Origin of the sequence: Streptomyces sp. NPDC098101 (assembly GCF_044760185.1) — a bacterium.
Lineage (GTDB): Bacteria > Actinomycetota > Actinomycetes > Streptomycetales > Streptomycetaceae > Streptomyces.
Genome location: NZ_JBIWAS010000009.1, coordinates 114,215 through 170,338, shown reverse-complemented (window position 1 = coordinate 170,338; position 56,124 = coordinate 114,215). Strand labels below are relative to the sequence as shown.

The 56,124-nt window shown below is 72.1% G+C and carries 57 protein-coding genes and 5 tRNA genes (2 of these 62 only partly in view); 51 read left to right on the top strand and 11 right to left on the bottom strand.

Annotation, left to right across the window (positions count from 1 at the left end; all coding sequences use genetic code 11):
- On the top strand, positions 1–203 hold the end of the coding sequence (locus ACIQVI_RS31105; RefSeq protein ID WP_351969676.1) for a fumarylacetoacetate hydrolase family protein. 592 nt of this gene lie to the left of the window's left edge; 203 of the gene's 795 nt are visible here — the last part of the coding sequence; its start codon lies beyond the left edge, outside the window; its stop codon occupies positions 201–203.
- A complete protein-coding gene (gene gltX, locus ACIQVI_RS31100) occupies positions 196–1,671 on the top strand; it encodes a glutamate--tRNA ligase (RefSeq protein WP_351969677.1) in 1,476 nt (491 codons plus the stop codon). Before ACIQVI_RS31105 ends, gltX begins: the two co-directional genes overlap by 8 nt.
- Positions 1,672–1,741: 70 nt before the next feature.
- Here the strand turns inward: gltX and ACIQVI_RS31095 are convergent, their stop codons facing one another.
- Both ACIQVI_RS31095 and ACIQVI_RS31090 read right to left on the bottom strand, forming a co-directional pair.
- Positions 1,742–2,653: a hypothetical protein gene (locus ACIQVI_RS31095; protein ID WP_403601925.1), complete on the bottom strand. Its 912-nt coding sequence runs from the start codon at positions 2,651–2,653 to the stop codon at positions 1,742–1,744.
- Between the two features lie 5 nt (positions 2,654–2,658).
- Positions 2,659–3,102 carry a peptidase inhibitor family I36 protein gene (locus tag ACIQVI_RS31090; RefSeq protein WP_351969679.1) on the bottom strand — a complete coding sequence of 148 codons (444 nt, stop codon included), beginning with the start codon at positions 3,100–3,102 and terminating at the stop codon, positions 2,659–2,661.
- 165 nt (positions 3,103–3,267) lie between these two features.
- On the opposite strand from ACIQVI_RS31090, the gene ACIQVI_RS31085 reads away from it, so the two are divergent.
- The 6 genes from ACIQVI_RS31085 to ACIQVI_RS31060 all read left to right on the top strand — a co-directional run bounded on the left by ACIQVI_RS31085 (position 3,268) and on the right by ACIQVI_RS31060 (position 4,611).
- Positions 3,268–3,990, top strand: coding sequence for an HAD family hydrolase (locus ACIQVI_RS31085; protein WP_351969680.1), 723 nt, complete (start codon positions 3,268–3,270; stop codon positions 3,988–3,990).
- Positions 3,991–4,082: 92 nt separating this feature from the next.
- Positions 4,083–4,154 (top strand) — tRNA-Gln (locus tag ACIQVI_RS31080).
- A gap of 43 nt (positions 4,155–4,197) precedes the next feature.
- Positions 4,198–4,270 (top strand) — tRNA-Glu (locus tag ACIQVI_RS31075).
- Positions 4,271–4,354: 84 nt separating this feature from the next.
- Positions 4,355–4,430: transfer RNA gene (locus ACIQVI_RS31070), tRNA-Glu, on the top strand.
- Positions 4,431–4,448: 18 nt separating this feature from the next.
- Positions 4,449–4,520, top strand: a tRNA-Gln gene (locus ACIQVI_RS31065).
- Positions 4,521–4,538: 18 nt separating this feature from the next.
- Positions 4,539–4,611, top strand: a tRNA-Glu gene (locus tag ACIQVI_RS31060).
- 140 nt (positions 4,612–4,751) lie between these two features.
- On the opposite strand, the gene ndgR is transcribed toward ACIQVI_RS31060, so the two are convergent.
- A complete protein-coding gene (gene ndgR, locus ACIQVI_RS31055; protein ID WP_053644579.1) occupies positions 4,752–5,468 on the bottom strand; it encodes an IclR family transcriptional regulator NdgR in 717 nt (238 codons plus the stop codon).
- 140 nt (positions 5,469–5,608) lie between these two features.
- On the opposite strand from ndgR, the gene leuC reads away from it, so the two are divergent.
- The 4 genes from leuC (at position 5,609) to ACIQVI_RS31035 (ending at position 8,813) form a co-directional block, all read left to right on the top strand.
- Positions 5,609–7,033 carry a 3-isopropylmalate dehydratase large subunit gene (gene leuC / locus ACIQVI_RS31050; RefSeq protein ID WP_403601920.1) on the top strand — a complete coding sequence of 475 codons (1,425 nt, stop codon included), beginning with the start codon at positions 5,609–5,611 and terminating at the stop codon, positions 7,031–7,033.
- Positions 7,034–7,039: 6 nt separating this feature from the next.
- The gene (gene leuD / locus ACIQVI_RS31045; RefSeq protein WP_351969682.1) at positions 7,040–7,633 is read left to right on the top strand and encodes a 3-isopropylmalate dehydratase small subunit; all 594 of its coding nucleotides are present in this window, start codon (positions 7,040–7,042) and stop codon (positions 7,631–7,633) included.
- A 104-nt stretch (positions 7,634–7,737) separates the two neighbouring features.
- On the top strand, positions 7,738–7,965 hold the full coding sequence (locus tag ACIQVI_RS31040) for a hypothetical protein (protein WP_015036430.1): 228 nt from the start codon (positions 7,738–7,740) through the stop codon (positions 7,963–7,965).
- A 143-nt stretch (positions 7,966–8,108) separates the two neighbouring features.
- Positions 8,109–8,813 (top strand): HU family DNA-binding protein, encoded by a 705-nt coding sequence (locus tag ACIQVI_RS31035; protein ID WP_351969683.1) that lies wholly within the window; start codon positions 8,109–8,111, stop codon positions 8,811–8,813.
- A 79-nt stretch (positions 8,814–8,892) separates the two neighbouring features.
- Here ACIQVI_RS31035 and ACIQVI_RS31030 read toward each other — a convergent pair whose 3' ends face one another.
- Together ACIQVI_RS31030 and cofC are read right to left on the bottom strand one after the other, a co-directional pair.
- A complete protein-coding gene (locus ACIQVI_RS31030; protein ID WP_403601915.1) occupies positions 8,893–9,102 on the bottom strand; it encodes a hypothetical protein in 210 nt (69 codons plus the stop codon).
- A gap of 10 nt (positions 9,103–9,112) precedes the next feature.
- Positions 9,113–9,760 carry a 2-phospho-L-lactate guanylyltransferase gene (gene cofC / locus ACIQVI_RS31025; RefSeq protein ID WP_403601913.1) on the bottom strand — a complete coding sequence of 216 codons (648 nt, stop codon included), beginning with the start codon at positions 9,758–9,760 and terminating at the stop codon, positions 9,113–9,115.
- A gap of 126 nt (positions 9,761–9,886) precedes the next feature.
- Here cofC and ACIQVI_RS31020 point away from each other — a divergent pair, with 126 nt between their 5' ends.
- The 3 genes from ACIQVI_RS31020 (at position 9,887) to ACIQVI_RS31010 (ending at position 12,851) form a co-directional block, all read left to right on the top strand.
- Positions 9,887–10,639, top strand: coding sequence for a lysophospholipid acyltransferase family protein (locus ACIQVI_RS31020; protein ID WP_351969685.1), 753 nt, complete (start codon positions 9,887–9,889; stop codon positions 10,637–10,639).
- Entirely contained in the window at positions 10,636–11,637 is a 1,002-nt protein-coding gene (locus tag ACIQVI_RS31015) for an NAD(P)H-dependent glycerol-3-phosphate dehydrogenase (RefSeq protein WP_403601909.1), read from the top strand. The genes ACIQVI_RS31020 and ACIQVI_RS31015 overlap by 4 nt, the downstream gene beginning before the upstream one ends.
- Positions 11,638–11,711: 74 nt before the next feature.
- Entirely contained in the window at positions 11,712–12,851 is a 1,140-nt protein-coding gene (locus ACIQVI_RS31010; RefSeq protein WP_403601906.1) for a D-alanine--D-alanine ligase family protein, read from the top strand.
- Between the two features lie 67 nt (positions 12,852–12,918).
- Here the strand turns inward: ACIQVI_RS31010 and ACIQVI_RS31005 are convergent, their stop codons facing one another.
- A complete protein-coding gene (locus ACIQVI_RS31005) occupies positions 12,919–13,416 on the bottom strand; it encodes a DUF3515 domain-containing protein (RefSeq protein ID WP_351969688.1) in 498 nt (165 codons plus the stop codon).
- Between the two features lie 20 nt (positions 13,417–13,436).
- Positions 13,437–13,670, bottom strand: a complete 234-nt coding sequence (locus tag ACIQVI_RS31000) for an Lrp/AsnC family transcriptional regulator (RefSeq protein ID WP_017947604.1) — start codon at positions 13,668–13,670, stop codon at positions 13,437–13,439.
- A 233-nt stretch (positions 13,671–13,903) separates the two neighbouring features.
- Here ACIQVI_RS31000 and ACIQVI_RS30995 point away from each other — a divergent pair, with 233 nt between their 5' ends.
- Both ACIQVI_RS30995 and thiD read left to right on the top strand, forming a co-directional pair.
- Positions 13,904–14,866, top strand: coding sequence for a thiamine-phosphate kinase (locus tag ACIQVI_RS30995; protein WP_351969689.1), 963 nt, complete (start codon positions 13,904–13,906; stop codon positions 14,864–14,866).
- Complete coding sequence (thiD, locus tag ACIQVI_RS30990) at positions 14,863–15,657, top strand: bifunctional hydroxymethylpyrimidine kinase/phosphomethylpyrimidine kinase (protein ID WP_351969690.1); 795 nt, start codon at positions 14,863–14,865, stop codon at positions 15,655–15,657. The genes ACIQVI_RS30995 and thiD overlap by 4 nt, the downstream gene beginning before the upstream one ends.
- Positions 15,658–15,808: 151 nt before the next feature.
- Here the strand turns inward: thiD and rpmB are convergent, their stop codons facing one another.
- On the bottom strand, positions 15,809–15,994 hold the full coding sequence (gene rpmB, locus ACIQVI_RS30985; RefSeq protein ID WP_003957616.1) for a 50S ribosomal protein L28: 186 nt from the start codon (positions 15,992–15,994) through the stop codon (positions 15,809–15,811).
- A 237-nt stretch (positions 15,995–16,231) separates the two neighbouring features.
- Between rpmB and ACIQVI_RS30980 the strand changes: the two genes are divergently transcribed.
- The 9 genes from ACIQVI_RS30980 to mutM all read left to right on the top strand — a co-directional run bounded on the left by ACIQVI_RS30980 (position 16,232) and on the right by mutM (position 25,461).
- Positions 16,232–17,971 carry a DAK2 domain-containing protein gene (locus ACIQVI_RS30980; RefSeq protein WP_403601901.1) on the top strand — a complete coding sequence of 580 codons (1,740 nt, stop codon included), beginning with the start codon at positions 16,232–16,234 and terminating at the stop codon, positions 17,969–17,971.
- A gap of 59 nt (positions 17,972–18,030) precedes the next feature.
- Positions 18,031–20,232, top strand: coding sequence for an ATP-dependent DNA helicase RecG (gene recG, locus ACIQVI_RS30975; protein WP_403601898.1), 2,202 nt, complete (start codon positions 18,031–18,033; stop codon positions 20,230–20,232).
- 69 nt (positions 20,233–20,301) lie between these two features.
- The gene (rsmD, locus tag ACIQVI_RS30970) at positions 20,302–20,886 is read left to right on the top strand and encodes a 16S rRNA (guanine(966)-N(2))-methyltransferase RsmD (protein WP_403601895.1); all 585 of its coding nucleotides are present in this window, start codon (positions 20,302–20,304) and stop codon (positions 20,884–20,886) included.
- 26 nt (positions 20,887–20,912) lie between these two features.
- Positions 20,913–21,392: a pantetheine-phosphate adenylyltransferase gene (gene coaD, locus ACIQVI_RS30965; RefSeq protein WP_199837039.1), complete on the top strand. Its 480-nt coding sequence runs from the start codon at positions 20,913–20,915 to the stop codon at positions 21,390–21,392.
- Positions 21,393–21,502: 110 nt separating this feature from the next.
- Complete coding sequence (locus ACIQVI_RS30960; RefSeq protein ID WP_403601892.1) at positions 21,503–22,567, top strand: cell division initiation protein; 1,065 nt, start codon at positions 21,503–21,505, stop codon at positions 22,565–22,567.
- A gap of 85 nt (positions 22,568–22,652) precedes the next feature.
- Complete coding sequence (locus ACIQVI_RS30955; RefSeq protein WP_351969695.1) at positions 22,653–23,387, top strand: DUF177 domain-containing protein; 735 nt, start codon at positions 22,653–22,655, stop codon at positions 23,385–23,387.
- Between the two features lie 2 nt (positions 23,388–23,389).
- Complete coding sequence (rpmF, locus tag ACIQVI_RS30950; protein WP_015036448.1) at positions 23,390–23,563, top strand: 50S ribosomal protein L32; 174 nt, start codon at positions 23,390–23,392, stop codon at positions 23,561–23,563.
- A 20-nt stretch (positions 23,564–23,583) separates the two neighbouring features.
- Positions 23,584–24,390, top strand: a complete 807-nt coding sequence (gene rnc, locus ACIQVI_RS30945) for a ribonuclease III (protein WP_121832412.1) — start codon at positions 23,584–23,586, stop codon at positions 24,388–24,390.
- A 183-nt stretch (positions 24,391–24,573) separates the two neighbouring features.
- The gene (gene mutM, locus ACIQVI_RS30940; RefSeq protein WP_403601889.1) at positions 24,574–25,461 is read left to right on the top strand and encodes a bifunctional DNA-formamidopyrimidine glycosylase/DNA-(apurinic or apyrimidinic site) lyase; all 888 of its coding nucleotides are present in this window, start codon (positions 24,574–24,576) and stop codon (positions 25,459–25,461) included.
- Positions 25,462–25,480: 19 nt separating this feature from the next.
- Here mutM and ACIQVI_RS30935 read toward each other — a convergent pair whose 3' ends face one another.
- Positions 25,481–26,512, bottom strand: coding sequence for a CAP domain-containing protein (locus ACIQVI_RS30935; protein ID WP_403601886.1), 1,032 nt, complete (start codon positions 26,510–26,512; stop codon positions 25,481–25,483).
- A gap of 192 nt (positions 26,513–26,704) precedes the next feature.
- On the opposite strand from ACIQVI_RS30935, the gene ACIQVI_RS30930 reads away from it, so the two are divergent.
- From ACIQVI_RS30930 to ftsY, 5 genes are all read left to right on the top strand, one after another.
- The gene (locus ACIQVI_RS30930) at positions 26,705–26,986 is read left to right on the top strand and encodes an acylphosphatase (RefSeq protein WP_030690661.1); all 282 of its coding nucleotides are present in this window, start codon (positions 26,705–26,707) and stop codon (positions 26,984–26,986) included.
- Between the two features lie 386 nt (positions 26,987–27,372).
- Positions 27,373–27,591 (top strand): hypothetical protein, encoded by a 219-nt coding sequence (locus tag ACIQVI_RS30925; protein WP_053644539.1) that lies wholly within the window; start codon positions 27,373–27,375, stop codon positions 27,589–27,591.
- Positions 27,592–27,823: 232 nt separating this feature from the next.
- A complete protein-coding gene (smc, locus tag ACIQVI_RS30920) occupies positions 27,824–31,372 on the top strand; it encodes a chromosome segregation protein SMC (protein ID WP_403601881.1) in 3,549 nt (1,182 codons plus the stop codon).
- A gap of 226 nt (positions 31,373–31,598) precedes the next feature.
- Positions 31,599–33,032 carry a sugar porter family MFS transporter gene (locus tag ACIQVI_RS30915; RefSeq protein ID WP_403601878.1) on the top strand — a complete coding sequence of 478 codons (1,434 nt, stop codon included), beginning with the start codon at positions 31,599–31,601 and terminating at the stop codon, positions 33,030–33,032.
- A 175-nt stretch (positions 33,033–33,207) separates the two neighbouring features.
- The gene (ftsY, locus tag ACIQVI_RS30910; RefSeq protein WP_403601875.1) at positions 33,208–34,434 is read left to right on the top strand and encodes a signal recognition particle-docking protein FtsY; all 1,227 of its coding nucleotides are present in this window, start codon (positions 33,208–33,210) and stop codon (positions 34,432–34,434) included.
- A gap of 108 nt (positions 34,435–34,542) precedes the next feature.
- On the opposite strand, the gene ACIQVI_RS30905 is transcribed toward ftsY, so the two are convergent.
- The gene (locus tag ACIQVI_RS30905) at positions 34,543–35,196 is read right to left on the bottom strand and encodes a bifunctional DNA primase/polymerase (RefSeq protein WP_121832891.1); all 654 of its coding nucleotides are present in this window, start codon (positions 35,194–35,196) and stop codon (positions 34,543–34,545) included.
- A gap of 425 nt (positions 35,197–35,621) precedes the next feature.
- Between ACIQVI_RS30905 and ACIQVI_RS30900 the strand changes: the two genes are divergently transcribed.
- The 6 genes from ACIQVI_RS30900 to ftsH all read left to right on the top strand — a co-directional run bounded on the left by ACIQVI_RS30900 (position 35,622) and on the right by ftsH (position 45,386).
- Positions 35,622–37,097 carry a hypothetical protein gene (locus tag ACIQVI_RS30900; protein WP_403601871.1) on the top strand — a complete coding sequence of 492 codons (1,476 nt, stop codon included), beginning with the start codon at positions 35,622–35,624 and terminating at the stop codon, positions 37,095–37,097.
- A 365-nt stretch (positions 37,098–37,462) separates the two neighbouring features.
- Entirely contained in the window at positions 37,463–38,809 is a 1,347-nt protein-coding gene (locus ACIQVI_RS30895) for an ammonium transporter (RefSeq protein WP_403601868.1), read from the top strand.
- Positions 38,806–39,144 (top strand): P-II family nitrogen regulator, encoded by a 339-nt coding sequence (locus ACIQVI_RS30890; protein WP_053644524.1) that lies wholly within the window; start codon positions 38,806–38,808, stop codon positions 39,142–39,144. The genes ACIQVI_RS30895 and ACIQVI_RS30890 overlap by 4 nt, the downstream gene beginning before the upstream one ends.
- Before the next feature lie 22 nt (positions 39,145–39,166).
- Positions 39,167–41,617 (top strand): [protein-PII] uridylyltransferase, encoded by a 2,451-nt coding sequence (locus ACIQVI_RS30885; protein WP_351969988.1) that lies wholly within the window; start codon positions 39,167–39,169, stop codon positions 41,615–41,617.
- Positions 41,618–41,732: 115 nt separating this feature from the next.
- Positions 41,733–43,286, top strand: coding sequence for a signal recognition particle protein (gene ffh / locus ACIQVI_RS30880; RefSeq protein ID WP_403601863.1), 1,554 nt, complete (start codon positions 41,733–41,735; stop codon positions 43,284–43,286).
- Positions 43,287–43,427: 141 nt separating this feature from the next.
- Entirely contained in the window at positions 43,428–45,386 is a 1,959-nt protein-coding gene (gene ftsH / locus ACIQVI_RS30875; protein WP_403601861.1) for an ATP-dependent zinc metalloprotease FtsH, read from the top strand.
- 31 nt (positions 45,387–45,417) lie between these two features.
- Here the strand turns inward: ftsH and ACIQVI_RS30870 are convergent, their stop codons facing one another.
- Positions 45,418–46,149 (bottom strand): class I SAM-dependent methyltransferase, encoded by a 732-nt coding sequence (locus ACIQVI_RS30870; RefSeq protein ID WP_403601858.1) that lies wholly within the window; start codon positions 46,147–46,149, stop codon positions 45,418–45,420.
- Between the two features lie 411 nt (positions 46,150–46,560).
- Here ACIQVI_RS30870 and ACIQVI_RS30865 point away from each other — a divergent pair, with 411 nt between their 5' ends.
- The 14 genes from ACIQVI_RS30865 to ACIQVI_RS30800 all read left to right on the top strand — a co-directional run.
- Positions 46,561–47,154, top strand: a complete 594-nt coding sequence (locus ACIQVI_RS30865; protein ID WP_053644513.1) for a hypothetical protein — start codon at positions 46,561–46,563, stop codon at positions 47,152–47,154.
- Between the two features lie 155 nt (positions 47,155–47,309).
- Entirely contained in the window at positions 47,310–47,753 is a 444-nt protein-coding gene (gene rpsP / locus ACIQVI_RS30860; RefSeq protein WP_015036470.1) for a 30S ribosomal protein S16, read from the top strand.
- A gap of 2 nt (positions 47,754–47,755) precedes the next feature.
- Positions 47,756–47,995, top strand: a complete 240-nt coding sequence (locus ACIQVI_RS30855; RefSeq protein ID WP_004944869.1) for an RNA-binding protein — start codon at positions 47,756–47,758, stop codon at positions 47,993–47,995.
- A gap of 107 nt (positions 47,996–48,102) precedes the next feature.
- The gene (rimM, locus tag ACIQVI_RS30850) at positions 48,103–48,735 is read left to right on the top strand and encodes a ribosome maturation factor RimM (RefSeq protein ID WP_403601853.1); all 633 of its coding nucleotides are present in this window, start codon (positions 48,103–48,105) and stop codon (positions 48,733–48,735) included.
- Entirely contained in the window at positions 48,732–49,553 is an 822-nt protein-coding gene (gene trmD, locus ACIQVI_RS30845; protein WP_403601850.1) for a tRNA (guanosine(37)-N1)-methyltransferase TrmD, read from the top strand. Before rimM ends, trmD begins: the two co-directional genes overlap by 4 nt.
- Before the next feature lie 128 nt (positions 49,554–49,681).
- Positions 49,682–50,032: a 50S ribosomal protein L19 gene (rplS, locus tag ACIQVI_RS30840; protein ID WP_030223083.1), complete on the top strand. Its 351-nt coding sequence runs from the start codon at positions 49,682–49,684 to the stop codon at positions 50,030–50,032.
- A 69-nt stretch (positions 50,033–50,101) separates the two neighbouring features.
- Positions 50,102–51,013, top strand: coding sequence for a signal peptidase I (gene lepB, locus ACIQVI_RS30835; RefSeq protein WP_403601846.1), 912 nt, complete (start codon positions 50,102–50,104; stop codon positions 51,011–51,013).
- Positions 51,006–52,022, top strand: a complete 1,017-nt coding sequence (gene lepB / locus ACIQVI_RS30830) for a signal peptidase I (protein ID WP_403601843.1) — start codon at positions 51,006–51,008, stop codon at positions 52,020–52,022. The genes lepB (ACIQVI_RS30835) and lepB (ACIQVI_RS30830) overlap by 8 nt, the downstream gene beginning before the upstream one ends.
- Positions 51,958–52,878: a signal peptidase I gene (gene lepB, locus ACIQVI_RS30825; protein ID WP_351970010.1), complete on the top strand. Its 921-nt coding sequence runs from the start codon at positions 51,958–51,960 to the stop codon at positions 52,876–52,878. Before lepB (ACIQVI_RS30830) ends, lepB (ACIQVI_RS30825) begins: the two co-directional genes overlap by 65 nt.
- A gap of 53 nt (positions 52,879–52,931) precedes the next feature.
- Positions 52,932–53,696, top strand: coding sequence for a signal peptidase I (gene lepB, locus ACIQVI_RS30820; RefSeq protein WP_351969996.1), 765 nt, complete (start codon positions 52,932–52,934; stop codon positions 53,694–53,696).
- Between the two features lie 152 nt (positions 53,697–53,848).
- Positions 53,849–54,334, top strand: a complete 486-nt coding sequence (locus tag ACIQVI_RS30815; RefSeq protein WP_121832360.1) for an NUDIX hydrolase — start codon at positions 53,849–53,851, stop codon at positions 54,332–54,334.
- 55 nt (positions 54,335–54,389) lie between these two features.
- Positions 54,390–54,698, top strand: coding sequence for a DUF2469 domain-containing protein (locus ACIQVI_RS30810; protein ID WP_351969997.1), 309 nt, complete (start codon positions 54,390–54,392; stop codon positions 54,696–54,698).
- 143 nt (positions 54,699–54,841) lie between these two features.
- On the top strand, positions 54,842–55,225 hold the full coding sequence (locus ACIQVI_RS30805) for a YraN family protein (RefSeq protein WP_351969998.1): 384 nt from the start codon (positions 54,842–54,844) through the stop codon (positions 55,223–55,225).
- A protein-coding gene (locus ACIQVI_RS30800; protein ID WP_403601838.1) for a YifB family Mg chelatase-like AAA ATPase crosses the window boundary here: on the top strand, positions 55,225–56,124 show its 5' portion. Its footprint extends 714 nt past the window's final position; the window shows 900 of its 1,614 coding nt (coding positions 1–900); it begins with the start codon at positions 55,225–55,227; the stop codon falls past the right edge of the window. The genes ACIQVI_RS30805 and ACIQVI_RS30800 overlap by 1 nt, the downstream gene beginning before the upstream one ends.

The window sequence follows — 56,124 nt, the reverse complement described above, 5'->3', positions numbered from 1 at the left end:
GCCAGCTCGGCCGCACGAGCGACATGATCCGCTCCGTCGAGGACCTGGTCGTCCACATCACCGAGGCCATGACGCTGCTCCCCGGCGACGTCATCCTCACCGGCACCCCGGCCGGGGTCGGCCCCCTCAACGTCGGCGACGAGGTCGCCGTCACCATCGAAGGCATCGGCACTCTCACCAATAAGGTGATCAAGCGTGGCTAACGCGAATATCCGCGTCCGTTTCTGTCCCTCGCCGACCGGCAACCCCCACGTGGGTCTGGTCCGCACCGCCCTCTTCAACTGGGCCTTCGCCCGGCACAACCAGGGCACCATGGTCTTCCGCATCGAGGACACCGACGCGGCGCGCGACTCGGAGGAGTCGTACCAGCAGCTGCTCGACTCGCTGCGCTGGCTCGGCCTCGACTGGGACGAGGGCCCGGAGATCGGCGGCCCGCACGCGCCGTACCGCCAGTCGCAGCGGATGGACATCTACAAGGACGTCGCCGACAAGCTGCTCGCCGGAGGCCACGCGTACCCCTGCTACTGCACCACCGAGGAGCTCGACGAGCGCCGCGAGGCCGCCCGCGCCGCCGGCCGCCCCTCCGGCTACGACGGCCACTGCCGCGACCTCACCGACGAGCAGAAGGCGGCGTACGAGGCCGAGGGCCGCACGTCGATCGTCCGCTTCCGGATGCCCGACGAGCCCATCACCTTCACCGACCTGGTCCGCGGCGAGCTCACCTTCACCCCGGAGAACGTGCCGGACTACGGCATCCTCCGGGCCAACGGCGCCCCGCTCTACACCCTGGTCAACCCGGTCGACGACGCCCTCATGGAGATCACCCACGTCCTGCGCGGCGAGGACCTGCTCTCCTCCACCCCGCGCCAGATCGCGCTCTACAAGGCGCTGATCGAGCTGGGCGTCGCCAAGGAGATCCCCGCCTTCGGCCACCTGCCGTACGTGATGGGCGAGGGCAACAAGAAGCTCTCCAAGCGCGACCCGCAGGCCTCCCTCAACCTCTACCGGGAGCGCGGCTTCCTCCCCGAGGGCCTGCTGAACTACCTCTCCCTGCTCGGCTGGTCCTTCTCGGCCGACCAGGACCTCTTCACGATCCCCGAGATGGTGGAGAAGTTCGACATCGCCGACGTCAACGCCAACCCGGCCCGCTTCGACCTCAAGAAGGCCGAGTCGATCAACGCCGACCACATCCGCCGCCTCGACGTGAAGGCGTTCGCCGAGGCCTGCGAGCCCTGGCTGCGCGCCCCGCACGCCCCCTGGGCGCCGGAGGACTTCGACCGGGCCGCCTGGGAGGCCGTCGCGCCGCACGCCCAGACCCGCCTGACCGTCCTCTCGGACATCACGGCCAACGTCGACTTCCTCTTCCTGCCCGAGCCGGTCTTCGACCAGGCCTCGTGGGACAAGGCGATGAAGGGCGAGCCGGCCGCGCTCCTCACCACCGCCCGGGAGAAGCTCGCGGGCGCCGACTGGAGCGACCCCGAGTCCCTCAAGAGCGCCGTCCTGGCCGCCGGCGAGGCCCACGGCCTCAAGCTCGGCAAGGCCCAGGCCCCGGTCCGCGTCGCGGTCACCGGCCGCACGGTCGGCCTGCCGCTCTTCGAGTCCCTGGAGATCCTGGGCGAGGAGAAGACCCTGGCCCGCATCGACGCGGCCCTGGCGAAGCTCGCCGCGTAGGCACCGCTCGTACGACGCGGGAGGGGTACGGCCACCGGCCGTACCCCTCCCGCGCGTCCGGGGCCCGGGCTCAGCCCTCCGCGATGATCCTCCGGGCCGCCGCCACCTTCCGGGCGTGCCGGTCGCGCAGCTCCTCCAGGACCGCCGACTCCGGGCCGATCATCCGCCGCTGGATCTCCGACTCCACGCCGAACCAGGTCTCCAGGAGACCGGTGCTCCGCTTGCAGGCGACGTCCGTTCCGGCGGTCGCCCGTTCCCCGGCCGTGACGGGCCCTTCGAGGTATTTCCCCAGCGGCTCCATCGGGGACGCGTAGGAATATCCGGACTCCGCCATGCAGGCGGACCATTTCCCGAGCGCGGCCCGCACCTTCGGATCGGTCAGGGATTCCTGATGGCTCCGCGTCGCTATCCGGCTCGCCGCCTCGGCCCCCTCGGGATGTTCGTACCCCTTGCGGAAATCCTCCATGGCCTGCCCGAGACAGCCCTTCTCCGGAACGGCCTTTCCTCGGTGTTCGAGCTTTCCCGCCCGGCCCCCGACGCCCTGCCGTCCGTACAGGACGAGAATTTCCGCCGCGCCGAGCCGCTCGTCGGCCGGAGCCGGGGAGGGCGTCGGGACCGGCGGCAGGCGATATCCGAAACGGTCGGCATTGCTTTTCTCCGCCAGACCGTAACGCCGGTCCACGGGCGGAGGCGGGGGAGTGGGCGCCGGCGGCCGGTAGGAGAGCGAATAGCGCGCCATGCACCGTTTCGCCAGCACGTGCTCGGCGGATTGGACAAGAGCGTATTCGGCCTCGGTGTAGCTGTAACGGGCCATCGGCAGCCGGAAGGTGTACGCGCTCTCGGCGGCGGGGGTCGCGGTGGACGCGGCGGGGGCGCTCGCCGTCGGAGCGGGCCGCGCGGACTGTCCGGACCGCTCGGGCGCGGAGCACCCGGCCAGGACGGCGCAGAGGAGGACGAGCGCGGTCGGCGCCGGGCGTCTCATCCCCGTCAGCTGAACTTGAAGCAGTTGACTCCGGACCGGCCGAAACCGAGCGAGGCGTTGTCGTTGTACGTGTTCCGGAGCTGCTTGGCCGTGGCGTGCGGCTCGAAGCTGTCGCACGGGCCGCCGTAGTTGCTGTTGAAGAAGACCGTGGTGATCTGGAAGCTGCCGTTGTAGAACGAGGCGGCGTTGTTCTTCACCGTCTGGCCCTTGCCGCTTCCATTGCCCAGGAACTTGTACGGGGCGAGGTCGGGAATGCTGCCCTGCTGGCCCTTCAGGCCGGTGAAGACGATGTAGGAGCCGCTGGTGTTGCTGTTGAAGTAGAAGGCGCCGCAATTGTCGTAGTAGTTGTTGCAGTAAAGACCCGTCTCGGCCTGGGCGGGCGTGACGCCGAAACCGACGGCGAGTACGGCGGGGATCGCTATGGAGGCGGAGCGGCGCAGCAGGCTCATCTTTTCTCCCCTTGAAGAATGGGTTGCGGGCAGGGCTGAAGGATCCTATCCGGGCCGTTCCGGCCAGCGTCAAGGTCAATCCTCGCCACAGGATGCGGAATTTCAAATTCCGGGTGCAATGGAATGTTTGGTCTCCTTCCGTGCCGTTCGGGTACGGTGAATGCCATGGTTATCCGGGCGGTTCTCTGGGACATCGACGACACGATCTTCGACTACGCGACCGCCGACACGGCCGGGATGCGCGGCCACCTCGCGGCCGAGGGCCTCCTCGAAGGGTTCGGCACGGTGGAGGCGGCCCTCGACCGGTGGCGGGAGCTCACCGTCCTCCACTGGCGCCGCTTCGAGCGCGAGGGCGGCGACTTCCTGGACCAGCGGCGCGACCGGGTCCGCGACTTCCTCGGCCGGCCGGGGCTCACCCCCGACGAGGCCGACGCCTGGTTCGACCGGTACGTCGTCCACTACGAGGCGGCCTGGGCGCTCTTCCCCGACACCGTCCCCGTGCTCGACCTGCTGGCCCGTGACTACCGTCACGCGGTCCTGTCGAACTCCAGCATCCGCAACCAGGAGCGCAAGCTCCGCGTCCTCGGCGTCCGGGACCGCTTCGAGACCGTCCTGTGCGCCGCCGAGCTCGGCGTGGCCAAGCCCGCCCCGGAGGCCTTCCACGCCGCCTGCACCGCCCTCGGCCTGCCCCCGCACCAGGTGGCATACGTGGGGGACCAGCCGGACATCGACGCCCGGGGCGCGGCGGAGGCCGGGCTCCTGGGCGTCTGGCTGGACCGCGCGGGCACCGGCGGCCGGCCCGAGCTGGAGCGGATCACGGAGCTGGGCCAGCTCCCCGGCCTGCTGCGCGGGCATACCCGTTTTGGAGCGCGGTCCACCTTCGGGTAATGTTCTTCCTGCGCCGAGGGGAGCAAGCCGAAAGGCAAGAACCCGGAAAGCGCAAGCCGAGCAGGATCCCCCTGGTGGGGGTGTTGCCCCGGTGGCCTATGGTGTAATTGGCAGCACGACTGATTCTGGTTCAGTTAGTCTTGGTTCGAGTCCAGGTAGGCCAGCTCGCAGAGCTTCATCTGCAATCCGCGGATCTTGATCCGCAAGGCCCCCGTTGTGTAGCGGCCTAGCACGCCGCCCTCTCAAGGCGGTAGCGCCGGTTCGAATCCGGTCGGGGGTACAGATCCATCCTGTAGGTCACTTGGGTAGCTCCCGGTGGATCTACGGTGACATCACCCGGCTCCGGCCGGGTGGGATCGCTAGGGCCCCCGTTGTGTAGCGGCCTAGCACGCCGCCCTCTCAAGGCGGTAGCGCCGGTTCGAATCCGGTCGGGGGTACCAACTGGTCTAAACCACCAGTGGCCTATGGTGTAATTGGCAGCACGACTGATTCTGGTTCAGTTAGTCTTGGTTCGAGTCCAGGTAGGCCAGCGGATCATTCCAGATCTTGCCCCCGTTGTGTAGCGGCCTAGCACGCCGCCCTCTCAAGGCGGTAGCGCCGGTTCGAATCCGGTCGGGGGTACGCACAGGAGAAGCCCTTCCCTTCGGGGGAGGGCTTCTTCGTCGTTCCGTCCCGCGGGAACGGCTCCGGACACAACTCCGGCCCACCGCTGCGGCGTTGAAGCGGTGGGCCGGGACGAACGGAGAAGGAGGGGTGCAGCGTCAGCCGTTGCGGCGGAGCGCCTCGGAGAGGCGGGCGGCGGCGTCGATGATCGCCTGGGCGTGCATCCGGCCCGGGTGGCGCGTCAGGCGCTCGATGGGGCCCGAGACCGACACGGCGGCCACCACGCGGTTCGAGGGGCCGCGCACCGGCGCGGAGACGGACGCCACGCCCGGCTCCCGCTCGCCGATCGACTGGGCCCAGCCGCGGCGCCGTACGCCCGACAGGGCCGTCGCCGTGAAGCGGGCGCCCTGGAGGCCGCGGTGCAGCCGCTCGGGCTCCTCCCAGGCCATCAGGATCTGCGCCGACGAGCCGGCCTTCATCGTCAGCGTCGAGCCGACCGGGACCGTGTCCCGGAGGCCCGAGAGCCGCTCGGCCGCCGCCACGCAGATGCGCATGTCGCCCTGGCGCCGGTAGAGCTGGGCGCTCTCGCCGGTGACGTCGCGCAGGTGCGTGAGCACCGGGCCCGCGGTCGCGAGGAGGCGGTCCTCGCCGGCCGCGGCGGCGAGCTCCGCGAGGCGCGGGCCGAGGATGAAACGGCCCTGCATGTCACGCGCCACCATCCGGTGGTGTTCCAGTGCCACGGCGAGACGATGTGCCGTGGGTCGTGCGAGTCCCGTCGCCGCGACCAGTCCTGCGAGGGTGGCCGGACCGGACTCCAGGGCGCTCAGGACAAGGGCTGCCTTGTCGAGAACGCCTACGCCGCTAGAGTTGTCCATGCAACGATATTCGCGTCTCACTCTGTGAAACGCAAGTTCAATTTTCCCGGGAACTTGTCACTCTGGTGGGGCGGCCGCACAACGGCCCGCGAAACGGGTCTCTAGTTGTGCCGACGCAGACGTCGGCCGGAGGGAAAGCGATGGGTAGGACACTCGCGGAGAAGGTCTGGGACGACCACGTCGTCCGGCGCGCCGAGGGCGAACCCGACCTCCTCTTCATCGATCTGCACCTGCTGCACGAGGTGACCAGCCCGCAGGCCTTCGACGGCCTCCGCCAGAACGGCCGCCAGGTGCGGCGCCTCGACCTCACCATCGCCACCGAGGACCACAACACCCCGACCCTCGACATCGACAAGCCGATCGCCGACCCGGTCTCCCGCGCCCAGCTGGAGACCCTCCGGAAGAACTGTGCCGAGTTCGGCGTCCGGCTGCACCCGCTGGGCGACGTCGAGCAGGGCGTCGTGCACGTCGTGGGCCCCCAGCTGGGTCTGACCCAGCCCGGCACCACCGTCGTCTGCGGCGACTCCCACACCTCCACGCACGGCGCCTTCGGCGCGCTGGCGTTCGGCATCGGCACCAGCCAGGTCGAGCACGTCCTCGCCACCCAGACGCTGCCGCTGGCCCGCCCGAAGACCATGGCGATCACGGTCGACGGCGAACTGCCCGAGGACGTCACCGCCAAGGACCTGATCCTGGCGATCATCACGAAGATCGGCACCGGCGGCGGCCAGGGCTACATCCTGGAGTACCGCGGCTCCGCCATCGAGAAGCTCTCGATGGAGGCCCGGATGACCATCTGCAACATGTCGATCGAGGCCGGCGCCCGCGCGGGCATGATCGCCCCCGACGAGACCACCTTCGCCTATCTGAAGGGCCGCGCCCACGCCCCCGAGGGCGAGGACTGGGACGCCGCCGTCGCGTACTGGAAGACCCTGAGGTCCGACGACGACGCGGTCTTCGACGCCGAGGTCGTCATCGACGCCGCCGCCCTGGCGCCGTTCGTCACCTGGGGCACCAACCCCGGCCAGGGCGCCCCGCTTTCGGCGAACGTCCCCGACCCGGCTTCGTACGAAGACGCTTCGGAGCGCCTCGCCGCCGAAAAGGCCCTGGAGTACATGGGGTTGACCGCCGGGCAGCCGCTGCGCGACATCAAGGTCGACACCGTCTTCGTAGGCTCCTGCACCAACGGCCGCATCGAGGACCTGCGCAACGCCGCCGGTCTGCTCCAGGGTCGCCGGGTCGCCGACGGGGTCCGGATGCTGGTCGTCCCCGGCTCCGTCCGGGTCGCCCTGCAGGCCGTCGAGGAGGGTCTGGACAAGGTCTTCAAGGAGGCCGGCGCCGAATGGCGGCACGCGGGCTGCTCGATGTGCCTGGGCATGAACCCCGACCAACTGGCCCCCGGCGAGCGCTCCGCGTCCACCTCCAACCGCAACTTCGAGGGACGGCAGGGCAAGGGCGGCCGGACCCACCTGGTCTCGCCCCAGGTCGCCGCCGCCACCGCCGTACTGGGCCATCTGGCCTCCCCGGCCGATCTGTCCGACGTCGCCACTCCCGCGGGGGTCTGAGGAACCATGGAAGCTTTCACCACGCACACCGGCCGGGCCGTCCCGCTGCGCCGCAGCAACGTCGACACCGACCAGATCATCCCCGCGCACTGGCTGAAGAAGGTCACCCGCGACGGCTTCGAGGACGGCCTCTTCGAGGCCTGGCGCAAGGACTCCGAGTTCGTCCTCAACCGCCCCGAGCGGCAGGGCGCCACGGTCCTGGTCGCCGGCCCCGACTTCGGCACCGGCTCCTCCCGTGAGCACGCCGTCTGGGCCCTCCAGAACTACGGCTTCCAGACCGTGATCTCCTCCCGCTTCGCCGACATCTTCCGCGGCAACTCGCTGAAGAACGGCCTGCTGACCGTCGTCCTCCCGCAGGAGACGGTGGACGCGATCTGGGAGCTGACCGAGGCCGACCCGACCGCCGAGGTCACCGTCGACCTGGAGCGCCGCAAGGTCCTGGCCGCCGGGATCGACGCCGACTTCGAGCTCGACGAGAACGCCCGCTGGCGCCTCCTGAACGGACTCGACGACATCAGCCTCACCCTTCAGAACGAAGCCGACATCGCCGCCTACGAGGCGGCCAGGCCCTCCTTCAAACCCCGTACAATTACGGTCTGAGCAGCGCTTTTCCACGACTGCGCCCCCCACCCTCCGGTGGGGGGCGCAGTCGCTTGTTGAGCCCCTGTCGGGCGACAACTCGCCCTAGATGGCACAATCGGTGCATGGAACGCGACAGCCAACTCGAGCTCTACGAGGCAGTCGCCGCCCGATTGAAGGAAGCGCACACAAGGGTGCGCTCACTGCAAGTCCCGGAGGGCGTAAGGATGGCGCTGTCCCGGAAGCTGCTGGTCGTGACGGCCGCGGCGAAGCACGATCTCAAGGACGCGGCGACGCGTCTGGACCGGTTGATGAAGGACCTCGACGAGGGCCGATTCCCAGAGGACGACTGACACCAGGAACTCCGCAACGGCTCTTCATCGTTGCGGCACTAGGGTGATTAGCCCGTTTCGTGTTTGATTTGCGGTATATACATGCCTAACGTGCGAAAAAGCTTGAACACTTTCGTTCTGGCAATGTCTCCGAAGGGGAAGACGTGAACAAGGCGCAGCTCGTAGAAGCGATTGCCGACAAGATGGGCGGTCGCCAGCAGGCCGCCGAAGCCGTCGACCACGTGCTCGACGCCATCGTGCGTGCCGTGGTCGGCGGCGACCGGGTCTCCGTCACGGGTTTCGGCTCGTTCGAGAAGGTCGACCGGCCGGCCCGCTACGCCCGCAACCCGCAGACGGGTGAGCGGGTCCGCGTGAAGAAGACCTCCGTCCCCCGCTTCCGCGCCGGTCAGGGCTTCAAGGACCTGGTCAGCGGCTCGAAGAAGCTCCCCAAGGGCGGCGAGGTCTCCGTCAAGAAGGCCCCCAAGGGCAGCCTCACCGGCGGCGCCTCCGCGACGGTCAAGAAGGCCGCCGCCAAGAAGGCCACCACCGCCAAGAAGGCTGCCGCGAAGAAGGCGACCCCGGCGAAGAAGACCACCGCGGCCGTCGCGAAGAAGACGACCCCGGTCAAGAAGACCACCGCGGCGGCCGCCAAGAAGGCGACCCCCGCCAAGAAGACCGCGACCACCGCCGCCGCCAAGAAGACCTCGGCCGCAGCGAAGAAGACCACCACGGCCGCCGCCAAGAAGGCGACCAAGGCCACGGTCAAGAAGACCGCGCCGGCCGCGAAGAAGGCCACGGCGACGAAGGCGCCCGCCAAGAAGACGACGGCGCGCAAGACCACCGCCAAGAAGACCGCTGCCAAGAAGTAGGACGTGCGGGAACGATCCGCCGGGCCGGGCTCCCCTCGGGGAGCCCGGCCCGCGGCGTGTCCGGGGACCCCCGGGACCCTCAGAAGGTCTGGAGCGTCACGAGGGTGATCCGGGGAACGGCCCCCGCACCGCCCGGCTCCGTCTCGATCCGCACCCGCTGCCCCGGCCGCAGCAGCAGCAGCCCGCCCGCCTCGAAAGCCTCCGCCCCGAACTCCACCGGGGTGCCGTCGTCGAGCAGCACGCTGCCGCTGCGGGTCTCGGGGTCGTACGTGTACGCGGTCGCCTGCATGGACCGCAGCCTATCCGGCCGCCGGCAGCCACCGGGCGGCCGTCCGCGGGCCCAGCCCCAGCTCCCGGGCCGCCGCCAGGTCCTCCCCGGTGTCCACGTCCCGGCGTACGGAATCCACCCCCGCGAGCCGGATTTCCACCGCCCCCGACGACAAATGCCGCAGCCTCGACGCACCCCCGAATGCCGGTGCCAATTCCACTCCCGGAGCAGCCGAGAGGAATGTCGTACCGATTTCGGCGGCGTCCGCGAGAAATGCCCTCGGAAATGCCAGGGCCGCGTCCAGGACCCGGGCGAGGTCCGCCGGGCGCAGCGCGGGGAGGTCCGCGTTGAGCGCCGCCACGCGCGCGTGCGGCCGCCGGATCCGCACGGTCCGCGCCCCGTGCGCGAGCGCCGCGTTGAGCCCCGCCGCCGGGAGGTCCGGCACGATCCGCGCGCCCAGCGCCGCCAGGGCCGCACCGGCCGCGGGGTCGTCGGTCACGACCACCGCCTCCCGCACCCGCGCGCAGTCCAGCACCGCCCCCACGGTGTCCTCGGCGAACGCGAGCGCGAGCCGGGGACGCAGCCGCGCGCCCGCCGCCGCGGCCAGCCTGCTCTTCGCCAGGGCAAGGGGCTTCAGGGGTACGACGAGGGACCAGCCGTCGTCCGCATCGGTGTTCATCGCGGACCATTCTGTCCCGCCCGTGCGGCCCGCCCGAGGGGCCGGGGCGTACGGTGTCACTCGACAGACCAGGAGCACGGGGCGACACTGACCCCCTGCCACCCAGTCCCGGAGAAAGGTGTCCGCGTGCCCCGCCGCAGAATCGGCTTCTGGTACCGCCTCGCGGCGGTCATCGCCAAACCCCCCCTGGTGGTTCTGTTCAAGCGGGACTGGCGCGGCACGGAGCACATCCCGGCCGACGGCGGATTCATCACCGCGGTCAACCACAACTCCTACCTGGACCCGCTCTCCTACGCGCACTACCAGTACAACACCGGCCGCGTCCCGCGCTTCCTCGCCAAGGCCGGCCTCTTCAAGGGCTCCTTCGTCGGCACGATGCTGCGCGGCACCGGACAGATCCCCGTCTACCGCGAGACGACCGACGCGCTCGACGCCTTCCGCGCCGCCGTCGAGGCCATCGAGCGCGGCGAGTGCGTCGCCTTCTACCCCGAGGGCACCCTGACCCGCGACCCCGAGATGTGGCCCATGGCCGGCAAGACCGGCGCCGCCCGCGTCGCGCTGCTCACCAAGGCCCCCGTCATCCCGGTGGCCCAGTGGGGCGCGAACCTCGCGATGCCGCCGTACGCGAAGGAGAACAAGTTCCGGCTGTTCCCCCGCAAGACGCTGATCGTGCAGGCCGGTCCGCCGGTCGACCTCTCCCGCTTCCACGGCCTCGACCCCACGCCCGAGGTGCTCCGCGAGGCCACCGAGACCATCATGGCCGCCATCACCGCCCTCCTGGAGGAGGTCCGCGGCGAGAAGGCGCCCGACGAACCGTACGACCACCGCAGGGCCCGCCTGGAACAGCGGCGCAAGGCCGCGGAAGGGGGCACCAAGTGACCAAGGCAGCCGTCTTCGGCAACGGATCCTGGGGCACCGCCTTCGCCATGGTGCTCGCCGACGCGGGCTGCGAGGTGAGCCTCTGGGGCCGCCGCGCGGAGCTCGCGAAGGAGATCAACGCCACCCGCGTCAACCCGGACTACCTGCCGGGGGTCGAACTCCCCGGGGCGGTCACGGCCACCGCCGACCCGGCCGAGGCCGCCGCCGGCGCCGACTTCACCGTCCTCGTCGTCCCCTCCCAGACCCTCCGCGGCAACCTCGCCGCCTGGACGCCGCTCCTCGCCCCCGACACCGTCCTCGTCTCCCTCATGAAGGGCGTCGAACTCGGCACCGCCAAGCGGATGAGCGAGGTCATCACCGAGGTCGCGGACGTCCCCGCCGAGCGCGTCGCCGTCCTCACCGGCCCCAACCTGGCCAAGGAGATCGCCGCCCGGCAGCCCGCCGCCGCCGTCGCCGCCTGCGTCGACGAGACGGTCGCCCGGCGGCTCCAGACCGCCTGCCTGACCCCGTACTTCCGCCCGTACACCAACACCGACGTGGTGGGCTGCGAGCTCGGCGGCGCCGTCAAGAACGTCATCGGCCTCGCCGTCGGCATCGCGAACGGCATGGGCCTCGGCGACAACTCCAAGGCCACGCTGATCACCCGCGGCCTCGCCGAGACCACCCGGCTCGGCCTCGCCATGGGCGCCGACCCGCTCACCTTCTCCGGCCTCGCGGGCCTCGGCGACCTGGTCGCCACCTGCTCCTCGCCGCTCTCCCGGAACAACACCTTCGGCACCAACCTCGGCCGCGGGATGACCCTCCAGGAGACCATCGAGGCCACCAAGCAGACCGCCGAGGGCGTCAAGTCCTGCGAGTCGGTGCTCGATCTCGGCCGCCGCCACGGCGTCGACATGCCCATCACCGAGACCGTCGTCTCCATCGTCCACGAGGGCAAGCCGCCCGTCGTCGCCCTCAAGGAGCTCATGTCGCGCTCGGCGAAGCCCGAACGCCGCTGAGCCGGAGCCGGTCCGGACGCGCGCGCGGCGGGGCGCTCAGGAGTTCGGGAACCGCAAGGTACCCTCATCGCGATATGAGCGAGAACACCCAGAGCCCCCGCAAGCCGCGCGTGGCCGTCGTCTTCGGCGGACGCAGCTCCGAGCACGCCATCTCCGTCGTCACGGCCGGCGCCGTCCTGAGCGCCATCGACCGGGACAAGTACGACGTGCTGCCCATCGGCATCACGACGGACGGGCGCTGGGCGCTCACCGCCGACGCCCCGGAGCGGATGGCCATCGCCGACCGCGCGCTGCCGAACGTCGCCGAGCTGGCCGAGTCCGAGCAGGGCGGCGTCGTCCTCTCCGTCGACCCCGCCAACCGCGAGGTCGTCCTCGCCGAGCCCGGCGCCGTGCCGCGCGCCCTCGGCGAGGTCGACGTGGTCTTCCCCGTCCTCCACGGCCCGTACGGCGAGGACGGCACCCTCCAGGGCCTCCTGGAGCTCTCCGGCGTCCCCTACGTCGGCGCGGGCGTCCTCGCCTCCGCCGTCGGCCAGGACAAGGAGTACATGAAGCGGGTCTTCGTCTCCTTCGGCCTCCCGGTCGGCCCCTACGAGGTCGTCCGGCCGCGCGAGTGGGAGCAGAACCCGGCCGCCGCCCGCAAGAAGATCGTCGAGTTCGCCGCCGACCACGGCTGGCCGCTCTTCGTGAAGCCCGCCCGCGGCGGCTCGTCCGTGGGCATCACCAAGGTCGACGACCTCTCCGGCCTCGACGAGGCCGTCGAGGAGGCCCGCCGCCACGACCCCAAGGTCATCGTCGAGGCCCTGGTCCGGGGCCGCGAGATCGAGTGTGGCGTCCTGGAGTTCGAGGACGGCCCGCGCGCCAGCGTGCCGGCCGAGATCCCGCCCGTCACCGACCACGACTTCTACGACTTCGAGGCGAAGTACATCGACTCGGCCTCCGGCATCGTGCCCGCCCCCATCGGGGACGAGGCCACCGCCGAGATCCAGCGCCTGGCCGTCGCCGCCTACGAGGCCGTCTCCTGCGAGGGCCTGGTCCGCGCCGACTTCTTCCTCACCGAGGACGGCGACTTCGTCATCAACGAGATCAACACCATGCCGGGCTTCACGCCCATCTCCATGTACCCGCGCATGTGGCAGGAGAGCGGCGTGAGCTACCCCGAGCTGGTCGACCGGCTCCTCCAGGCCGCGCTGACCCGCTCCACGGGCCTGCGCTAGCACGACGTCTTCCGGGGCCGGCCGCGAGGACGCGACCGGCCCCGGAAAGACGTGTGCCGGAAGGCCCCTAGGAGCACTCCGGTTCGAGCGCGCACGGGACCGTCTCCGCCACGGGGGCGGCGAGATCGACGAGCGGTCCCGCGTCGTGCTCGTACCGCGCGTCGAGGCTCACCTCGACGTACGCCTCCCGGTACACCGAGGTGAACCGGGGCCCGGAACCCGCCGGCCGTTCGAGCAGCCAGCGCACGCCGTTCGCGGAGACGCCCTGCGCCTTCGCGTCGCTCATCTTTTCGGGCCGGGGGACCCCGCAGCGCAGTACGATCGCACCGTCACCCCACCCGGCGGTCAACTCGGAGCCGGGCTCCGGGTCACTCCGTTCCAGTCCCGCCACGGTGCCGGGCAGCTCCTTCGCCAGCGCCTGGCAGAGGGCGGCCTCCTCCGCCGGAGGGCTGGGGACCGCGACGGACGCCGAGGCGTCCGAAGGGGAACAGCCGGCGGACGCCAGCAGCAGCACGGCGGCCGCGACGGCGGCGGGCAGGCCGAAGGGCCGGTGGGAAGACGTCACCGGCCAAGCGTAGACGGGGGCTACAGATGAACGACCGGGCAGGTGAGGGTGCGCGTGATGCCGTCCACTTGCTGGACCTTGGCGACCACCATGCGGCCCAGCTCGTCGACCGTGTCCGCCTGCGCGCGCACGATCACGTCGTACGGACCGGTCACGTCCTCGGCCTGGATCACTCCCGGGATCTTGGAGATGGTGTCGGCGACGGTCGACGCCTTGCCCACCTCGGTCTGAATGAGGATGTACGCCTGTACCACGGAACCTCCAGGGCGACCACGAGGATCTTGTGGGAGAAAGGGACGCCACGGTACCGCGTCGCCGCGGGCCGCGGGGAGACCCGCGCGTCCGGGGGCACCCGGGGCGTGGCGTACGCAGGACAGAAGTTGACGGTCTACTTGACGGTACCCAGCACGGTGACGGCCCGCGACCCGCGGCGCGCCCAGACGCGCCCCCGCCCGCCGGCCGGCACGAAGACACGAGGTGAGACGCGGTGAAGGGCACAGTCGGAGAGCTGGGCGAGTTCGGGCTCATCAGAGAGCTCACGTCCCGGCTCACCTCCACCCCGGCGGTACGGATCGGGCCCGGCGACGACGCCGCGGTCGTCTCCGCCCCCGACCGGCGCGTGGTGGCCAGCACGGACATCCTCCTCGAAGGACGTCACTTCCGCCGCGACTGGTCGACGGCGTACGACGTCGGCCGCAAGGCCGCCGCGCAGAACCTCGCCGACATCGCCGCCATGGGCGCGGTCCCCACCGCCCTCCTCCTCGGCCTCGTCGTCCCCGCCGAACTCCCCGTCACCTGGCCCACCGAACTCATGGACGGCCTGCGCGACGAATGTCAGGTCGCGGGCGCGGCCGTGGTCGGCGGCGACGTCGTGCGCGGCGACACGATCATGGTCTCCATCACCGCCCTGGGCGACCTGCGCAACCACGACCCGGTCACCCGGGGCGGCGCCCAGCCCGGCGACGTCGTCGCCTACACCGGCTGGCTCGGCTGGTCCGCCGCCGGCTACGCGGTCCTCTCGCGCGGCTTCCGCTCCCCGCGCGCCTTCGTCGAGGCCCACCGCAGGCCCGAACCGCCGTACCACGCGGGCCCGGCCGCCGCCGGACTCGGCGCCACCGCCATGTGCGACGTCAGCGACGGCCTCATCGCGGACCTCGGCCACATCGCGGAGGCCAGCAAGGTCCGCATCGACCTGCGCTCCGGACTCATCGACATCCCCACCCAGATGAACGACATCGGCCAGGCCGTCGGCGTCGACCCCATGCAGTGGGTGCTCACCGGGGGAGAGGACCACGCCATCGTCGCCACCTTCCCGCCGGACGTGAAGCTGCCCGCCCGCTGGAAGGTCATCGGCGAGGTCCTCAACCCCTCGGCGCTGCCCCAGGTCACCGTGGACGGCGCGCCCTGGCACGCGACCGGCGGCTGGGACCACTTCGGGGAGACGGAGTGAGGCCGCCGCTGGTGCTCACCGTCGCCGGGTCCGACTCCGGCGGCGGCGCGGGCATCCAGGCCGACCTGAAGACGATGCTGGCGCTCGGCGTCCACGGCATGAGCGTCCTCACCGCCGTCACCGCGCAGAACTCCCGGGGCGTCCAGGGCGTCTGGGAACTGCCCGTGGAGGCCGTGCGCGCCCAGTACCGGTCCGTCGTCGACGACATCGGCGTCCAGGCCGTGAAGACCGGGATGCTGGCCACCGCCCCGCTGGTGGAGACCGTCGCGGAACTCCTCGCGGACACCGACGCGCCCGTGGTCGTCGACCCGGTCGGCGTCTCCAAGCACGGCGATCCGCTCCTCGCCGCGTCCGCGCTCGACGCCGTCCGCACGGAGCTGCTGCCCCGCGCGACCGTCGCCACGCCCAACCTGGACGAGGTGACGCAGCTCACGGGCGTGCACGTCGTGCACGAGAGCGACATGAGGACCGCCGCCGAGGGGATCCTGTCGTACGGGCCGCAGTGGGTTCTGATCAAGGGCGGGCACCTGCCCACGGGTCGGGAGGCGGTGGACCTGCTCACCGACGGCGAGGAGGAGCACTGGCTGCGCGCCCCGCGCCACGACAACCGGCACACCCACGGCACGGGCTGCACGCTCGCCTCGGCCATCGCCTCCGGGCTCGCCAAGGGCCTGACGGTGCCGGAGGCCGTACGGGGGGCCAAGGAGTACGTGACCGGGGCGATCGGCGCCGGATTCGGCCTGGGGACGGGCATAGGCCCGGTCGACCACGGCTGGCGGTTCAGGGACTGAGGGGGCCGGGGTCCGGGGGTTCACGAGCCCCCGGACCTGCTCCCGCTCCCGCTCCCGTTTCCGTTTTCGGGCATGGCAAAAGGCCGGTTCACCGAGGTGAACCGGCCTCTCAAGGCAACCGCAGGGGCTGCGCTACGACGGAACGTCGCGGTTAGCGCGAGACCTTGCCGGCCTTGATGCACGAGGTGCAGACGTTGAGCCGCTTCGGCGTCCGACCGACCACGGCACGCACGCGCTGGATGTTCGGGTTCCAGCGACGGGACGTACGGCGGTGCGAGTGCGAAATGTTGTTGCCGAAGCCCGGCCCCTTGCCGCAGACGTCGCAGTTGGCAGCCACGGGTCACTCCAAAGACTTCAGAATTACAGTGAAATCCGGCGCACCGGAATCAGGAGTCTGAAGTGGCTTGCCGGGGAACGGCCCGGATTGAACCGGGCAACCGAAGCAGCATACAACGACTGTCTCGGTGGAACGAAACTACCATGGTCTCCGCCGGCCTCGCCCCGGGCCCCGGTCACGCCCGGGACACCCCCGGTCTACCCTGCGGTGAGCTCACCGCCGAAGGAGGACCCCCCGTTGTCGCGAGCCCTTCAGCCTGACGAGGAGCTCGTCGAGCTCGACGCCGAAGCGGTCCGGACCTGGTGCGCGAGGGCCTTCGACGCCCTCGGACGGGAGCGCGAGGAGATCGACGCGATCAACGTCTACCCGGTCGCGGACGGGGACACCGGCACCAACCTCTACCTGACGGCGGAAGCCGCCCACCAGGCCGTCGAAGCGGTCTTCGCCGCCTCCGGCCCGGACACCGCCGAGACCGTACGGGCCATGGCCCACGGCGCCCTCCTCGGCGCCCGCGGCAACTCCGGGACCATCCTCTCCCAGCTCCTGCGCGGCATGGCGACCGTCCTCGCCGACGGACGCGACGGCGAGCACCTCGCCCGCGCCTTCGCCGAGGCCGCGCGCGCGGCCCGGCAGGCCGTCGCCCACCCCGTGGAGGGCACCATCCTCACGGTGGCGAGCGCCGCCGCCGAGGCGTGCGCGGCGGGCGGCACGCTCGTGGAGGTGGCCCGGGGCGCCTACGAGGGAGCCGCGACCGCCCTGACGGCCACCTCGGGCCAGCTGGACGTCCTCGAACGCGCCGGGGTCGTGGACGCGGGCGGCCGGGGCCTGGTGGCCGTCCTCGGCGCCCTCCTGGAGACCGTCACCGGACAGACCCCCGACCACCCCGGGACCGCGCCGCTCCCGCCCGCCGCCCCCCGCGAGAAGTGCGCGGGGGAGGACGGCCCCGCCTACGAGGTGATCTACCTCCTGGAGGCCGACGACGCGGCCGTCGCGCTGCTGCGCTCCCGCCTCGACGCCCTGGGGGAGTCCCTGGTCGTCGTCGGCGGCGACGGCCTCTGGAACGTCCACGTGCACGTGGACGACGCGGGCGCCGCCGTCGAGGCCGGCGTCGAGGCCGGCCGGCCCCACCGCATCCGGATCACCCACTTCGCGTCCGACGCGACCCCCGCGCCGGGACGCGACACCGCGCGAGGGGCCGGGAGCGACACCGGCGAGCGGTACGGGACCGACGACGGGTACGGACACCGGTACGGGACCGGCGACGGGTACGCGTACGCGTGCGGCGCCGCGGACGACGAGGCGCGCGGGGAACGCGCCGCGCGCGCGATCGTCGCCGTCGTCCCCGGCGAGGGCCTCGCCGGACTCTGCGCCGAGGCAGGCGCGACCACCGTCCGCGCCCGCCCCGGCGAACCCCCCGCCGAGGACGAACTCGTCGAGGCCGTCCGCCGGGCCCACGCGCGCGAGGTCGTCCTCCTGCCCAACGACACCGACCTGCGCGAGACCGCCGCCGCGGCCGCCGAACGCGTCAGGGCCGAGGGCGTCCGCGTCGCCCTCATCCCCACCCGGGCCGCCGTCCAGGGCATCGCCGCCCTCGCCGTCCACGAACCCGGCCGGCGCTTCGACGAGGACGTCGTCGCCATGACGGCCGCCGCCGGAGCCACCCGCTACGCCGAACTCGCCGTCGCCGAACACCGGTCCTTCACCTCGGCCGGCGTCTGCCAGGCCGGCGACGTCCTCGGCCTCATCGAGGGCGATGTCGCCGTCATCGGCGAGGACCTCACCGAGACCGCCCGCACCGTCCTGGACCGGATGCTCTCGGCGGGCGGCGAACTCGTCACCCTCGTCGTCGCCGACGACGCCCCGCCCGGCCTCGCCGCCGACCTCGAACGCCACGTCCGGAGCGCCCACCTGGCCGTCGACACCGTCACGTACCACGCGGGCGCGGAGGCCCCGCCGCTGCTCATCGGGGTGGAATAGGCCCCGGTTCCCGGGGTTGTCCACAGGCTTCGGCGCGGTTGTCGGTCCGGTGGTGTGCAATGGAACGCGTGCCCGCGCTCGACGAACCACTCAAGAAGTCCCTCGGCCCCGCCACCGCCAAGGTCATGGCCGAGGCGCTCGACCTGCACACGGTCGGGGACCTGCTGCACCACTACCCCCGCCGGTACGCCGAGCGGGGAGAGCTGACGACCCTCTCCGACCTGCCGCTCGACGAGCACGTCACGGTGGTCGCGCAGGTCGCCGACGCCCGCGTGCTGACCTTCAACGGCTCCAAGGGACGCGGCCAGCGCCTCGAAGTGACCATCACCGACGGCAGCGGCCGCCTCCAGCTGGTCTTCTTCGGCAAGGGGGTGCACAAGCCGCACAAGGACCTGCTGCCCGGCACCCGCGCGATGTTCGCCGGCAAGGTCTCGCTCTTCAACCGACGCCTCCAGCTCGCCCACCCCTCGTACGAACTCCTGCGCGGCGACCGCGAGGAGTCCGTGGACGTCTGGGCCGGGGCCCTCATCCCGATCTACCCGGCCACCACCAAGCTGGAGTCCTGGAAGATCGCCAAGGCCGTCGACGCGGTCCTGCCGAGCGTCGCCGACGCCGCCGACCCGCTCCCGGACGCCCTGCGCGAGGGCCGGGGCCTCGCCGAACTGCCCGACGCCCTGCGGATGATCCACCGGCCCCGCACCAAGGCCGACATCGCCGCCGCCCGGGACCGGCTCAAGTGGGACGAGGCCTTCGTCCTCCAGGTCGCCCTCGCCCGCCGCCGGCACGCCGACACCCAACTGCCCGCCGTCCCGAGGAAACCCGCCCCCGACGGCATCCTCGACGCCTTCGACGCCAAGCTCCCCTTCACCCTCACCGACGGCCAGAACAAGGTCTCCGCCGAGATCTTCGACGACCTCGCCACCGACCACCCCATGCACCGCCTCCTCCAGGGCGAGGTCGGATCGGGCAAGACGATGGTGGCCCTGCGCGCCATGCTCGCCGTCGTCGACTCCGGGGGACAGGCCGCGATGCTCGCGCCCACCGAGGTCCTCGCCCAGCAGCACCACCGCTCCGTCACCGAGATGATGGGCGAGCTGGCCGAGGGAGGGATGCTCGGCGGCGCGGACCGCGCCACCAAGGTCGTCCTGCTCACCGGCTCCATGGGCGCCGCCGCCCGCCGCCACGCCCTCCTGGACCTGGTCACCGGCGAGGCCGGGATCGTCATCGGCACGCACGCGCTGATCGAGGACAAGGTCAGGTTCCACGACCTCGGCCTGGTCGTCGTCGACGAGCAGCACCGCTTCGGCGTCGAGCAGCGCGACGCCCTGCGCGGCAAGGGCAAGCAGCCCCCGCACCTCCTCGTCATGACGGCGACGCCCATCCCGCGCACGGTCGCCATGACCGTCTTCGGCGACCTGGAGACCTCCGTCCTCGACCAGCTGCCCGCCGGCCGCTCCCCGATCGCCAGCCACGTCGTCCCCGCCGCCGACAAGCCGCACTTCCTCGCGCGCGCCTGGGAGCGGGTCCGCGAGGAGGTCGAGAACGGGCACCAGGCGTACGTGGTCTGCCCCCGCATCGGGGACGAGGAGGACCAGAAGAAGGCCGGCGCCAAGGCGCAGGCCGCCGAGGGGGACGACGCCGAGAAGCGGCCCCCGCTCGCCGTCCTCGACGTCGCCGAGAAGCTCCGCGCCGGCCCCCTCGCCGGCCTGCGGATCGCCGTCCTGCACGGCCGGATGCACCCCGACGACAAGGACGACGTGATGCGCCGCTTCGCCGCGGGCGAGCTCGACGTCCTCGTCGCCACCACCGTCATCGAGGTCGGCGTCAACGTGCCCAACGCCACCGCTGTGGTGATCATGGACGCGGACCGCTTCGGCGTCTCCCAGCTCCACCAGCTCCGCGGCCGCGTCGGCCGTGGCTCGGCCCCCGGCCTCTGCCTCCTCGTCACCGAGATGCCCGAGGCGAGCCCCGCCCGGCAGCGCCTCGGCGCCGTCGCCTCCACCCTCGACGGCTTCGAGCTCTCCCGCATCGACCTCGAACAGCGGCGCGAGGGCGACGTCCTCGGCCAGGCCCAGTCCGGCGTCCGCTCCTCCCTGCGGGTCCTCACCGTCATCGACGACGAGGAGGTCATCGCCGCCGCCCGCGAGGAGGCCACCGCCCTCGTCCTCGCCGACCCGGACCTCACCGCCCACCCGGGCCTGCGCACCGCCCTGGACGCCCTCCTCGACAAGGACCGGGAGGAGTACCTGGAGAAGGGCTGACCGCCCACCGGTCCCACCGCGGCCATATCCTGAGACGTACGCACTGGACGACGCAGGACGAGGACACCGATGACCCGCGTGATCGCCGGTACGGCCGGCGGCCGGCGCCTGGCCGTGCCGCCCGGCAACGGCACCCGCCCCACCTCCGACCGGGCGCGCGAGGGCCTCTTCTCCACCTGGGAGGCGCTCCACGGCACCCTCGACGGGACCAGGGTCGCCGACCTGTACGCGGGCTCCGGCGCCGTCGGCCTGGAGGCGCTCTCCCGGGGCGCCACCCATGCCCTCCTCGTCGAGGCCGACCCCCGCGCCGCGAGGACGATCCGGGACAACGTCCGCGCGATCGGCCTGCCGGGCGCGGAGCTGCGTACCGGCAAGGCCGAGCAGATCGTCACCGGACCGGCCCCCGCCGACCCGTACGACCTGGTCTTCCTCGACCCGCCGTACGCCGTCGAGGACGCGGGCCTGCGGGAGATTCTCCTCACACTGCGCTCGGAGGGCTGGCTGAGCGAGGATGCCCTCGTCACCGTGGAGCGCAGCACCCGAGGCGGGGAGTTCGGCTGGCCGGCCGGTTTCGAGCCACTGCGGGCCCGTCGTTACGGCGAGGGAACGTTTTGGTACGGTCGCGCCGCCTCTACGTGCGAAGACGCACGATGACCGGACCGGAGAGCGAGGGACCCAAGTTGCGCCGCGCCGTCTGTCCGGGGTCATTCGACCCCATCACCAACGGACACCTCGACATCATCGCCCGCGCCTCCAAGCTGTACGACGTCGTACACGTGGCCGTGATGATCAACCAGTCGAAGAAAGGTCTCTTCACGGTCGACGAGCGGATCGAACTGATCCGCGAGGTCACCGCCGACTTCGGCAACGTCGAGGTGGAGTCCTTCCACGGCCTCCTCGTCGACTTCTGCAAGCAGCGCGACATCCCCGCCATCGTCAAGGGCCTGCGCGCGGTCAGCGACTTCGACTACGAGCTGCAGATGGCCCAGATGAACAACGGCCTCTCGGGCGTGGAGACCCTCTTCGTCCCCACCAACCCGACGTACAGCTTCCTCTCCTCCTCCCTGGTCAAGGAGGTCGCGGCCTGGGGTGGCGACGTCTCCCACCTGGTCCCGCCGCTGGTCCTCGGACGGCTGACCGAGCGGCTCGCGGAGAAGTGACGCGCGGCCACCGCCGCTGACGCTCCGTCACCTGGTGTCGGACGGGCGCCGACTGCCCTTACAGTCGTCCCGTCCTTCTCCAACCGGCTGTAGAGAGTGGCGAGCACCAGGTGGACGTGCAGAAGAAGCTCGACGAGATCGTGGCGACCGTGCAGGGCGCCCGCTCCATGCCCATGTCGGCATCCTGCGTGGTCAACCGCGCCGAGCTGCTCGCCCTGCTCGAAGAGGTGCGCCAGGCCCTGCCCGGCTCCCTCGCCCAGGCCCAGGAGCTGATCGGCGGCCGCGAGCAGATGGTCGAGCAGGCCCGCCAGGAGGCCGAGCGGATCATCGAGGCCGCCCACGCCGAGCGCGGCTCGATCGTCTCCGACACCCAGGTCGCCCGGGAGTCGCAGGAGGAGGCCGACCGGATCCTCTCCGAGGCCCGCCGCGAGTCCGAGGAGATCCGCGCCGAGGCCGACGACTACGTCGACTCCAAGCTGGCCAACTTCGAGGTCGTCCTCAACAAGACCATCGGCTCCGTCGACCGGGGCCGCGAGAAGCTCCTCGGCCGCGGCCCGGGGATCGGCCCGGACGGCTACGCCGACGAGGACGCCCCCGAGTACAGCGCCGACCCGCAGACCCTGATCCAGCGGGCGGACGAGTACGTGGACGCCAAGCTGGGCGCCTTCGAGGCGGTCCTCAGCAAGACCCTGGAGGCCGTCGGGCGGGGCCGGCAGAAGCTGCACGGCCGGACCACCGCCGACGCCCTCGGCGAGCACATGGCCGCCCAGGACGGCCTCGGCGGCCCGGTCCACACCAGCGACGCCGACTACCTGGCCGGTCTCGCGGAGCTCTCCGACCCCGAGCCGGCCCGGATCCCGGCGCAGGCCCCGGCCGAGGTCCCGGCCCCGCCGCAGCAGCAGCCCGACCCGTACGGGTACCCGCAGCAGGACCCGTACGCGGCCTACCAGCAGGTCCAGCAGCAGCCGGACCCCTACGCGTACCAGCAGCAGCCCGACCCGTACGGGTACCAGCAGCAGGACCCGTACGCCTACCAGCAGCCCGCCCCGCCGACCCACCAGCCCCAGCAGGCCGCCGCGCTCGACGAGACCAGCTTCTTCGACACGAGCATGATCGACCTGGAACAGCTGCGCCGGTACGAGCAGCAGTACGACCAGGGGCAGCAGCAGCAGTAGGCGCGGCGGCCGGGCCGGAGCGGGCGATCGGCCCGGATTGGGCCCTGGGCGAAGCGTCCAGTATCCTGGCTCTTCGGTCACGCGTATGCCCGTGACCCGTGCTGCCCGTGATCGGCAGCCCCACGAACCTTCCACGACGCAGAACGATCCGAAAGCAGGAAGAGCCCTGAGCACGCGCCTCGACCACCGCAACCCCCTCGTGTTCGACACACACGAGCTGGGGCGGCGTCCTGGTGCCCTGCAGCGGCTCTCGCGATCGGTCGAGGCCCCCGCGGCCATGGGCGTCGAAGGAGTGATCGGAGTGCCCGAGGGCGCCCCGATCGACATCGATCTCCGTCTTGAGTCGGTCATGGAAGGGGTGCTTGTCACAGGCACCGCCCGTGCATCGGCCGAGGGGGAGTGCGTAAGGTGTCTGGAGCCCGTCGAGCTGGAGCTCGACGTGGACTTCCAGGAGATGTTCTCGTACCCCGACTCCGACGACCGGGGCCGCTCCAGGGCGGCCGCGGACGACGAAGCCGAGGAAGAAGAGGACATGATCCCCCTCGAGGACGGCATGTTCGACCTCGAACCCGTGCTGCGCGATGCGGTGGTGCTCGCACTGCCGATGCAGCCGGTGTGCCGGGAGGACTGTGCGGGTCTGTGTTCCGAATGCGGGACCAACCTGAACGAGAACCCGGACCACCACCACGACGCCGTCGACATCCGTTGGGCGGCACTGCAGGGACTCGCCGGTTCGCTGGGAACCGATGAGAAGGACAACATGAGCGGCAAAGCCTCTGACGGGGACGTCCGAAGCGCCGCCGAGAAGCAGGAGAAGTAGCCGTGGCTGTTCCGAAGCGGAAGATGTCGCGCAGCAACACGCGCCACCGCCGGTCGCAGTGGAAGGCTGCGGTCCCCACCCTGGTTTCGTGTGAGCGTTGCCAGGAGCCGAAGCTGCAGCACATCGCGTGCCCGAGCTGCGGCACCTACAACAAGCGCCAGGTCCTCTCGGTCTGATTGGGCTGGTGAGAGGCGCAATGTCTGAGTCCCGCAAGACGGACGACAAGACGGACCATGCCTCGTCCCACACGCTTCTGGAAGGGCGGCTCGGCTACAAGCTCGAGTCCGCCCTTCTGGTGCGTGCGCTGACCCACCGTTCGTACGCGTACGAGAACGGCGGTCTGCCCACCAACGAGCGGCTGGAGTTCCTCGGGGACTCCGTGCTCGGCCTGGTGGTCACCGACACGCTGTACCGCACCCACCCCGACCTGCCCGAGGGCCAGCTGGCCAAACTGCGGGCCGCGGTGGTCAACTCTCGTGCGCTGGCGGACGTGGGACGCGGACTCGAACTCGGCTCCTTCATCCGGCTCGGCCGGGGTGAAGAGGGCACGGGCGGCCGGGACAAGGCGTCCATCCTCGCCGACACCCTCGAAGCGGTGATCGGCGCGGTCTATCTCGACCAGGGCCTCGACGCGGCGTCCGAGCTGGTGCACCGGCTCTTCGACCCGCTGATCGAGAAGTCCTCGAACCTCGGTGCCGGCCTGGACTGGAAGACCAGTCTCCAGGAGCTCACCGCGGCCGAGGGCCTGGGCGTTCCGGAGTACCTCGTCTCCGAGGAGGGCCCGGACCACGAGAAGACCTTCACCGCTGCCGCCCGCGTCGGTGGTGTCTCGTACGGCACCGGCACCGGCCGCAGCAAGAAGGAAGCGGAACAGCAGGCGGCGGAGTCCGCGTGGCGCGCGATCCGCGCGGCCGCGGACGAGCGGATCGCGGCGGCGAAGGCCGCGGCCGAGGCGGGAGCGGTCGCCGACCCCTCTCCTGCCAAGGACCGGGCCTCGGCCTGATCCTCCGTCCTGCCCGTTTCCTCGGCTTTCCGGGAACCCCGCCCCAGGGCGGGGTTCCCGTCTTTCCGCGTGCGGTCGGGACGGAAGTAGGGTGGTTCCGGCCGCCGAAGAAGTGCCGCAGAAGCGCCGCGGAAGTGCCGCAGAAACGCCGAAGAACCGCTGAACGAGTCCGGAGGAACAGCCGTGCCCGAACTGCCCGAGGTCGAGGTCGTACGGCGCGGACTGGAGCGCTGGGTCGCCGGACGGACCGTGTCCGGGGTCGAGGTCCTGCACCCCCGGGCCGTACGACGCCACCTGGCGGGCGGCGAGGACTTCGCGGCCCGGCTGGAGGGGCAGCGGTTCGAGGGCGTGCGGCGGCGCGGCAAGTACCTCTGGCTGCCGCTGGCCGACACCGGCACGGCCGTGCTCGGACACCTGGGCATGAGCGGCCAGCTGCTCGTCCAGCCGCACGACGCCCCCGACGAGAAGCACCTGCGCATCCGGGTCCGCTTCGCGCCGTCCGACGGCGACGCCCTCACGGGCGCGACCGGCACCGAACTCCGCTTCGTCGACCAGCGCACCTTCGGCGGGCTCTCGCTCCACGACCAGAGCCCCGACGGCCTCCCGGACGTCATCGCGCACATCGCCCGCGACCCGCTGGACCCGGAGTTCGACGACGCCGCCTTCCACCGCGCGCTGCGCCTGCGCCGTACGACGATCAAGCGGGCACTCCTGGACCAGTCCCTGATCAGCGGCGTCGGCAACATCTACGCGGACGAGGCGCTCTGGCGCTCGCGGCTGCACTACGACCGGCCGACCGCCACCCTGACCCGGCCGCGCTCGGCCGAGCTCCTCGGACACGTCCGGGACGTGATGAACGCGGCGCTCGCCGTCGGCGGCACCAGCTTCGACAGCCTGTACGTGAACGTCAACGGCGAGTCCGGCTACTTCGACCGCTCGCTCGACGCCTACGGCCGCGAGGACGAGCCCTGCCGCCGGTGCGGCACCCAGATGCGCCGCCGCGCCTGGATGAACCGCTCCAGCTACTTCTGCCCGCGCTGCCAGCGCCCGCCCCGCGTCGTCACGGTGTGAACCGGGCCCCGGCGGCGGCTCAGTAGCCGAAGTCCTGGGTCCACCAGGGGCCGCCGTCGCCGAAGTGCACGCCCACGCCCATCGTCTTGAAGTCGCAGTTCAGGATGTTGGCGCGGTGGCCGTCGCTGTTCATCCAGGACTTCATCACGGCCGCCGCGTCCGTCTGGCCGCGGGCGATGTTCTCGCCGGCCAGGGTCGAGACGCCCGCCTGCTGGGCGCGCGTCCACGGGGTGTCCCCGTCGGGGTCCGTGTGGTCGAAGAAGCCGCGGGCGGCCATGTCCGCGCTGAACGCACCCGCCAGGGAGGCGAGCCGCGCGTCGGTGTTCACGGGGGTGCAGCCCACCGTGGCGCGCTCGGCGTTGACCAGGCGCAGGATCTCCGCCTCGGCGGCGTCGCCCCGGCTCGCGGTGGAGGCGGCCGCGGCCCTCCGGGTCGGCGCCTGGGTGGTCGGGTCCGGCTTCGGCGCGGGCGCCTCGGTGGTGGGCGCGGCCGAGGTCTTCGGCGCGGCGGGCTCGGGAGCGGCCTTCTTCGGGGCCGCCGTCTTCGTGACCTCGGGCTTCGGCTCGGACGACGGGGTCGCCTTCGGCTTCGGCTTCGCGCTCGGGGACGCCGTGGTCTTCGAGGGCTTCGCGCTCGGCTCGGCGCTCGGCTTCGCAGTCGGCTTCGCGCTCGGTTTCTTGCTCGGCGCCGCGCTCGGCTTCGCCGACGGGGCGGCCGGCTTCCCGGTGCCCGTTCCCGTGCGAGTGGACGCGCCCGTGCCCGCCGGGGTCTCCGTCGCCCCGCCCTGCGTCGTCAGCTCCGGCGCCTGCCGGGACTGGGACGGGGACTGCGTCTGGCGCTCGGCCGTGCCGGTGCTGCCGACCGTGAGCACGTCCCCGCCGGGCAGGAGGCCCGAGGTGACCGCGACCGCGCCGACCGCGACCGCCGCGGAGGCGCTGAGCAGACCGTTGCGCACGGACCGCCTGCGGCGGTCACCCCGGTGCCGGCGGTCCGTACCGGCCGCGTAGTCTTCTGCGGCGGGTGCGGCGCCGGAGCGACGGTGGCGTCCCATGGCTCTGCCCTCCTGCTGGTCTTCCCTGCGGATCTTTGCGAGTCTTTGCTGATCTTTGCGGTCGGTACCGTTGCGGTCCGATCGTCGAACGGCGCGCGCCCGAACGGGTGAGACGCGTTCGTCGGGACTGTACGCGAGTGGGAAGCGGGGGGCGATGTGCTCGTCGGGTGCCCTGCCCGTTAGCGTGCAGCCATGAGCGACGACGTACGGATGACCGCCTGGGTGCGCGGCCGGGTACAGGGAGTGGGCTTCCGCTGGTTCACCAGGGCAAACGCCCTGGAGATCGGCGGCCTGGTGGGCTTCGCCCTCAACCTCGACGACGGCCGGGTGCAGGTCGTGGCCGAGGGCCCGCGTGAGAATTGCCACCGTCTGCTCGACTGGCTGCACTCCGACGACACACCCGGACGCGTGGACGGAGTCACTGAGATCTGGGACACCCCGCGCGGCGGCTACGACGGATTCGCCATCCGCTGACGATCACTCTCCGACACCCCCTCCGGTGACCCGGAGGGGCCTCGTACGAACGCGCCGTAACGGGTGCGTGAAGGGGAAAGCGCCTGGTGGTTGCCAAGAAGCGCCCGCCGTGGAAGGCTGCCCGATGAGAATGATCGCGACGCCCCGAGGCGCCGGGTCGAGAGGCGCGACCGCCCCTGAGCGGCCGTGGACTCCCCGGTCGTCCCCTCGAACGGGGCGTGATCGTGTTGACCGTCAAACTTTTTGGTGAGACTCTGGAAGCCCCGCGCACCTTGGCTGTGGGGCAGTGGAACCGGCACAACAAGTCACTGCCGAACACCGCGGGTGCCAATCCCTCACGACCCACACCGCTTCGGTCGGTCACTCATTGTGGAGGACCATCCATCATGGCAAAGGCGCTTCTCGGTTACGTCGGCGGCTCCGACCCGCGACTCCTCGCCGAGATGCGACGGCTCCAGCAGCGCGTCCAGGACCTCGAATCCGAGCTGGTACGGATCCAGTCCGAGAACGACGCGCTCGCCGCTGCCGCCGCTCACCACCAGGGAGAGTCGCTGCTGGACAGCATCGACCTCGACGTACCCCAGGCGGAGCCTGCGCTCACCTGACAGCCCAGCCCCGAGGGGCCAGGTGGGAAACACAGGTCGGCGAGGCCGGCCGCCACACAGCCGCATATGGAGCCCGACGCATGTCGGCTGAACACGCAAGGGACGCTTCGGCGTCCCTTCTTGCTTTCACCCGCCGTTTCCCCGGAGTCCCCCCTGTCTTCCCCCTTCCCCTCCGAGGATCTGCCCTGCACGTTCGCGGGTGAAACGCGCGGGCCCCGGTAGAGTCCCCGACGTGCACCTCAAGGCCCTGACGCTCCGCGGATTCAAGTCGTTCGCCTCGGCCACCACACTGAGGTTCGAACCGGGGATCACCTGTGTCGTGGGCCCCAACGGCTCGGGCAAGTCCAACGTCGTGGACGCCCTCTCCTGGGTCATGGGCGAACAGGGCGCCAAGTCGCTGCGCGGCGGCAAGATGGAGGACGTCATCTTCGCCGGCACGACCGGGCGCCCCCCGCTCGGCCGCGCCGAGGTCTCGCTGACCATCGACAACTCCGACGGCGCCCTGCCCATCGACTACGCCGAGGTCACCCTCACCCGGATCATGTTCCGCGGTGGCAGCAGCGAGTACCAGATCAACGGCGACACCTGCCGCCTGCTCGACTTCCAGGACCTGCTCTCCGACTCCGGCATCGGACGCGAGATGCACGTCATCGTCGGACAGGGGCAGCTCGACTCCGTGCTGCACGCCGACCCGATGGGCCGCCGCGCCTTCATCGAGGAGGCCGCCGGCGTCCTCAAGCACCGCAAGCGGAAAGAGAAGGCGCTGCGGAAGCTCGACGCGATGCAGGCCAACCTCGCGCGCGTGCAGGACCTCACCGACGAACTGCGCCGTCAGCTCAAGCCGCTGGGCCGGCAGGCCGCTGTCGCCCGCCGGGCCGTCGTCATCCAGGCCGACCTGCGCGACGCGCGCCTCCGCCTCCTCGCCGACGACCTCGTCCGCCTCAAGGCGGCGCTCACCGCCGAGGTCGCCGACGAGACCGCCCTCCTCGCCCGCAAGGAGGCCACCGAGGCCGAACTCGAAGCCGCCCTCGCCCGGGAGGCCGCCCTGGAGGCCGAGGCACGCGCGCTCGTGCCCCGCCTGGAGCGCGCCCAGCAGACCTGGTACGACCTCTCCCAGCTCGCCGAACGCGTCCGGGGCACCGTCTCCCTGGCCGACGCGCGCGTGAAGAGCGCCACCACCGCGCCCCCCGAGGAGCGGCGCGGCCGCGACCCCGAGGACCTGGAGCGCGAGGCGGCCCGCGTCCGCGAACAGGAGGCCGAGCTCGAAGCCGCCCTGGAGGCGGCCGAGCGCGCCCTGGAGGACGCCGTCGCCCACCGCTCCGACCTGGAGCGGGCCCTGACCGACGAGGAGCGCCGCCTCAAGGACGCGGCCCGCGCCCTCGCCGACCGGCGCGAGGGCCTCGCCCGCCTCCACGGCCGGGCCGACGCGGCCCGCTCGCGCGCCGCCGCCGCCCGGGCCGAGATCGACCGGCTCGCCGAGGCCCGCGACGAGGCGGCCGAGCGGGCCGCCACCGCCCAGGAGGAGTACGAACGGCTCAAGGCGGAGGTCGACGGCCTCGACGCGGAGGGCACCGAGCACGCCGACCGGCACGAGGCCGCCCGCCACGGGCTCGCCGAGGCCGAGGCCGCCCTGAGCGCCGCCCGCGAAGCCCTCGACGCCGCCGAGCGCCGCCGCGCCGCGACCCGGGCCCGGCACGACACCCTCGCCCTCGGACTGCGCCGCAAGGACGGCACCGGAGCCCTGCTCGCCGCCGGACTCACCGGCCTCCTCGGCCCGGCGGCCGACCTCCTCACCGTCACCCCCGGGTACGAGGTCCCCGTCGCCGCCGCCCTCGGCGTGGCCGCCGACGCGGTCGCCGCCGGTCCCGCCGCCGCCGTCGAGGCCCTCCGCCTGCTGCGCAAGCAGGACGCGGGCCGGGCCTCCCTGCTCCTCACCGGCGCCGCCGACCCCGACCCGGAACCGGTGGGCCCCGCCCCCGGAGGCCGCCCGTACGCCGCCGACCTCGTCCGGGGCCCCGCCGAACTCATGGGCGCCGTCCACCGCCTGCTCGACGGCGTCGTCGTCGTGGACGACCTGGACGAGGCCGCGGAGCTGGTCAGGACCCGGCCCGCGCTGACCGCCGTCACCACCGAGGGCGACCTGCTCGGCGCGCACCTCGCGCACGGCGGCTCCGCCGGCGCCCCCAGCCTCCTCGAAGTCCAGGCCTCCGTGGCCGAGGCCGCCGCCGAACTCGACGAACTGGGCGCCCGGTGCGAGGAGTTGGCGACTGCCCGGGAGGAGGCCGGCGAGCGGCGCCGCGCCGCCGCCGCGCTCGTCGAGGAGCTCGACGCCCGCCGCCGTACCGCCGAGCGCGAGAAGTCCGCCGTCGCCCAGCGGCTCGGCGGGCTCGCCGGGCAGGCCAGGGGAGCGGTGGGGGAGGCCGAGCGCGCCGCCGCGGCCGCCGCCCGCGCCCAGGAGGCCCTGGAGAAGGCCACCGCCGACGCCGAGGAGCTGGCCGAACGGCTCCTGGTGGCCGAGGAGGCCGCCGCGGACGAGGGCGGCGACGAGGAGCCCGACACCTCCGCGCGCGACCGGCTCGCGGCCGACGGCTCCCGGGCGCGCCAGACCGAGATGGAGGCCCGGCTCCAGGTCCGTACCCACGAGGAACGGGTCAGGGGGCTCGCCGGGCGGGCCGACTCCCTCGACCGGGCCGCCCGCGCCGAACGGGAGGCACGCGCGCGTGCCGAGCGGCGCAGGACCCGGCTCCGCCACGAGGCGGAGGTCGCCGGAGCCGTCGCCGCCGGAGCCCGCACGCTCCTGGCCCACGTCGAGGTCTCGCTGTCCCGCGCCGAGCGGGAGCGGGCGGTCGCCGAGGCGGCCAGGGCCGACCGGGAGCGGGGCCTCACGGCGGCCCGGGCCCGGGGCCGGGACCTCAAGGCCGAGCTGGACAAGCTGACCGACTCCGTCCACCGGGGCGAGGTCCTCGGCGCCGAGAAGCGGCTGCGGATCGAGCAGCTGGAGGCGAAGGCCCTGGAGGAGTTCGGCGTCGGACCGGCCGCCCTGGTCGCCGAGTACGGCCCCGACCAGCTCGTCCCCCCGCCGCCCGCGGTCGAGGGGGAGGAGGGCGCGGAGCCCGCCGCGCCCCGGCCGTTCGTCCGTTCGGAGCAGGAGAAGCGGCTGAAGGCCGCCGAGCGGGCCCACCACCAGCTCGGCAAGGTGAATCCGCTGGCCCTGGAGGAGTTCGCGGCCCTGGAGGAGCGCCACAAGTTCCTCTCGGAGCAGCTGGAGGACCTGAGGAAGACCCGGACCGACCTGCTTCAGGTCGTGAAGGAGGTGGACCTGCGCGTCGAGCAGGTCTTCACCGAGGCCTACCGGGACACGGCCCGCGAGTTCGAAGGCGTCTTCTCGCGCCTCTTCCCGGGCGGCGAGGGCCGTCTCGTCCTCACCGACCCGGACGACATGCTCACCACCGGCGTCGAGGTGGAGGCCCGCCCGCCGGGCAAGAAGGTCAAGCGGCTCTCGCTGCTCTCCGGCGGCGAGCGCTCGCTGACGGCCGTGGCGCTGCTCGTCTCCATCTTCAAGGCCAGGCCCAGCCCGTTCTACGTGATGGACGAGGTCGAGGCGGCGCTCGACGACACCAACCTCCAGCGGCTGATCCGGATCATGCAGGAGCTCCAGGAGTCCTCGCAGCTGATCGTGATCACGCACCAGAAGCGGACCATGGAGGTCGCGGACGCGCTGTACGGCGTTTCCATGCAGGGCGACGGGGTATCCAAGGTCATCAGCCAAAGGCTGCGGTAGCGACGCCGCTCCCGACCACCGTCGAGTCGCCTTCAAGACTTGAACCTAAGTGGTACGACCCTGCCCTCAAATTCACAGGAGGGGAACTATTGACTTCGAAACTTGAACGCATAGTCTCTGCAACGTTGCTTTTACCTTCAAGTGGTGGGCGGCGTGAAGTTGTGCGCCACTTGAAGGGCTCGCCCCCCACGCCCCGACAACGCTGCCGGAGCATCCAGGAGTCCATGTGACCAGCACTGAGCAGGCGCCCCCGCCGCCGCCCTCCGAAGGCCGCGCCGCCCACCCGGACCACCTCGGTCACGTCATCTTCATCACGGCCTCCGCCGCGATGGGCGGCTTCCTCTTCGGCTACGACAGCTCCGTCATCAACGGCGCGGTCGAGGCGATCCGCCACCGGTACGACATCGGCTCCGGCACCCTCGCCCAGGTCATCGCGATCGCCCTGATCGGCTGCGCCATCGGCGCCGCCACCGCCGGCCGGATCGCCGACCGCATCGGCCGCATCCGCTGTATGCAGATCGCCGCCGTCCTCTTCACCGTCAGCGCCGTCGGCTCGGCACTGCCCTTCGCCCTCTGGGACCTCGCCTTCTGGCGGATCATCGGCGGCTTCGCCATCGGCATGGCCTCCGTCATCGGCCCCGCCTACATCGCCGAGGTCGCCCCCGCCGCCTACCGCGGCCGGCTCGGCTCCTTCCAGCAGGCCGCCATCGTCATCGGCATCGCCATCTCCCAGCTGGTCAACTACGGCATCCTCCAGCTCGCCGACGGCGACCAGCGCGGCAAGATCGGCGGCCTGGAGGCCTGGCAGTGGATGCTCGGCGTGATGGTCGTCCCCGCCCTCCTCTACGGCCTGCTCTCCTTCGCGATCCCCGAGTCCCCCCGCTTCCTGATCTCCGTCGGCAAGATCGACAAGGCCAAGGAGGTCCTCGCCGAGGTCGAGGGCAAGAGCGTGAACCTGGACCACCGGGTGAACGAGATCAAGCAGGCCATGCGCCGCGAGCACAAGTCCACCTTCTGGGACCTGTTCGTCACCGGCAGCCGCTTCAAGCTGCTGCCCATCGTCTGGGTCGGCATCGGACTCTCGGTCTTCCAGCAGCTCGTCGGCATCAACGTCGCGTTCTACTACTCCGCGACCCTCTGGCAGTCCGTCGGCATCGACCCGTCGAGCTCGTTCTTCTACTCGTTCACCACGTCGATCATCAACATCATCGGCACCGTGATCGCGATGGTCCTGGTCGACCGCGTCGGCCGCAAGCCGCTCGCCCTCGTCGGCTCCGTCGGCATGGCGATCGCCCTCGCCTTCGAGGCCTGGGCCTTCTCCGCCGACCTCGTCGACGGCAAGCTGCCCGAGACCCAGGGCGTCGTGGCCCTCGTCGCCGCCCACGTCTTCGTGCTCTTCTTCGCCCTCTCGTGGGGCGTGGTGGTCTGGGTCTTCCTCGGCGAGATGTTCCCCAACAGGATCCGCGCCGCCGCCCTCGGCGTCGCCGCCTCCGCGCAGTGGATCGCCAACTGGGCCATCACCGCCAGCTTCCCGTCCCTCGCGGACTGGAACCTCTCCGGCACCTACATCATCTACACGGTCTTCGCCGTGCTCTCGATCCCCTTCGTGCTCCGGTACGTCAAGGAGACCAAGGGCAAGGCGTTGGAGGAGATGGGCTAACCCCCGCTGCCCCTCTCCTCGTCCATCGAGACCGCCCCGCTCCGAGGCCCGCGCCCCGGACCGGGGCGGTCCTCGCGTCCGGCACCGCCGAACGGCGGACCGGCCCGGTGCGCGGGGGCGTGCCCCACGGGGAGTACGGGGGACGCGCGCGGGGTGACGCCATACTGGACCCGTTATGGAACTCATCCTTGCTGTAGTCATCGCTCTGGTCGTCGCGGTCGCCGTGACGAGCGGGCTCGTGGTCAGCGGCCGCAAGAAGAAGCAGCTGCCCCCGGCCGAGCCGCCGTCCACCCCGCCGACCATCACCGCTCCGCCCGCCGAACCGCACGTCGGCGAGGAGGCGGAGACACCGCGGGAAGAACCACGCCGCACGGTCGAGGAGGTCGAGCTCCCCACGGCCGAGGAGGCCACAGGGACGCCGACCGCCGTCGAGGACCCGGTCGTCGCCGAGCCCCCGGCCCCCGTGATCGAGATCCCCGAGCCCACCGCCGGCCGTCTCGTACGGCTCCGGGCCCGCCTCGCGCGCTCCCAGAACTCGCTCGGCAAGGGGCTGCTCACGCTCCTGTCCCGCGAGCACCTCGACGAGGACACCTGGGAGGAGATCGAGGAGACCCTCCTCACCGCCGACGTCGGCGTCGCCCCCACCCAGGAGCTCGTCGAGCGGCTGCGCGAGCGCGTGAGGGTGCTCGGCACCCGCACCCCCGAGGAGCTGCGCGGCCTCCTCCGCGAGGAGCTGATCACCCTCCTCGGCCCCGACCTCGACCGCACGGTGAAGACCGAGAGCCCCACGGACGTCCCCGGCGTCGTCATGGTCGTCGGCGTCAACGGCACCGGCAAGACCACCACCACCGGCAAGCTGGCCCGCGTCCTCGTCGCCGACGGCAAGTCCGTCGTCCTCGGCGCCGCCGACACCTTCCGCGCCGCCGCCGCCGACCAGCTCCAGACCTGGGGCGAGCGCGTCGGCGCCCGCACCATCCGCGGCCCGGAGGGCGGCGACCCGGCGTCGATCGCCTTCGACGCGGTCAAGGAGGGCATCGCGGAGGGCGCCGACGTCGTCCTCATCGACACCGCGGGACGCCTCCACACCAAGACCGGCCTCATGGACGAGCTCGGCAAGGTCAAGCGCGTCGTCGAGAAGCACGGCCCGCTCGACGAGGTCCTCCTCGTCCTCGACGCCACCACCGGCCAGAACGGCCTGATCCAGGCCCGCGTCTTCGCCGAGGTCGTCGACATCACCGGCATCGTCCTGACCAAGCTCGACGGCACCGCCAAGGGCGGCATCGTCGTCGCCGTCCAGCGCGAGCTGGGCGTCCCGGTCAAGCTCATCGGCCTGGGCGAGGGCCCGGACGACCTGGCCCCCTTCGAGCCGGGCGCCTTCGTCGACGCCCTGATCGGCGACTGACCGCGCCCCACGCGCCCGTATGAAAGGGCCCCCGCCGTTCCCCGGCGGGGGCCCTTCACACGTAACAAAGGCCATAAGCGCTTACGGGGCCGACAGCGCTCGCAGGCGTCAGAAGTGCGTGCGGTGGCAGATGTACGCCAGCGTCCCCAGCAGCAGCCGCGCCTGCGGCGGCGCGCCCGCCGTGTCCAGGGTCGGCGGCCGCAGCCAGCGCACCGGCCCGAGGCCGCCCAGGTCCGACGGGGGAGCGGTGACGTAGGAGCCGGGGCCCAGACAGTGCAGGTCCAGATCGGCGTCGTCCCAGCCCATCCGGTACAGCAGCTGCGGCAGTTCGGCCGCGGCGCCCGGCGCCACGAAGAACCGCGCCCGGCCGGTCGGGGTCGCGCACACCGGGCCGAGCGGCAGCCCCATGCGCTCGAGCCGGACCAGGGCCCGCCGGCCCGCGGCCTCCGCCACCTCGATCACGTCGAAGGCCCGGCCCACCGGGAGCAGCAGCGCCGCCCCCGGGTACTCCGACCAGGCCTTGGTCGCGTCGTCGAGCCCGGCGCCCGCCGGGACCGGCTCCGCGAAGGAGAGCGGGTGCGCCCCGGGGGCCGCGCACACCGGATCGCCGCAGGAGCACTGACCGGAGACGGCCCGCGCGCCGGGGACCACGTCCCAGCCCCACAGCCCCGTGTACTCCGCCACCGCTGTGCACTCCGTGGCGCGTACGCGGCGGCGTGCGCCGGACCGCATCTCACGAATGCCGCCGATCGTGAAACCCATGTCCCCTCCAACGGGTCGAGCGCGCCGGTGGTTACGACCGGGAGCACCTCCATCACTCCCCGTCACGCTCTGTCGCCGAGGGTGGCGCACGGTCGTGCGGGGGGTGGTGCGGGCCGGAACACGCGCCTCTCCGCGCATCCGTCCGCCGACTCCGGTTCGTCGCATGTCAAGTGAAGCGCGTTCCACGGGTGGCGGGTTCATTCGAAGGGGTGGCGAATGGTGGCGTTTCTTGAATCCCCCTCGTAGAGGGGTGATCGTAGGATTACTTTCGGTACTCGAACCGTGGGGCGCACTGCACCCGTGGGTATGCCGGTGGCAACCCGGTTTCCAGTTCGAAGGAGTGCGAACGCCGGACGGATGCCGCGAGACACGGCATTCTGATAAGGGTTCGCACGACAGGCAATCAGGTGGATGGGGGCGTTCCAGTGGGCGGCAACGGCGCAGACGGTACGACTGCCGGCAAGCGCCCGAACGAGCAGCTGGGCTCGTGGTTCGTGCGCAGCGGCTGGTCCAAGGGCGAACTGGCGCGCCAGGTGAACCGCAGGGCGCGCCAGATGGGCGCGCACCACATCTCCACCGACACCTCGCGCGTGCGCCGCTGGCTCGACGGCGAGCAGCCCCGCGAGCCCATCCCGCGGATCCTCTCCGAGCTGTTCTCCGAGCGCTTCGGATCCGTCGTCGCCGTCGAGGACCTCGGCCTGCGCGCCGCCCACCAGTCGCCGTCCGTCTCCGGGGTCGACCTCCCCTGGGCCGGTCCCCAGACCGTCGCCCTGCTCAGCGAGTTCTCCCGCAGCGACCTCATGCTCGCCCGCCGGGGCTTCCTCGGCTCCTCCCTCTCCCTCGCCGCGGGACCCTCCCTCATCGAACCGATGCAGCGCTGGCTCGTCCCCACCCCGACGGGCGAGGCCGAGCGCCCCACCCCCCTCGCCGACGCCCGCCGCCCGCACCGGCTCTCCGAGGTCGAGCTCAACCTCCTGGAGTCCACCACCGCGATGTTCCGCAAGTGGGACGCCCAGTGCGGCGGAGGACTGCGCCGCAAGGCCGTCGTCGGACAGCTCCACGAGGTCACCGACCTCCTCCAGGAACCGCACCCGGCCGACGTCTCCAAGCGCCTCTTCACCTGCGCCGCCGAACTCGCCGAGCTGGCCGGCTGGATGAGCTACGACGTCGGCCTCCAGCCCACCGCCCAGAAGTACTTCGTGCTCGCCCTGCACGCCGCCAAGGAGGCCGGCGACAAGCCCCTCGGCTCGTACATCCTGTCGTCCATGAGCCGCCAGATGATCCACCTCGGCCGGCCCGACGACGCCCTCGAACTCATCCACCTCGCCCAGTACGGCAGCCGGGACTGCGCCACCGCCCGCACCCAGGCCATGCTGTATGCGATGGAGGCCCGCGCCTACGCCAACATGGGCCAGCCCTCCAAGTGCAAGCGGGCCGTCCGGATGGCCGAGGACACCTTCGCCGACGTCGGCCTGGAAGGGGAGCCCGAGCCCGACTGGATCCGGTTCTTCTCCGAGGCCGAGCTCAACGGCGAGAACTCCCACTCCTACCGCGACCTCGCCTACGTCGCGGGCCGCTCCCCGACCTACGCCTCGCTCGCCGAACCCCTCATGGAGCGGGCCGTCGAGCTCTTCGAGAAGGACGCCGACCACCAGCGGTCGTACGCCCTCAACCTGATCGGTCTGGCCACCGTCCACCTCCTCAAGCGCGAGCCCGAGCAGTCCGTCGTCCTCGCCGAGAAGGCCCTCGGCGTCGCCCGCAGCATCCGCTCCGAGCGGGTCAACACCCGGCTCCGCAAGACCGTCGACCACGCGGCCCGGGGCTTCGGCGACGTCGCCGAGGTCGTCCAGCTCACCGACCGGCTCGCCCAGCTCCTCCCCGAGGCCGCCGAAGCCGTCTGACCCCCCCCGCCCGGGCCCCGGAGGGCCCGCCAGGACCCCGGCCGCGCCGGACGTCCCGTACTGCCCGACCCGGCTCCCCCGCCGCACGGACACACGGACGCCGACGCGGCCGGTTCGCGTTCCCCGCCCCGCACCGGCCGCCCGCCCGGCGCCGTCCGCGCGGAGAGTACGCCGTTACCTGCCCGTGACCCGCGTGTTCACGGTCACGTAACACGCCCCACCCCTTCGTCACGGCTCCGAAACATCGAGCGGCACCGCCGGAAACCGCGCTGCGCGAATCTCTGGCCCATAACCGGCCACCCCTCACGGCCGGCCGCTCTCCGGCCCCGCCCCGCACAGGCCGTACCGACGACGAGGAGACGCCGATGGCACCAGCCATCACGACCCTGGCCGCAGACGCCCCCGCGCTGTCCGCCGCCAACACCGGGTTCATGCTCATCTGCTCCGCCCTGGTCATGCTGATGACCCCGGGACTCGCCTTCTTCTACGGAGGCATGGTCCGCGTCAAGTCCACCCTCAACATGCTGATGATGAGTTTCATCAGCCTCGGGATCGTCACGATCCTGTGGGTGCTCTACGGCTTCAGCATCGCCTTCGGCACCGACGTCGGCTCGATCGTCGGCTGGTCCTCCGACTACGTCGGCCTCAGCGGCATCGGCGTCACCGAACTCTGGGACGGCTACACCATCCCCGTGTTCGTCTTCGCCGCCTTCCAGCTGATGTTCGCGATCCTCACCCCCGCCCTCATCAGCGGCGCCCTCGCCGACCGGGTCAAGTTCACCGCCTGGGCCCTCTTCATCGCCCTCTGGGTCACCGTCGTGTACTTCCCCGTCGCCCACTGGGTCTGGGGCTCCGGCGGCTGGCTCTTCGAGATGGGCGTCATCGACTTCGCCGGCGGCACGGCCGTCCACATCAACGCCGGCGCCGCCGCCCTCGGCGTCATCCTCGTCATCGGCAAGCGCATCGGCTTCAAGAAGGACCCGATGCGCCCGCACAGCCTCCCGCTGGTGATGCTCGGCGCCGCGCTCCTCTGGTTCGGCTGGTTCGGCTTCAACGCCGGCTCCTGGCTCGGCAACGACGACGGCGTGGGCGCCGTGATGTTCATCAACACCCAGATCGCCACCGCCGCCGCCATGCTCGCCTGGCTCGCGTACGAGAAGATCCGCCACGGCTCCTTCACCACCCTCGGCGCCGCCTCCGGCGCGGTCGCCGGCCTCGTCGCCATCACCCCCGCGGGCGGCTCCGTCAGCCCCCTCGGCGCCATCGCCGTCGGCGTCGTCGCCGGCCTCCTCTGTGCCATGGCCGTCGGCCTCAAGTACAAGTTCGGCTACGACGACTCCCTCGACGTCATCGGCGTCCACCTCGTCGGCGGTGTCGTCGGCTCCCTCCTCGTCGGCTTCTTCGCCACCGGCGGCGTCCAGTCCGACGCCAAGGGCCTCTTCTACGGCGGCGGCCTGGAGCAGCTCGGCAAGCAGGCCGTCGGCGTCTTCGCGGTCCTCGCCTACTCTCTGATCGTCTCCGCGCTCCTCGCCCTGATCGTCGACAAGACCATCGGGATGCGGGTCAGCGAGGACGACGAGGTCTCCGGCATCGACCAGGTCGAGCACGCCGAGACCGCGTACGACTTCAGCGGCGCCGGCGGCGGCACCTCCTCCCGCACCACCGCCGCCCCCGCCCCGGCCGTCACGGAGAACAAGAAGGTGGACGCATGAAGCTCATCACCGCGGTCGTGAAGCCGCACCGGCTCGACGAGATCAAGGAGGCCCTCCAGGCGTTCGGCGTCCACGGCCTCACCGTCACCGAAGCCAGCGGCTACGGCCGCCAGCGCGGCCACACCGAGGTCTACCGGGGCGCCGAGTACACCGTCGACCTGGTCCCCAAGATCCGCATCGAGGTCCTCGTCGAGGACGAGGACGCCGAACAGCTCGTCGACGTCGTCGTCAAGGCCGCCCGAACCGGCAAGATCGGAGACGGCAAGGTGTGGAGCGTGCCGGTCGAGACCGCCGTACGGGTCCGCACCGGCGAGCGCGGTCCGGACGCACTGTAGGGAACACGTGAGGAGCCGCCGGGTGACGAACCTCGAAGTCAGCGCAGAGAACGAAGACGCGGGACCCGGCGGCTACGCGGCGGCCCGGCTGCTCCTCCTCCACGAGAAGGAGCGGTCCGGGCCGCCGCGCCGTACCGCCCTCGCCCGCCTCACCGACGACTGGCTGGCCGCCCTCTTCGCCGCCGCCGCGCCGCCCCGCGGCACCGCCCTCGTCGCCGTCGGCGGCTACGGCCGCTCCGAACTCTCCCCCCGCAGCGACCTCGACCTGGTCCTGCTCCACGACGGCACCGCCGACAAGGCCGCCATCGCCGCCCTCGCCGACCGGATCTGGTACCCCGTCTGGGACCTCGGCCTCGCCCTCGACCACTCCGTCCGCACCCCCGCCGAAGCCCGCGCCACCGCCGCCGAGGACCTCAAGGTCCACCTCGGCCTCCTCGACGCCCGGCCCCTCGCCGGAGACGCCGGCCTCGTCGCCGCCCTGCGCACCACCGTCCTCGCCGACTGGCGCAACCAGGCGCCCAAACGCCTCCCCGAACTCGACGAACTCTGCCGCGAACGCGCCGAACGCGCGGGCGAGCTCCAGTTCCTCCTCGAACCCGACCTCAAGGAGGCCCGCGGCGGACTGCGCGACGCCCAGGCCCTCCGCGCCGTCGCCGCCTCCTGGCTCGCCGACGCCCCCCGCGAAGGCCTCGACCGCGCCCGCCGCCGCCTCCTCGACACCCGCGACGCCCTCCACCTGGCCACCGGCCGCGCCACCGACCGGCTCGCCCTCCAGGAACAGGACGCCGTCGCCGCCGAACTCGGCCTCCTCGACGCCGACACCCTCCTCCGCGAGGTGTACGAGGCCGCCCGGACCATCTCGTACGCCACCGACGTCACCTGGCGCGAGGTCAACCGCGTCCTCAAGGCCCGCTCGGCCCGCCCCCGCCTCCGGTCCCTCCTGGGACGGTCCGGCGGCAAGCCCCCGATCGAGCGCACCCCGCTCGCCGAGGGCGTCGTCGAGATGGACGGCGAGGTCGTCCTCGCCCGCACCGCCAAGCCCGAACGCGACCCCGTCCTGCCCCTGCGGGCCGCCGCCGCGGCCGCCCAGTCCGGCCTGCCGCTCTCCCCGCACGCCGTACGCCACCTCGCCGCCACCGCCAAACCCCTCCCCGTGCCCTGGCCCGCCGAGGCGCGCGAGGAACTCGTCACCCTCCTCGGCGCCGGAGAGGCCACCGTCCCCGTCTGGGAGGCCCTGGAGGCCGAGGGGATCGTCACCCGGCTGCTCCCCGACTGGGAACGCGTCCGCTGCCGCCCCCAGCGCAACCCCGTCCACACCTGGACCGTCGACCGCCACCTCGTCGAGACCGCCGTCCGCGCCGCCTCGCTCACCCGCCGCGTCGGCCGCCCCGACCTCCTCCTCGTCGCCGCCCTCCTCCACGACATCGGCAAGGGCTGGCCCGGCGACCACTCCGTCGCCGGCGAGACCATCGCCCGCGACCTCGCCGCCCGCATCGGCTTCGACCGCACCGACACCGGCGTCGTCGCCACCGCCGTCCGCCACCACCTGCTCCTCGTCGAGACCGCCACCCGGCGCGACCTCGACGACCCCGCCACCGTCCAGGCCGTCGCCACCGCCGTCGGCACCCTCGGCACCCTGGAACTCCTGCACGCCCTCACCGAGGCCGACGCCCTCGCCACCGGCCCCGCCGCCTGGTCCTCCTGGCGCGCCTCGCTCGTCGCCGACCTGGTCAAGCGGGTCGCGGGCGTCCTCGCGGGCGAACCCCTGCCCGACCCCGAGGCCGCCGCCCCCAGCGCCGAACAGGAACGCCTCGCCATCGAGGCCCTGCGCACCGGCGAACCCGTCCTCGCCCTCCACACCCGGGACGAGCACGCGGCCGACCCCGACGCCCCCGCCCCCGAGCCCGTCGGCGTCGAACTCGTCATCGCCCTGCCCGACCGGCCCGGCGTCCTGCCCGCCGTCGCCGGCGTCCTCGCCCTGCACCGCCTCACCGTCCGCGCCGCCGACCTGCGGGCCGTCGACCTCCCCACCGGACTCGGCACCGGCTCCGTCCTCGTCCTCGACTGGCGCGTCGCCGCCGAGTACGGCTCCCTGCCCGAGGCCGCCCGGCTCCGCGCCGACCTCGTCCGCGCCCTCGACGGCTCCCTCGACATCCCCGCCCGCCTCGCCGAACGCGAGGCCGCCTACCCCCGGCGCCGGGGCCTCACCGCCCCGCCGCCCCGCGTCACCGTCGCCGCCGCCGACTCCCGCCTCGCCACCGTCATCGAGGTCCGCGCCCAGGACGCCCCCGGCCTCCTCCACCGCATCGGCCGCGCCCTGGAGGGGGCGGCGGTACGGGTACGCAGCGCCCACGTCTCCACCCTGGGCGCCAACGCCGTCGACACCCTGTACGTGACCCGGCCGGACGGCTCCCTGCTGCCGCCGGAGGAGGCGGTGGACCTGGCGAGGGCGCTGGAGACGGCGCTGGGGTGACCCGGGGACGTGGCCCCCGCCCACCGGTTCCCGATGGGCGGGGACGTTTTCTTCGCGGGGCCGGATACCCTGGAGGGCGATTCCCCGCCCCCGACCTCAAGGACCGACGAGCGCCGTGTTCGATACTCTCTCCGACCGCCTGAGCGCGACCTTCAAGAGCCTCCGGGGCAAGGGTCGCCTTTCCGAGCAGGACATCGACAGCGCGGCCCGGGAAATCCGTATCGCCCTCCTCGAGGCCGACGTCGCCCTGCCGGTCGTGCGCGCGTTCATCCGGAACGTCAAGGAGCGGGCCCTCGGTGCCGAGGTCTCCAAGGCCCTGAACCCGAGCCAGCAGGTCATCAAGATCGTCAACGATGAGCTGGTCGGGATCTTGGGCGGCGAGACCCGCCGCCTCCGGTTCGCCAAGACCGCGCCGACCGTGATCATGCTCGCCGGTCTCCAGGGCGCCGGCAAGACCACTCTCGCCGGAAAGCTCGGCCTCTGGCTCAAGGGCCAGGGCCACTCCCCGCTGCTCGTCGCCTGCGACCTCCAGCGCCCCAACGCCGTCAACCAGCTCTCCGTCGTCGCCGACCGCGCCGGCGTGGCCTTCTACGGCCCCCAGCCGGGCAACGGCGTCGGCGACCCGGTCCAGGTCGCCAAGGACTCCATCGAGTACGCGCGCACCAAGCTCTACGACGTCGTCATCGTCGACACCGCAGGCCGCCTCGGCATCGACCAGGAGCTGATGCAGCAGGCCGCGGACATCAGGGACGCGACGTCGCCCGACGAGATCCTCTTCGTCGTCGACGCCATGATCGGCCAGGACGCGGTCAACACCGCCGAGGCCTTCCGCGACGGCGTCGGCTTCGACGGCGTCGTGCTCTCCAAGCTCGACGGCGACGCCCGCGGCGGTGCCGCGCTCTCCATCGCGCACGTCACCGGCAAGCAGATCATGTTCGCCTCCAACGGCGAGAAGCTGGACGAGTTCGACGCGTTCCACCCGGACCGCATGGCGTCCCGCATCCTCGGCATGGGCGACATGCTCTCCCTCATCGAGAAGGCCCAGCAGACCTTCGACGAGGAAGAGGCCGCCAAGATGGCCTCGAAGCTCGCGTCGAAGAAGGGCCAGGAGTTCACGCTCGACGACTTCCTGGCCCAGATGGAGCAGGTCCGCAAGATGGGCTCCATCTCGAAGCTGCTCGGGATGCTGCCCGGCATGGCCCAGATGAAGGACCAGATCAACAGCATCGACGAGAAGGACGTCGACCGCACGGCCGCCATCATCAAGTCGATGACCCCCGGCGAGCGCCAGGACCCGACGATCATCAACGGCTCCCGCCGCGCCCGCATCGCCAAGGGCTCCGGCGTCGAGGTCAGCGCGGTCAAGGGTCTGGTCGAGCGGTTCTTCGAGGCCCGCAAGATGATGTCCCGCATGGCCCAGGGCGGCGGCCTTCCCGGTATGCCCGGCATCCCCGGCATGGGCGGCGGCCCCGGCCGGCAGAAGAAGCAGGTCAAGCAGGCCAAGGGCAAGCGCAAGAGCGGCAACCCGATGAAGCGGAAGGCCGAGGAGCAGGCCGCGGCCGAGCGCCGCGAGCAGGCCCAGCAGGGCGGCGCCTTCGGCCTGCCCGGGGCGGGCCAGACCCCGAAGGACTTCGAGCTGCCGGACGAGTTCAAGAAGTTCATGGGCTGACATCCCGTACGACCCGTACGAGGGGGGCCCGGGGCGGCGGGAAACCGCCCCGGGCCCCTTTTCATCCCTCCGGACCGCCCGCGATGCCCGGTTCCTCCCGCTCTTCGATACTGGGGCCACTGCCGCCCCGAGGAGAGTCACGTGGCCGACCCCGCACCCCCGCGCGAGCGGACCGATCAGCCCTGGCGCTCGGAAGGGGCCCCGCCGCCCCCGTCGCCGAAGAAGCGGATGCCGGGCGGCTGGGGCGGACTGATCCTCACCGCCCTCGCGGTGTACCTGCTCACCAACATCGTCCTGTCGTTCTTCAACGACGGCGACGGTCCGACGATCTCGTACACCGAGTTCGACAAGCAGGTCGCCGCCGGGAACGTCACCAAGATCTACTCCAAGGGCGACGCGATCCAGGGGCAGCTGAAGGAGAAGCGGCCCGTTCCCGACGGCAAGGGCGACTACACCAAGTTCACCACCCAGCGGCCCGCCTTCGCCGACGACGACCTCTGGGCCCAGCTCACCAAGCAGAACGTCGTCGTCACCGCCGAGCCGGTCGTCCAGGAGCGCAGCTTCCTCGCCAACCTGCTCCTCTCGCTCGCCCCGATGCTGCTGCTCGTCCTGCTCTGGGTGTTCATCGCCCGCCGGATGAGCGCGGGCATGGGCGGCGCCGGCGGCATGTTGGGCCGCAAGCAGCCGCCCAAGCCGGTCGAGCTGGAGACCGGGAAGCGCACCACCTTCGCGGACGTCGCCGGCATCGACGAGGTCGAGGGCGAGCTGAACGACGTCGTCGACTTCCTCAAGAACCCGGACGCCTACCGGGCGATGGGCGCCAAGATGCCCCGGGGCGTCCTCCTGGCCGGGCCTCCCGGCACCGGCAAGACGCTCCTCGCGCGGGCCGTCGCGGGCGAGGCCGGGGTGCCGTTCTTCTCGGCCTCCGCCTCCGGGTTCATCGAGATGATCGTGGGCGTGGGCGCCTCCCGGGTGCGGGAGCTGTTCGCCGAGGCCCGCAAGGTCGCCCCGGCGATCGTCTTCATCGACGAGATCGACACCATCGGCCGGGCCCGGGGCGGCGGCTCCGGAATGGGCGGCCACGACGAGCGCGAGCAGACCCTCAACCAGATCCTCACGGAGATGGACGGCTTCACCGGCTCCGAGGGGGTCATCGTCCTCGCCGCCACCAACCGCGCCGACGTCCTCGACCCCGCCCTCACCCGGCCCGGCCGCTTCGACCGGATCGTCCACGTCAACCCGCCGGACCGGGGCGGCCGCGAGGCCATCCTGCGGATCCACACCCGGGAGATCCCGCTGGCCAAGGACGTCGACCTGGAGCAGGTGGCCCGGACGACCCCCGGCATGACCGGCGCGGAGCTCGCCAACCTCGCCAACGAGGCCGCGCTCCTCGCGGTCAAGCGCGACCAGCGGGCCGTCACCCAGTCCGATCTGTCCGACGCCCTGGAGAAGGTCCAGCTCGGTGCGGAGCGGCCCCTGGTGATGCCGGAGGAGGAGCGGCGGCGGACCGCGTACCACGAGAGCGGCCACGCCCTGCTCGGGATGCTCCAGCCCGGCGCCGACCCGGTCCGGAAGATCACCATCGTGCCGCGCGGCCGGGCCCTGGGCGTCACCCTGTCGACCCCGGACGCCGACAAGTACGCCTACACCGAGGAGTACCTGCGCGGCCGGATCATCGGGGCCCTCGGCGGGATGGCGGCCGAGCAGGTCGTCTTCGGGGTGATCACCACCGGCGCCGAGAGCGACCTGGAGCAGGTCACCACCATCGCCCGGGGCATGGCGGGGCGGTGGGGGATGAGCGAGCGCGTCGGCCGGCTCACCGCCATCCCGAGCGACGCCCAGCAGGCGTACGGCCTGTCGGCTGCCCCCGCGACCCTCGACACCGTCGACCGGGAGATGCGGCGGATCGTCGACGAGTGCTACGAGGTCGCCCTGCGGCGGCTGGACGACCACCGGGACAAGCTGGACGCCCTGGCCGAGGCCCTCCTGGCGAACGAGACCCTGGAGGAGGACGCGGCCTACCGGGCGGCGGGCATCACCCGCCCGGTCCCGGCCCCCGAGCCGGGCGTGGGCCCGAACCCGGAGCGGCCGGGGGCGTGACGGGGCGCTTCCCCGGGGGCGCGTACGGGGCTCAGGGCGTGCGGGTGATCACGTACCGGAAGACGTTCGGCATCCACACCGTCCCGTCCGGGCGGACGTACGGGGCGAGCGCCTCCTCGATCTCCTTCTCCACCTGGGAGGGGTCCGTCGCCCGGACCGCCTCGTCGAAGGCGCCCGTCGACAGGAGCCCCCGCAGCGCGCTGCCCTCGTCGGCGTAGCCGAAGGGGCAGGCGACCCGGCCGGAACCGGTCGGCAGCAGCCCCGCCGCGGCCGCGAGCGCGTCCAGGTCGGGTCCGGGGCCGGCCGCCGGGCGGCGGTCCGCGAGCCGGGCCGCGACCCGCAGGACCGGCTCCGTGGCGCACCGCTCCGGCGGCCCCCAGCCGGCGAGCACCACGGTCGTGCCCGGTTGGGCCGTACGGGTGACCGCCACCAGCTCCGGGAGCAGACCGTCCGTCGCGTGGAAGGCCGTGACCACGTCGTACGGGGCGCACTCCGGCGGTCCGTCGGTGACGGCGACGTCCTCCGGGAGCCGCTCCCTGGCCAGCTCCACGCGCGCGTGGTCCCGGTCCGCGCCGGCCACCCGGGCGCCCCGCGCGGCCGCCATCAGGAGGGCCAGGCCCGAGCCGCAGCCCAGGCCGAGGACCCGGGAGTTCCCGCCCACGCCGAGGCGGTCGTACACCGCCTCGTAGAGGGGGACGAGCATCCGTTCCTGGATCTCGGCCCAGTCGCGCGCGGGGTGGTGCGGGACGAGCGTAGGTGTCATGGAAAAGCGCCCCAATCAGTGCTCGGACGACAGCCCCCCGTAGTCAGGGAACTGCGCATCCGGGGCCGCGTCCAGTGGTCGGGGCGGACCGATTCGTCCGGGGGAGGGGCGGTGTGCGCCCGCGCACGCGCACCCGGTAATGTCCCCGCAACACTTCGCGCCCGTTCCGGGTCCCTCGGACGGCGGGGCGCGCGTGCGCGGGACCTCCGGATTCGGGGGCGCGCGTAGCCGGTGTACGCGCCGGGGCGTATGCGCCGCTACGTACGAGCTTGCGACGTCCCGCGTGGCTTCTCCGCAGTTCGGCGCACTGGCCCTCGTCGGGACGCATCAAGGGCAACTGACTGGTAAGTGCAAAATATTTGGGATGCCCCGGAATGGAACCCGGGGGCGCTCCGGCTCGTTGTACCCGACGTGAGCACGACACCACCTGTTCTCGCCGCAGAGCTGGCACAGGCGTGGGCCGACATTCAGCGGCACCACCCCGAGCTGCCCGATCTTGCCGCGCCCGAATCCCTCATCGGAGAGTCCTCGTCCGCCTGTGGCGCGGAACTCTCCTTCGAACGACTCCTCCACGAGGCGGTCCACGGCATCGCCGCCGCCAGAGGCGTCCGCGACACCTCCCGCGCCGGCCGTTACCACAACCGCCGCTTCCTCGCGATCGCCGAGGAAATGGGCCTCGACCACCCCGAGGAGCCGCACGCCAGCAGCGGCTTCTCCCTGGTCACGCTCAACGCGGAGGCCAGGCGGCGCTACCGGCCCACCATCGAACGGCTGCACCGCGCCCTCAAGGCCCACACGGTCGCCACGGCCGCCGACACCAAGCGGTCCTTCCGCGGACCGGCCGCCCGGCACGGTTCCTCGGGCGGCGGCGTGCGGGTCAAGGCCGTCTGCGACTGCGGGCGCAACGTGCGCGTGGTCCCGTCGGTGCTGGCCCAGGCCCCGATCGTCTGCGGCGGCTGCGGCAAGCCCTTCCGCATCCCGGAGACGGTGGGCGCCGCCAACTGACCCCGCGACGTGTGGCACAATGGCTAGCTGTACTCGACAGTCGCACAGGACCCCTCTCTCCTCCGGCTGACGCGTCCATCGGGCATCCGAGTACCGCAACCCCACGTGGCATCTCAAGTGCCCAACCACGTCATAGACCAGGAGACACCACTCCAGTGGCAGTCAAGATCAAGCTCAAGCGCCTCGGTAAGATCCGCCAGCCGCACTACCGCATCGTCGTCGCCGACTCGCGCACCCGCCGCGACGGTCGTGCGATCGAGGAGATCGGCCTCTACCACCCGACGTACAACCCGTCGCGTATCGAGGTCGACTCCGAGCGCGCGCAGTACTGGCTGTCCGTCGGCGCCCAGCCGACCGAGCCGGTCCTCGCCATCCTGAAGCTCACCGGCGACTGGCAGAAGCACAAGGGCCTCCCGGCCCCCGAGAAGGCGCTGCTCGTCCCCGCCACCAAGGAGGCGAAGCGCGCCTCGTTCGACGAGTTCGCGAAGACCCTCGAGGGCGGCGACGACAAGGGTGAGGCCATCACCCCGAAGGCCAAGAAGGCCGACAAGAAGGCGGACGAGGCCGAGGCCGCGTCCACCGAGTCGACCGAGGCCTGATCATGCTCGAGGAGGCTCTCGAGCACCTCGTGAAGGGCATCGTCGACAACCCCGACGAGGTGCAGGTCGCCTCGCGCACCCTGCGCCGGGGCCGCGTGCTGGAGGTCCGGGTCCACCCCGACGACCTCGGCAAGGTGATCGGCCGCAACGGCCGCACCGCGCGTGCGCTGCGCACCGTCGTGGGGGCCATCGGCGGCCGCGGGATCCGGGTCGACCTCGTCGACGTGGACCAGGTCCGCTGAGAAGTTCGGCAGCATCACCTTGAGTTGTGCCGGCACGGGCCGGGGAGGGCTTACGAGCCCGCCCCGGCCCGTTGTCGTACGAGCCGTGTGACAGGAGAGATGAAGCAGTGCAGTTGGTAGTCGCGCGGATCGGGCGCGCCCACGGCATCAAGGGCGAGGTCACCGTCGAGGTGCGCACGGACGAGCCCGAGCTCAGGCTCGGCCCCGGCGCCGTCCTGCTCACCGACCCGGCCTCCACCGGGCCGCTGACCATCGAGACCGGCCGCGTCCACAGCGGCCGCCTGTTGCTGCGCTTCGAGGGCGTCCGCGACCGCACCGGCGCCGAGGCGCTGCGCAACACCCTCCTCATCGCCGAGGTCGACCCCACGGAGATGCCCGAGGAGGAGGACGAGTACTACGACCACCAGCTGATCGACCTCGACGTCGTCCTCGCCGACGGCACCGAGATCGGGCGGATCACCGAGATCTCCCACCTGCCGTCCCAGGACCTCTTCATCGTCGAACGCCCCGACGGCACCGAGCTGATGATCCCCTTCGTCGGGGAGATCGTCACCGAGATCGACCTGGAGGAGCAGCGGGCCGTGATCGACCCGCCGCCCGGCCTCATCGACGACCGCGCCGAGATCGCCTCCTCCCGCGAGGAGACCGAGGGCGGGTCCGGCGAGGACGGGTCGGCCGAGGAGTCCGGCGACGGGTCCGCCGAGGAGTCCGGCGACGAGTCCCGTGAGGGGGACGCGTGAGGCTCGACGTCGTCACGATCTTCCCCGAGTACCTCGAACCGCTGAACGTCTCCCTCGTCGGCAAGGCACGCGCGCGCGGACAGCTCGACGTCCACGTCCACGACCTGCGCGCGTGGACGTACGACCGGCACAACACGGTCGACGACACCCCGTACGGCGGCGGCCCCGGCATGGTCATGAAGACCGGACCCTGGGGCGACGCGCTCGACCAGACGCTCGCCGACGGCTACGAGTCCGGCGCCCACGGCCCCGTCCTCGTCGTCCCCACCCCCAGCGGCCGCCCCTTCACCCAGGAGCTGGCCGTCGAACTCTCCGAGCGGCCCTGGCTGATCTTCACCCCGGCCCGCTACGAGGGCATCGACCGCCGGGTCGTGGACGAGTACGCGACCCGGATGCCGGTCTACGAGGTCTCCATCGGCGACTACGTCCTGGCCGGCGGCGAGGCCGCCGTCCTCGTCGTCACCGAGGCCGTCGCCCGCCTCCTGCCCGGCGTCCTGGGCAACGCCGAGTCCCACCGGGACGACTCCTTCGCCCCCGGGGCCATGGCCAACCTCCTGGAGGGCCCCGTCTACACCAAGCCCCCCGAGTGGCGCGGCCGGGGCATCCCCGACGTCCTCCTCAGCGGCCACCACGGGAAGATCTCCCGCTGGCGGCGCGACGAGGCCTTCCGCCGCACCGCCGCCCACCGGCCCGACCTCATCGAGCGCTGCGACCCGGCCGCCTTCGACAAGAAGGACCGGGAGATCCTCTCGATGATGGGGTGGGCCCCCGAGCCCGGCGGCCGATTTTGGCGCAGGGTCGAGGGCGTGGAAGAATAGGCCGCTGCCGTCCGTCCGGCGCGCGCCCCTGCCACAGGGGGAACGACGCCGCCAGGAGCGGACGGTCCTTGAAACCATTTCGAACGTACCGCTGATGACCTGTGGCATCAGCGAGGAAAGAGACCTCCATGGCCTCCCTGCTCGACCAGGTCAACGCGGCTTCGCTCCGCTCCGACCTCCCCGCCTTCCGCCCGGGCGACACCGTCAACGTGCACGTCCGCGTCATCGAGGGCAACCGCTCCCGCATCCAGCAGTTCAAGGGCGTCGTCATCCGCCGCCAGGGCTCGGGCGTCAGCGAGACCTTCACGGTCCGCAAGGTCTCGTTCTCCGTCGGCGTCGAGCGCACCTTCCCGGTCAACAGCCCGATCTTCGAGAAGATCGAGCTCGTGACCCGCGGTGACGTCCGTCGCGCCAAGCTCTACTACCTCCGCGAGCTGCGCGGCAAGGCCGCCAAGATCAAGGAGAAGCGCGACCGCTGAGCCCCGGCTCCCGGCACGCACCGCGCTTCCGGTTTCCCTCACAGACAGGCCGGATAGGCTTGCCCGGCGATGGACACCGAAGCACAGCACACGGAGCGCGGCCCCTCTTCCGACACGGACCCCGACGGGGATTCCGGTACGGAGGAAGGGCCGCGCTCCGCGCGCGTTTCCGGGGACTCCGAGGACTCCGCCGTGGTTTCCGGCTCCTCCGAGGGCGCGCCCTCCTGGCGGCGCACGGCCCTCCTGGGCGCCGCCTGTGTGGCCTTCCTGCTGCTCCTGAGCCACTTCGTGGCCCAGCCGTTCCTGATCCCCAGCCGCTCCATGGAACCGACGCTCCGGGTCGGCGACCGGATCCTGGTGAACAAACTGGCGTACCGCTTCGGGGACGAGCCGCGCCGCGGTGACGTCGTCGTCTTCGACGGCACGGGGTCCTTCGTGCGCGAGGAGGCCGGGGGCGACCCCGTCACCGGTCTGCTGCGCGACGGGGCCGCCGCCCTCGGGCTCGCGGAGCCCGCAGAGACCGACTTCGTGAAGCGGGTCGTCGGTACCGGCGGCGACCGGGTCGTCTGCTGCGACAAGGACGGCCGGCTCACCGTCAACGGCGTCACCGTCGTGGAGCGGTACCTGATGCCCGGTGATCCGCCCTCCGGCGTCCCCTTCGACATCGTCGTCCCCGCGGACAGGCTCTGGGTCATGGGCGACCACCGCAGCCAGTCCAGCGACTCCCGCGACCACCTGGGCAGCCCCGGCGGCGGCATGGTCCCCGTCGACAGGGTCGTGGGCCGCGCCGACTGGATCGTCTGGCCCTTCGGCCGCTGGAGCGGCGTGGCGGACACGGACGCCTTCGACGCCGTACCGGCGCCACCGGCCGGCGGACACCCGACGGGACCGGGGGCCGGCGGCGGAACGGGACCCGGGGGCGGCGGAACGGCGGGATCAGGGGACGGCGGGACCGGCGGCGGGGCGGGGCCCCGTGGGTAGCCGGGGCCGGCCGGCCGGCGGGGCCGCCCACGCACCCGAGCAGGGCGCCGTACTGCCCGGACGGGCCGAACGCCGCAAGCTCGCCCGCAAGGTCAAGCGGCGCCGCCGGCGCTCCGCGATCCGGGAGATCCCGATCCTGGTCACGGTCGCCGTGCTCATCGCCCTCGTCCTCAAGACCTTCCTCGTCCAGGCGTTCGTCATCCCCTCCGGCTCCATGGAGCGGACGATCCAGATCCAGGACCGGGTGCTCGTCGACAAGCTCACCCCCTGGTTCGGCTCCCGCCCGCAGCGCGGCGACGTCGTCGTCTTCAAGGACCCCGGCAACTGGCTCCACCAGGACCCCGTGCCGCCCGCCGACGACCCCGTCGGCATCAAGCAGGCCAAGCAGGCCCTGACCTTCATCGGACTCCTGCCCTCGGCCGACGAGCAGGACCTCATCAAGCGGGTCGTGGCCGTCGGCGGCGACACCGTCCGCTGCTGCGGCGAGGACGGGCGGCTCACCGTCAACGGCGTACCGCTGGACGAGCCGTACCTGCATCCGGGGAACGCGCCGTCCACCATCCCCTTCGAGGTGAAGGTCCCCGAGGGCCGGATCTTCGTCCTCGGCGACCACCGCTCCGACTCGGCCGACTCCCGTTTCCACTTGGACGAGAAGGACCACGGCACCATCGCGGAGGACCAGGTCGTGGGGCGCGCCGTGGTGATCGTCTGGCCCGTCGGCCACTGGCGGACGCTGGAGGAGCGGGGGACCTTCGCCGGAGTGCCGGACGGCAGTGCCGGTTCCGGTGCCGCGCCCGGTGCGTCGCATAGTGTGTCCCAGCGGAATCTGAACGGATTGCCCGGGCTCCCGACCCCTGCGGAACTTCTGCTCGTTATGGGAGTGGTGGGCCTGTCCCTGTTCGGGGACGGGCGTTCGCACGGACTGAGGAGTGGATGTGGGGGATTTGGCCGTCGGCGCACGATCCGGACACGATGGGCCCGAGAAGAGGGCCGACGAGGCCGGGGCTGACGACGTGACGGGTGGCAACGTGACGGGTGACGAGGGGTCGCACGGCGGCGGGACGCCGCACGACGACGGGACGGGCGGGACCGGCAGGGCCCCCAAGAAGCAGCGGTCCTTCTGGAAGGAGCTGCCCCTCCTCGTCGGCATCGCGCTGGTGCTCGCCCTGCTGATCAAGACCTTCCTGGTGCAGGCGTTCTCGATCCCCTCGGAATCGATGATGAACACCCTCAAGAAGGGCGACCGGGTCCTCGTCGACAAGCTGACCCCGTGGTTCGGCTCCGAGCCCGAGCGCGGCGAGGTCGTCGTCTTCCACGACCCGGGCGGCTGGCTGGAGACGGCGGAGACGCCCAAGCCGAACGTGGTGCAGAAGTTCCTCAGCTTCATCGGCCTCATGCCGTCCGCCGAGGAGAAGGACCTCATCAAGCGCGTCATCGCGGTCGGCGGCGACACCGTCTCCTGCAAGGAGGGCGGCAAGGTCGTCCTCAACGGCGTGCAGCTGGACGAGACCGCGTACCTCTACCCCGGCTCCGTGCCCTGCCAGGACTCCTTCGGCCCGATCAAGGTCCCCGAGGGCCGCATCTGGGTCATGGGCGACAACCGGCAGAACTCCCTGGACTCCCGCTTCCACCAGGAGCTCCCCGGCGGCGGCACCGTCGCCAACGACCTGGTCGTGGGCCGCGCCGTCGTCGTCGCCTGGCCGGTCACCCGCTGGGCCACGCTCCCGGTGCCGGGCATCTTCGACGACCCCGCGCTCAACAAGGCGGTGGCCGCCGCCCCGCTCGGCGCGGCGAGCCTCGCCGGAGCGCTTCCGCTGGTGCTGTGGCGCCGGAAGAAGCAGCTCGCGCGGCATACCGCCGGGTAACGACCCGCGGGTAGTGTGCCGTCCCGGACCGTCGACAGACCTCTGGGGTGCACATGAGCGGAACCATACGGAGCAAGGACGGCCACGGCCGCCTCGGCAGCGTGCTGTCGGGGCTGGCCGTGGCCGTCGGCTGTGCGCTCTTCCTCGGCGGGTTCGTGTGGGGCGCCCTGCTCTACCGGCCGTACACCGTCCCCACCGACTCCATGACCCCCACCCTCGACGTCAACTCCCGGGTGCTCGCCGAGCGCGTCGACGGGGACGAGGTGAAGCGCGGCGACGTCGTCGTCTTCAACGACCCCCTCTGGGGCTCCTCGCCCATGGTCAAGCGGGTCGTGGCCGTCGGCGGCGACACCGTCGCCTGCTGCGACGGGGAGGGACGGCTCACCGTCGACGGCAAGGCCGTCGACGAGCCGTACCTCGGGCCGGGGATGGACGGCCGGAAGGTCGCCTCCGACAAGGAGTTCTCCGTGACCGTCCCCGAGGACAGCCTCTTCCTCCTCGGCGACGACCGGCACACCTCGCTCGACTCCCGCACCCATCTGGAAGAGGCCGGCCAGGGCTCCGTGCCCCGCTCCACGGTCGTCGCCAGGGTCGACGCCGTCGTCTGGCCCGCCAAGGGCCTCCTCGACCGGCCGACGGGCTTCGCCGACCTGCCGGGCGGCCTCTCGCGGCCGGGGCCGTTCACGACCCTCCTCACGGTGATCGCGGCCGGCGGCATACTGGTCTTCGCGGGGGCCGCGTACGGGCCGGTGACGCGGCTCCTGACCCGACGACCGAACGGCCGGCGGACCGGGACGCGGGAGAGGGCAGGGGCGTGACGGAGCGGGTACGGGGCGCGGACGCGGGGCCGGACGGGGAGCGGGTGCGGGGTACGGGCTCGGAGTCGGTACGAGATACGGGCTCGGGCGCGGAGCCGGTACGGGGTACGGACGCGGAGTCGGTACGAGATACGGGTTCGGGCGCGGGGCGCGTGGTGCGGAAGGTCGCGCGGGTCGTCCTGCTCGACCCCGACGACCGGGTCCTGCTGCTGCACGGCCACGAGCCCGACGATCCCGGCCTCACCTGGTGGTTCACCCCCGGCGGAGGCCTGGAGGGCGACGAGACCCGGGAGGCGGCGGCGCTGCGCGAGCTCGCGGAGGAGACCGGCATCACCGACGCCGACCTCGGACCCGTCCTGTGGACCCGGAGCTGCTCCTTCCCCTTCGACGGACGCCGCTGGGACCAGGACGAGTGGTACTACCTCGCCCGCACCCGCCGGACCGGGGCCGAGCCCGGGCCGCGGGCCCTCACGGAGCTGGAGACCCGCAGCCTCTCGGGCCTGAGATGGTGGACCTCCGCCGAACTGTCGGCCGCCCGTGAGACGGTGTACCCGACCAGGCTCGCCGAGCTGCTGCGCACGCTGCTCGACGAGGGACCTCCTCCTGCACCGGTCGCCCTCGCCCCGGAAATCGTCTAGGGGCGCGTACGGCTGGCGCACAATGGGGGGACGCACGGCTGAAGGGGAACATGCCATGAGCGCCGAGGACCTCGAGAAGTACGAGACCGAGATGGAGCTGAAGCTCTACCGGGAGTACCGCGACGTCGTCGGGCTGTTCAAATACGTGATCGAGACCGAGCGGCGTTTCTACCTCACCAACGACTACGAGATGCAGGTGCACTCGGTGCAGGGCGAGGTCTTCTTCGAGGTCGGCATGGCCGATGCCTGGGTCTGGGACATGTACAGGCCGGCCAGGTTCGTCAAGCAGGTCCGCGTCCTCACGTTCAAGGACGTGAACATCGAGGAGCTCAACAAGAGCGACCTCGAACTCCCCGGCAGCTGAGGACGACGGCGGGGACGCCGCAGGCACACCACCCCGGGAGCCACCCCCACGAGTGAGGGAGTTCTCCACAGCCCTCTCGGCCGTCCACAGCCCCGCACACGAAACGCTCCACCCCGTCACAGTCGGTGACGGAGGTGGTTCGTATGAACACGACCGACAAGACCTGCGCCACCCGCGCGCTCGGACGGTACGGGGAAGAGCTGGCGACCCGCCGGCTCACCGCGACCGGGATGCACATCCTCGCCCGGAACTGGCGCTGCGGCCGGACCGGCGAGATCGACATCGTCGCCCGCGACGGCGACACCCTCGTCATTTGCGAGGTCAAGACCCGGCGCCACGGGGCCTACGAGCACCCGATGGCCGCCGTCACGCCCCGCAAGGCCGAGCGGCTCCGCCGCCTCGCCGACTGCTGGCTCGACCGCAGCGGCGCCCCGGCCCCCGCGGGCGGCGTCCGCATCGACCTCGTCGGCATCGTCCTGCCCCGTCGCGGCGCCCCCGTCCTCACCCACGCCCAGGGGGTGGCGTGATGGGATTCGCCCGCACCTGCTCCGTGGCCCTCGTCGGCGTCGAGGGCGTCGTCGTCGAGGTCCAGGCCGACCTCGAACCCGGCGTCGCCGCCTTCACCCTCGTCGGCCTCCCCGACAAGAGCCTCACCGAGAGCCGCGACCGCGTCCGCGCCGCCGTCGTCAACTCCGGCGCCGAATGGCCCCAGAAGAAACTCACCGTCGGCCTTAGCCCGGCATCCGTCCCCAAGGGCGGCAGCGGCTTCGACCTGGCCGTCGCCGCGGCGGTCCTCGGCGCCGCCGAGCGCATCGACCCGCGCACCATCGCCGACCTCGTCCTCATCGGCGAACTCGGACTCGACGGACGCGTCCGCCCCGTCCGCGGCACCCTGCCCGCCGTCCTCGCCGCCGCCGACGCCGGATACCGGCAGGTCGTCGTCCCCGAGCAGACCGCGGGCGAGGCCTCGCTCGTCCCCGGAGTCTCCGTCCTCGGCATCCGCAGCCTCCGCCAGCTGATCGCCGTCCTCACCGACGAACCCGTTCCCGACGAGGAGCCCACCGAGGAGGGGCGGCCCGACGCCATGCTCGCCGGACTCCTCGTCCCCGGCGCCGGCATCGGCACCGGAGTGGCCGCCGACCCCGCCGAAGGGCCCGACCTCGCCGACGTCGCCGGCCAGCACCACGCCCGCCGCGCCCTGGAGGTCGCCGCCGCCGGCAGCCACCACCTGCTGCTCTCCGGCCCGCCCGGAGCGGGGAAGACCATGCTGGCCGAGCGCCTCCCCGGCATCCTCCCGCCCCTCACCCGACAGGAGTCCCTGGAGGTCACCGCCGTCCACTCCGTCGCCGGCATCCTCCCGCCCGGCGAACCCCTCGTCCGCCGCGCCCCCTACTGCGCGCCCCACCACTCCGCCACCATGCAGTCC

Excerpts from the sequence above, each read along its gene's own strand:
- ACIQVI_RS31095 (WP_403601925.1), bottom strand. The coding sequence starts at position 2,653 with ATGAGACGCCCGGCGCCGACCGCGCTCGTCCTCCTCTGCGCCGTCCTG.
- ACIQVI_RS31090 (WP_351969679.1), bottom strand. The coding sequence starts at position 3,102 with ATGAGCCTGCTGCGCCGCTCCGCCTCCATAGCGATCCCCGCCGTACTC.
- ACIQVI_RS31085 (WP_351969680.1), top strand. The coding sequence starts at position 3,268 with ATGGTTATCCGGGCGGTTCTCTGGGACATCGACGACACGATCTTCGAC.
- ndgR (WP_053644579.1), bottom strand. The coding sequence starts at position 5,468 with ATGGACAACTCTAGCGGCGTAGGCGTTCTCGACAAGGCAGCCCTTGTC.
- leuC (WP_403601920.1), top strand. The coding sequence starts at position 5,609 with ATGGGTAGGACACTCGCGGAGAAGGTCTGGGACGACCACGTCGTCCGG.
- leuD (WP_351969682.1), top strand. The coding sequence starts at position 7,040 with ATGGAAGCTTTCACCACGCACACCGGCCGGGCCGTCCCGCTGCGCCGC.
- ACIQVI_RS31040 (WP_015036430.1), top strand. The coding sequence starts at position 7,738 with ATGGAACGCGACAGCCAACTCGAGCTCTACGAGGCAGTCGCCGCCCGA.
- ACIQVI_RS31030 (WP_403601915.1), bottom strand. The coding sequence starts at position 9,102 with ATGCAGGCGACCGCGTACACGTACGACCCCGAGACCCGCAGCGGCAGC.
- cofC (WP_403601913.1), bottom strand. The coding sequence starts at position 9,760 with ATGAACACCGATGCGGACGACGGCTGGTCCCTCGTCGTACCCCTGAAG.
- ACIQVI_RS31010 (WP_403601906.1), top strand. The coding sequence starts at position 11,712 with ATGAGCGAGAACACCCAGAGCCCCCGCAAGCCGCGCGTGGCCGTCGTC.
- recG (WP_403601898.1), top strand. The coding sequence starts at position 18,031 with ATGGAACGCGTGCCCGCGCTCGACGAACCACTCAAGAAGTCCCTCGGC.
- rsmD (WP_403601895.1), top strand. The coding sequence starts at position 20,302 with ATGACCCGCGTGATCGCCGGTACGGCCGGCGGCCGGCGCCTGGCCGTG.
- ACIQVI_RS30955 (WP_351969695.1), top strand. The coding sequence starts at position 22,653 with ATGCCCGTGACCCGTGCTGCCCGTGATCGGCAGCCCCACGAACCTTCC.
- rnc (WP_121832412.1), top strand. The coding sequence starts at position 23,584 with ATGTCTGAGTCCCGCAAGACGGACGACAAGACGGACCATGCCTCGTCC.
- ACIQVI_RS30935 (WP_403601886.1), bottom strand. The coding sequence starts at position 26,512 with ATGGGACGCCACCGTCGCTCCGGCGCCGCACCCGCCGCAGAAGACTAC.
- ACIQVI_RS30930 (WP_030690661.1), top strand. The coding sequence starts at position 26,705 with ATGAGCGACGACGTACGGATGACCGCCTGGGTGCGCGGCCGGGTACAG.
- ACIQVI_RS30925 (WP_053644539.1), top strand. The coding sequence starts at position 27,373 with ATGGCAAAGGCGCTTCTCGGTTACGTCGGCGGCTCCGACCCGCGACTC.
- ftsY (WP_403601875.1), top strand. The coding sequence starts at position 33,208 with ATGGAACTCATCCTTGCTGTAGTCATCGCTCTGGTCGTCGCGGTCGCC.
- ACIQVI_RS30905 (WP_121832891.1), bottom strand. The coding sequence starts at position 35,196 with ATGGGTTTCACGATCGGCGGCATTCGTGAGATGCGGTCCGGCGCACGC.
- ACIQVI_RS30895 (WP_403601868.1), top strand. The coding sequence starts at position 37,463 with ATGGCACCAGCCATCACGACCCTGGCCGCAGACGCCCCCGCGCTGTCC.
- ACIQVI_RS30890 (WP_053644524.1), top strand. The coding sequence starts at position 38,806 with ATGAAGCTCATCACCGCGGTCGTGAAGCCGCACCGGCTCGACGAGATC.
- ACIQVI_RS30870 (WP_403601858.1), bottom strand. The coding sequence starts at position 46,149 with ATGACACCTACGCTCGTCCCGCACCACCCCGCGCGCGACTGGGCCGAG.
- ACIQVI_RS30855 (WP_004944869.1), top strand. The coding sequence starts at position 47,756 with ATGCTCGAGGAGGCTCTCGAGCACCTCGTGAAGGGCATCGTCGACAAC.
- rplS (WP_030223083.1), top strand. The coding sequence starts at position 49,682 with ATGGCCTCCCTGCTCGACCAGGTCAACGCGGCTTCGCTCCGCTCCGAC.
- lepB (WP_403601846.1), top strand. The coding sequence starts at position 50,102 with ATGGACACCGAAGCACAGCACACGGAGCGCGGCCCCTCTTCCGACACG.
- lepB (WP_351969996.1), top strand. The coding sequence starts at position 52,932 with ATGAGCGGAACCATACGGAGCAAGGACGGCCACGGCCGCCTCGGCAGC.
- ACIQVI_RS30810 (WP_351969997.1), top strand. The coding sequence starts at position 54,390 with ATGAGCGCCGAGGACCTCGAGAAGTACGAGACCGAGATGGAGCTGAAG.
- ACIQVI_RS30805 (WP_351969998.1), top strand. The coding sequence starts at position 54,842 with ATGAACACGACCGACAAGACCTGCGCCACCCGCGCGCTCGGACGGTAC.